At 64.7% G+C, this 42,319-nt stretch carries 27 protein-coding genes (1 of these 27 only partly in view); 16 read left to right on the top strand and 11 right to left on the bottom strand.

The genetic code is table 11. From position 1 onward, the window contains the following. Nucleotides 1-918 (top strand): RHS repeat-associated core domain-containing protein (locus ACPDIT_RS14360; RefSeq protein WP_423444613.1); only part of this gene is annotated, 918 nt, incomplete at its 5' end. A 2,129-nt stretch (nucleotides 919-3,047) separates the two neighbouring features. On the opposite strand, the gene ACPDIT_RS14355 is transcribed toward ACPDIT_RS14360, so the two are convergent. Continuing rightward, nucleotides 3,048-5,099, bottom strand: coding sequence for an ATP-dependent helicase (locus ACPDIT_RS14355; RefSeq protein WP_423444611.1), 2,052 nt, complete (start codon nucleotides 5,097-5,099; stop codon nucleotides 3,048-3,050). 656 nt (nucleotides 5,100-5,755) lie between these two features. Between ACPDIT_RS14355 and ACPDIT_RS14350 the strand changes: the two genes are divergently transcribed. Both ACPDIT_RS14350 and ACPDIT_RS14345 read left to right on the top strand, forming a co-directional pair. Continuing rightward, nucleotides 5,756-7,135, top strand: a complete 1,380-nt coding sequence (locus ACPDIT_RS14350) for a HEAT repeat domain-containing protein (RefSeq protein ID WP_423444609.1) — start codon at nucleotides 5,756-5,758, stop codon at nucleotides 7,133-7,135. Next, nucleotides 7,125-8,723 carry a response regulator gene (locus ACPDIT_RS14345; RefSeq protein WP_423444607.1) on the top strand — a complete coding sequence of 533 codons (1,599 nt, stop codon included), beginning with the start codon at nucleotides 7,125-7,127 and terminating at the stop codon, nucleotides 8,721-8,723. Before ACPDIT_RS14350 ends, ACPDIT_RS14345 begins: the two co-directional genes overlap by 11 nt. A 321-nt stretch (nucleotides 8,724-9,044) precedes the next feature. Here ACPDIT_RS14345 and ACPDIT_RS14340 read toward each other — a convergent pair whose 3' ends face one another. After that, complete coding sequence (locus tag ACPDIT_RS14340; RefSeq protein ID WP_423444605.1) at nucleotides 9,045-11,234, bottom strand: DNA topoisomerase IV subunit A; 2,190 nt, start codon at nucleotides 11,232-11,234, stop codon at nucleotides 9,045-9,047. Nucleotides 11,235-11,399: 165 nt separating this feature from the next. Between ACPDIT_RS14340 and ACPDIT_RS14335 the strand changes: the two genes are divergently transcribed. Beyond that, the gene (locus ACPDIT_RS14335) at nucleotides 11,400-11,774 is read left to right on the top strand and encodes a hypothetical protein (RefSeq protein ID WP_423444603.1); all 375 of its coding nucleotides are present in this window, start codon (nucleotides 11,400-11,402) and stop codon (nucleotides 11,772-11,774) included. A gap of 165 nt (nucleotides 11,775-11,939) precedes the next feature. On the opposite strand, the gene ilvB is transcribed toward ACPDIT_RS14335, so the two are convergent. Beyond that, nucleotides 11,940-13,808 carry a biosynthetic-type acetolactate synthase large subunit gene (gene ilvB, locus ACPDIT_RS14330; RefSeq protein ID WP_423444601.1) on the bottom strand — a complete coding sequence of 623 codons (1,869 nt, stop codon included), beginning with the start codon at nucleotides 13,806-13,808 and terminating at the stop codon, nucleotides 11,940-11,942. 532 nt (nucleotides 13,809-14,340) lie between these two features. On the opposite strand from ilvB, the gene ACPDIT_RS14325 reads away from it, so the two are divergent. Together ACPDIT_RS14325 and ACPDIT_RS14320 are read left to right on the top strand one after the other, a co-directional pair. Then, on the top strand, nucleotides 14,341-16,476 hold the full coding sequence (locus ACPDIT_RS14325) for a hypothetical protein (RefSeq protein WP_423444599.1): 2,136 nt from the start codon (nucleotides 14,341-14,343) through the stop codon (nucleotides 16,474-16,476). 10 nt (nucleotides 16,477-16,486) lie between these two features. Beyond that, on the top strand, nucleotides 16,487-17,398 hold the full coding sequence (locus ACPDIT_RS14320) for an ATP-binding cassette domain-containing protein (protein WP_423444597.1): 912 nt from the start codon (nucleotides 16,487-16,489) through the stop codon (nucleotides 17,396-17,398). Between the two features lie 85 nt (nucleotides 17,399-17,483). Here the strand turns inward: ACPDIT_RS14320 and gatA are convergent, their stop codons facing one another. The 4 genes from gatA to pheT all read right to left on the bottom strand — a co-directional run bounded on the left by gatA (nucleotide 17,484) and on the right by pheT (nucleotide 22,366). Beyond that, the gene (gene gatA / locus ACPDIT_RS14315) at nucleotides 17,484-18,989 is read right to left on the bottom strand and encodes an Asp-tRNA(Asn)/Glu-tRNA(Gln) amidotransferase subunit GatA (RefSeq protein WP_423444595.1); all 1,506 of its coding nucleotides are present in this window, start codon (nucleotides 18,987-18,989) and stop codon (nucleotides 17,484-17,486) included. Nucleotides 18,990-19,108: 119 nt separating this feature from the next. Continuing rightward, the gene (gene dtd / locus ACPDIT_RS14310; RefSeq protein WP_423444627.1) at nucleotides 19,109-19,561 is read right to left on the bottom strand and encodes a D-aminoacyl-tRNA deacylase; all 453 of its coding nucleotides are present in this window, start codon (nucleotides 19,559-19,561) and stop codon (nucleotides 19,109-19,111) included. Nucleotides 19,562-19,600: 39 nt separating this feature from the next. Continuing rightward, complete coding sequence (locus ACPDIT_RS14305) at nucleotides 19,601-19,765, bottom strand: hypothetical protein (protein WP_423444593.1); 165 nt, start codon at nucleotides 19,763-19,765, stop codon at nucleotides 19,601-19,603. A gap of 159 nt (nucleotides 19,766-19,924) precedes the next feature. Continuing rightward, the gene (gene pheT, locus ACPDIT_RS14300) at nucleotides 19,925-22,366 is read right to left on the bottom strand and encodes a phenylalanine--tRNA ligase subunit beta (RefSeq protein WP_423444591.1); all 2,442 of its coding nucleotides are present in this window, start codon (nucleotides 22,364-22,366) and stop codon (nucleotides 19,925-19,927) included. A 585-nt stretch (nucleotides 22,367-22,951) separates the two neighbouring features. On the opposite strand from pheT, the gene ACPDIT_RS14295 reads away from it, so the two are divergent. The 3 genes from ACPDIT_RS14295 (at nucleotide 22,952) to ACPDIT_RS14285 (ending at nucleotide 28,251) form a co-directional block, all read left to right on the top strand. Then, the gene (locus ACPDIT_RS14295; protein ID WP_423444589.1) at nucleotides 22,952-24,325 is read left to right on the top strand and encodes an MFS transporter; all 1,374 of its coding nucleotides are present in this window, start codon (nucleotides 22,952-22,954) and stop codon (nucleotides 24,323-24,325) included. Between the two features lie 131 nt (nucleotides 24,326-24,456). Continuing rightward, a complete protein-coding gene (locus ACPDIT_RS14290; protein ID WP_423444625.1) occupies nucleotides 24,457-27,483 on the top strand; it encodes a two-component regulator propeller domain-containing protein in 3,027 nt (1,008 codons plus the stop codon). Between the two features lie 138 nt (nucleotides 27,484-27,621). After that, entirely contained in the window at nucleotides 27,622-28,251 is a 630-nt protein-coding gene (locus ACPDIT_RS14285) for a response regulator (protein ID WP_423444587.1), read from the top strand. 1,892 nt (nucleotides 28,252-30,143) lie between these two features. Here ACPDIT_RS14285 and lepB read toward each other — a convergent pair. Both lepB and lepA read right to left on the bottom strand, forming a co-directional pair. After that, on the bottom strand, nucleotides 30,144-31,304 hold the full coding sequence (gene lepB / locus ACPDIT_RS14280; protein ID WP_423444585.1) for a signal peptidase I: 1,161 nt from the start codon (nucleotides 31,302-31,304) through the stop codon (nucleotides 30,144-30,146). A gap of 51 nt (nucleotides 31,305-31,355) precedes the next feature. Beyond that, nucleotides 31,356-33,149 (bottom strand): translation elongation factor 4, encoded by a 1,794-nt coding sequence (gene lepA, locus ACPDIT_RS14275; protein ID WP_423444583.1) that lies wholly within the window; start codon nucleotides 33,147-33,149, stop codon nucleotides 31,356-31,358. 373 nt (nucleotides 33,150-33,522) lie between these two features. Between lepA and ACPDIT_RS14270 the strand changes: the two genes are divergently transcribed. From ACPDIT_RS14270 to ACPDIT_RS14255, 4 genes are all read left to right on the top strand, one after another. Continuing rightward, nucleotides 33,523-34,437 (top strand): sugar phosphate isomerase/epimerase family protein, encoded by a 915-nt coding sequence (locus ACPDIT_RS14270; RefSeq protein ID WP_423444623.1) that lies wholly within the window; start codon nucleotides 33,523-33,525, stop codon nucleotides 34,435-34,437. 18 nt (nucleotides 34,438-34,455) lie between these two features. Next, on the top strand, nucleotides 34,456-35,262 hold the full coding sequence (gene deoC, locus ACPDIT_RS14265) for a deoxyribose-phosphate aldolase (RefSeq protein WP_423444581.1): 807 nt from the start codon (nucleotides 34,456-34,458) through the stop codon (nucleotides 35,260-35,262). Nucleotides 35,263-35,327: 65 nt separating this feature from the next. After that, on the top strand, nucleotides 35,328-35,774 hold the full coding sequence (locus ACPDIT_RS14260) for a cupin domain-containing protein (RefSeq protein ID WP_423444579.1): 447 nt from the start codon (nucleotides 35,328-35,330) through the stop codon (nucleotides 35,772-35,774). A gap of 102 nt (nucleotides 35,775-35,876) precedes the next feature. Further along, nucleotides 35,877-37,028 (top strand): Gfo/Idh/MocA family protein, encoded by a 1,152-nt coding sequence (locus ACPDIT_RS14255; RefSeq protein WP_423444578.1) that lies wholly within the window; start codon nucleotides 35,877-35,879, stop codon nucleotides 37,026-37,028. Between the two features lie 512 nt (nucleotides 37,029-37,540). Here ACPDIT_RS14255 and folE2 read toward each other — a convergent pair. Continuing rightward, complete coding sequence (gene folE2, locus ACPDIT_RS14250) at nucleotides 37,541-38,401, bottom strand: GTP cyclohydrolase FolE2 (RefSeq protein ID WP_423444576.1); 861 nt, start codon at nucleotides 38,399-38,401, stop codon at nucleotides 37,541-37,543. A gap of 299 nt (nucleotides 38,402-38,700) precedes the next feature. Here folE2 and ACPDIT_RS14245 point away from each other — a divergent pair, with 299 nt between their 5' ends. Genes ACPDIT_RS14245 through ACPDIT_RS14235 form a run of 3 tightly spaced genes read left to right on the top strand, consistent with a single transcriptional unit; the run spans nucleotide 38,701 to nucleotide 41,946 of the window. Continuing rightward, complete coding sequence (locus tag ACPDIT_RS14245; protein WP_423444574.1) at nucleotides 38,701-39,774, top strand: thiamine pyrophosphate-dependent dehydrogenase E1 component subunit alpha; 1,074 nt, start codon at nucleotides 38,701-38,703, stop codon at nucleotides 39,772-39,774. Continuing rightward, nucleotides 39,771-40,736, top strand: a complete 966-nt coding sequence (locus ACPDIT_RS14240) for an alpha-ketoacid dehydrogenase subunit beta (protein ID WP_423444572.1) — start codon at nucleotides 39,771-39,773, stop codon at nucleotides 40,734-40,736. The genes ACPDIT_RS14245 and ACPDIT_RS14240 overlap by 4 nt, the downstream gene beginning before the upstream one ends. A 7-nt stretch (nucleotides 40,737-40,743) precedes the next feature. After that, complete coding sequence (locus tag ACPDIT_RS14235; protein WP_423444570.1) at nucleotides 40,744-41,946, top strand: 2-oxo acid dehydrogenase subunit E2; 1,203 nt, start codon at nucleotides 40,744-40,746, stop codon at nucleotides 41,944-41,946. A 63-nt stretch (nucleotides 41,947-42,009) separates the two neighbouring features. Here ACPDIT_RS14235 and ACPDIT_RS14230 read toward each other — a convergent pair whose 3' ends face one another. Beyond that, nucleotides 42,010-42,319 carry the 3' portion of a DUF3568 family protein gene (locus tag ACPDIT_RS14230; RefSeq protein ID WP_423444568.1) on the bottom strand. 107 nt of this gene lie beyond the right edge of the window, so only the last 310 of its 417 coding nucleotides appear in the window; its start codon lies off the right edge, out of view; its stop codon occupies nucleotides 42,010-42,012.

The raw sequence follows: 42,319 nt of genomic DNA, 5'->3' as shown, positions 1-42,319 counted from the left end.
GGCCGGCGCATCCGGCAGACGAGCTACGTGTTGAGCAACGGGGTTTGGGTGGTGACGGAGGACCTGAAATCCGTGAGTGATCCGGTCTGGTTCGGCCGGCACATTGCGGAGTTGAATGCCACGAACCATGCCGTGGTGCGCAGCTATGTTTGGGGCCTAGACCTGAGCGAGACATTGGACGGCGCCGGTGGCGTGGGCGGTCTGCTCTGGGTGCGGATGGCGAGCGGTCCGGCGTCCGGGACGCATTTTGCGACCTACGACGGCAATGGGAACGTGTGGCAGTTGGTCTCTGCCTCCACCGGCACGGCGACCGCCCGCTACGAATACGGCCCCTTCGGCGAGCCCCTCCGCACCACCGGCCCGATGGTAAAGGAGAATCCGTTCCGCTTCTCGGCCAAGTATCAGGACGGCGAAACTGATCTGCTTTACTACGGCTACCGTTACTACAACCCCAGCACCGGCCGCCGGCTGAGCCGCGATCCGATCGAAGAACGTGGCGGGAGGAACCTTTATGGATTTTGCAGAAACGATGCGGTCGCCAGACTTGATTCCCCAGGCCAGAATGACCTTGCCTTTTGCGGCCCGATGATGACTGGCGAGGTCGAATGGCACACCCCATCAGAACTAGAAGTGGAAATATCGCTTTTGATGGCAGCCTTGATGACGCCGGTACCTGGGGATGAAGGACTTGCCGCTGCTGTATTGACAAAACGTCTGGCGAAACTGCTGAACAAGGGCGGGAAATGTCTGAGATGTCGATGCAGAGTTGGTTGGCACGGGAAGAGTGTTCAACACAACTACTGCCATCTTCAGCTTGCTTGTTGCGGCAAGGGTGTTTCGATGTCGCACAGAAAACTAAGGATTCCTCTTCCGGACAAGCTTTGCCCACCCGGTGGGCGCGATTGGAACTGGCCTTAAAAATATCCCTGTATGGCTACATTTCCTCTTGCCAAACGAGGCGACCTGCGAATATCTGACCAGTCGCTGGCATGACCAGGTCTTGGACCTTAAGTCCGTCCATCATGATACCCTTCAGAGGAACGTGCGATTCATCGTCTTGGAGGAAGTTCCCGAGCGGAAATCGCCAGTGGTTGCATTTGGGCGGATTGGACTGTTCTCGGTTCCGATTCAATCAACTGTTGTAACGTTGTCGCCAATCGAAGACGTTCGCTTGAACTGCGATACGGGCGACACCGACCTGTTGATTTCGCGAGTAGAGTGCGAATCGCGTTTCTTTCGAATCCATGGGATGAATGGCGACGTTGAGGTGGTCGGTGAGATGATGCAACTGTCTTTGGAGCCGCTCTCGAAAGCTCCAAAGGTGGGACGCGTGGTCGATCTTGGATTGTTCGAGTTATCATGGACGTCTCGCAGGACATGGCGCAGGGAGTGGTCCTGGGGCAACTGGAAACGGACCACCCATTGCCAGGCTGTTGAAAGAGTGGCGTTTTCCCAAGCGGATTGGTTCTAAGGATTCATTGTGATCCCGGCCTCCAACCTCTTGGACCGCGGGTTTGCAGCCTGGACAGGCCTCGACGCGCCGGACGTGTTCGATGTTTTGGGGAATCGTGGAGGAGCGCCTCACGCGGCGGAATTCACCGGGATTCTTTTCTCGCCCCGCTGCAGAGCCCCGGAGTGCGCGCAAGACCGGAGGTCTGCGAAGCAGTGGGCTGAGAAAGGTCCGCTGCGCCAAAAGCCCACAGGGTCCCGCAGAGGAGAAAGCCCACGGAGCAAGCAGAAGATTTGATAAAATGCCCACAGAGCACGCAGAACACGCAGAAAAGGCCGGATCCGGGGAATGGAAAAAAAGGATAACCGCTGCTGGACAGCGCGGACTGTTTTTCGGGGAAGCTTCCGCCGGCTGCCGCCGGCGGCTACAGGGTTGAGAGCCCACAGAGCACGCAGAAGACACCGAAAGAACAAGCTCAGGGATTCCCCAACACACGCGGAGGAGAGAATGGTCCGCCGACTTCCGTCGGCGGCTACGAAGTGGAGAGCCCGCAGAGCCCGCAGAAGACGCAGAAAAGGATCGTGATCGGAACGAGCGGGAAGGGCTTGGGACCTTCAAGGGACGGCGGGCAGGGCGTCCCTGTTTTTACGGTGCGACAGTGCGGGGGCCATCGGGTCCGAGCATTGCAACCGAAGGTGGTCGCCGCGGGAAGACGGCGGAGTTCGGAAGTCAGCCAGCGATTCCCGTCGGTAGCCAGCTTGGTGGCGATTGGGGGGCATCCGCCGACTTCCGTCGGCGGCTACCCCATACTGGGTGCGGCGGCGGATGTACTCATGATCCGAAGGGTCCATCCGGTCATGCGCGGCGGCTTTGGTTGATGAGAGGGAATGCGTCTGGAGGTCCCGGGGCCGCTGGCTGAGGGCGGCGGCGAATCAGTTTGTTTTCAGCTCGGTGGTCCACGGCCTGACGGCCGTGGCGACCTGAGTGCATGACCGTGGGGGCTACTGCGCGGGGCGTGGCCCTTCTTTGGATCGCGGCTCCGCCGACTGTCGAGGGTGAGATGTAGCATTTGTGATCGGGTCTCTGGCACCCAGTAGCTCCGGCTACCCTTTGGTGGTCCAGCCCAGGATCCGCCGCCTCACGGCGGCGGCTACGAATTAGTTCCTTCGATCGGTAGTCCACGGCCTCACGGCTGTGGCTACCCGAGTCCATCACCGTGTTGGCTACTTGGCGGGGCGTAGCATTTTTTTGGATTCCAGGTCTGCTGCCTGAGGGCGGCGGCAGCCATGCGCCGAGTCTGTGGCCCCCGAGGAGAGCCGGGGGAGGGTTTCTTTGCAGCCTGTCCGCAGTGTCTCCGCGGCGGCTACGAAACCGTTTGGCAGGTCAGAGGCTGGCTCCGACGCTTGGTGGTGGCGGCGACAGGTGGTTGGCGGCTCAGGAACGCCGGCGGCGGCGGCCAGGGGTGTCGCTGGCGGGGGCGGAACTGACTCGGACGCAAGACTCGCACGTGCTGATCCCGGCAAAGGCAGGAGTCCACCGAAAAGCCGCTGTTTGAAGAACCGAGCAGAGAGGGGGCCGGGCCGGCAGACGGGATGGGTCAAGCGTAACTACCCGGCATGCGGAGCGTCCACTCTTCGTAGAGTTCTGCCGGGATTTCCCGGAGAAAGCGGGACGGACGCTGGACCGGGTCGGCTTCGCCACCCCGGATTCGGTGGAGCAGCGGGTAGGTGAGATACAGCTCGTTTCGGGCCCGGGTGACCGCTACATAGAACAGGCGGCGTTCCTCCTCTTCGCCCTCCTCGGTGTCGAGGGAACGCGCGGATGGGAACAAGCCGTCGCACAGCATGATGACGAATACCACGTCAAATTCGAGGCCCTTGGCCTGATGCACGGTGGAGAGGCGGAGTCGGTCGGTTTCAGTTCCCGAGGGGGTGTCTTCTTCCGCCTCCACGTTGGTCAGGAGAGCCATCTGGGCCAGGAATTCATGGAGGTCCTGGAACTGTTGAGCGAAAATAGCGAGCTGTTCCAGATCTTCCCTGCGGGAGCGATAGTTCGGGTAGGTGAGCTTGAGGTATTCGTCGTAGCCGGAGGCCAGGACCCGACGGATCATTTCGGCAGGGCTGCGGCGCACTTCGGGATGCTCCAATGCTTCCACAGTGGCGACGAAGGCCGGCCAGACCTCACCGGCTTTGCGGCCCAAGACCGGGGTGCATGATTGCAGTGCGCGGGCGATCGGTGTGTGGCTCAACCCGATCCGGGGTGGGGAGGGGACGGCCTGGGTGGCGGCCCATTCCCTCTGAAAAGCGGCCCACAGTTTCTCGGCTCCTCGCGCACCGATCCCCGGCAGCAACTGGACCACGCGTTGGAAGGCGAGGCTGTCGAGAGGGTTGGCTACGAGGCGCAGGTAAGCCGTGACATCCTTGATGTGGGCTTGTTCGAAAAAGCGGACGCCGCTGGTGATGGTGAAGGGGATTTGACGGTAGGTGAGCTCCATTTGGAGTTCCATGGCATGGAAATGGGCCCGGTACAGGACGGCCATGCGGTGCAATGGGGTGCCGGCCTCGCGGAGTTCCGACACGCGCTGAGCGACAAATGCGGCCTGCTGGGCGGCATCCTGACAGACGACCAGCACGGGACGCGGACCGGAGGGGCGGGCGGCCACCAGGACCTTGGTGAACTGGTGCGGGTTGGCCTCGATGACCGCGTTGGCCAGACCGAGGATTTCCGGGGTGCTGCGGTAATTGATTTCGATCTTGTAAATGCGGGCGTCGGGATACCGTTTGGGGAACTCGAGGATGTTGCGGGCGTCGGCCCCGCGCCATTGATAGATACTTTGGGCGTCGTCGCCCACGACCATGAGATTGCGATGACGGGCGGCCAGGGTGTCGATGATGGCGCTCTGGACGACGTTGGTATCCTGGTATTCGTCCACGAGGATAAAGAGGAACCGGCGTTGCCAATGTTCGCAGACCTCGGGGTGCCGGGTTAAAAGCTCGAGCCAGAAACCGAGGAGGTCGTCGAAGTCCATGACCCGGGCTGCCAGCTTCCGCTCGCGATAGAGTCGGTGGATGCGTTCGATGGGCTCTTGCAGGGGCAGGAAGTAGTCGTAGGACGTGGCGAGAATCTCGCTCAGGGGTTGCTGCAGGTTGGCGGCCAGTGCGAACATCTCGAGCAACACGTCTGCCCTGGGGAAACGCTCCTTGCGTTTGCCCTCGAAACCGGCGTCCTTGAGACAGGAATTCAGCAGTTGGCGGGCATCTTCGCGGTCCAGGATGCTGAAGTCGCGCGGATATCCCAGGAGCTCCGCGTGGTGGCGCAGGATGCGGTGTCCGATGGCGTGGAAGGTGCCGCCCCACAGACCGGGCAGTTCCTGGCCGAGCAGTTCGGCCACGCGCCGCATCATTTCGCGGGCTGCTTTGTTGGTGAAGGTGAGCAGCAGAATTCGCTCCGGCGGCACCCCCTGCTCCAGCAGGAAGGCCACGCGATAGGTCAACGTACGGGTCTTGCCGCTGCCCGCTCCGGCAATGACCAGGGCCGGCCCGGGTGGTGCGGTCACCGCGGCCAGTTGCTGCGGGTTCAGTTCCCGTTCGTAGTCAATGTGCAATCGGACGCCGGGACGAAACGACTGCAACACGTACTCGCGTGTCATCTCGGTCATTCAAAGGCCAACAAAAGGGCCGGCCAAGGGAAAAGACGGGGTGCCAGCGACGGGGCGCAGCCCTCCTTGGTGAAAGAGATCGGAGGCTCTGGAAGAGGGTGGGGTCTTGTGGGCCCAAGGCCGCTGGTTTTTGGTCCGGCCTCGAGTGCGGGCCGGGTGCGGATTCCGGAGCCCCGGTCACGTTCTCCGCGCGAACATGCATGAAGCAACGACCAGAGTGCTTTTGCCGGTCGCCGGCTCTCCGGGCGTCCCGAACGAAGGGGATGGCTCGGGTCGCAAACGCGTCTGAGGGTCTTTTCGACCCGGGCCCCGGCCTGTTGCGGAGGCTAACGCGTTCACTCACGATCTTATTCCCTTCCCGATTGGGCTTTGTCGAACGGGACAATACATCGGAGAGGTCCACGGGCTTTGGGGAGGGCCAGCCGCAGTCCCTGGGCAGGGACAAGCCGGCGGTGAGTGCCGAGCAGTGCGCCGGTTTCGATGCCTTGCACGGCGAAGCGCCGACGCAAGCACCAAGCAGAGTGAATGCGGCCGAGACGCGCCTGCAGTGGCGCTGGGGCGGACCATGCCGTGTTGCGCCGGGCTCCGCCGCACATGGTTCATTGCCAGTTCACCGCCACGGCAGTTACATTGGACGCAGGACAGTCATGGGGTTGGGGCTGCGAGATTGGTGGCTGGGGCGATGCCTGCGGGCAGGTTCTGTCGAGGCCCGCCGGCGCGCCGTGGAAAAGCTGCAGGGCCGTACCGACGGCGCTGCCCTGCAGCTTCTGTTGCGGGCCGTGCGGGATCCGGATCCGACGGTGCGGCGTGCGGCTGTGGCGGCCCTGGGGCAGTTCAAGGAGGAAGTGGCTCTGGGGGCCCTGGTACAGGCTTTGCGGGATTCGGACGAGCAGGTGCAGGAAACGGCCGTACTGGCCCTTCGGCGGGCGGAGAGTCGGTCTGCTGTTCCTGCTCTGGTGGGTCTGTTGGGGCATGGGAATGCCCGATTGGAGCGCCGCGTGGCTCAAACGCTGCAGGCGCTGGGCTGGCGGCCCTCCAGTCCGGAAGAGGAAGCCCGGTACGCCGTGGCCAGTGGAGATTATGAGCGAGCCGCCGCTCTGGGAGGTTCCGCAATTGCCCTGTTGGCTCGGCGTTTTCGCGGGGGCGACTACGCGGAGCGGTTGGCGGTGGTGCGTGCTTTGACCCGGTCGTCGGGGCCCGAGGTGACCGCCTTGCTCATGGAGGCGCTCCGCGACGAAGATGCCACGGTGCGAGCCGCAGCAGCCGATGGTTTGGGGCAGCTGGGGGTGGGTGCGGCGGTACCGGCTTTGATCCGTGCGCTCAAGGATGCGGCCCCGGCGGTACGTGCTGCGGCGGCTGTGGCTCTGGGCCAGTTGCGGGATCCGCAGGCAGTGGACCCCTTGATTGCGGCTTTGGAGGATGCCCAGTGGGAGGTTCGCACGGCCGCGTTGGAGGCCCTGGGGCGTTTGGGTGACCGGCGTGCCTGGTCTTCCGTGGTTGCTCGCCTGGAGGACGTTGATCAGGAGGTGCGGCAACAAGCCGCCGAGACGCTGGGAGTTGTCGGGGATGAGACTGTTGTGGAGAAGCTGGTCTTGACGCTGCTGGATCCGCATGCGGGTGTGCGCCAGGCAGCGGCTCGGGCATTGTACCGCATCGACCCGGGCTGGCAGCGCTCGGAACGGGTCCGGCAGCTGCTGCCCAAAGTCGAAGCGGCTCTGCAGCACAGGGATGTCAGCGTACAATTGGCGGCGGCCACCTTGTTGCGACAGATCACCGGTCTGAGTCCGGCCGAGTTGGCGCAGCAACGATCCCGCGGCCATCCGACCCACCGTCGGGAGGCTGCCGCCGGGATCCTCGAGTCGCTGGTGCAGGATGCGGACCCGGACGTGCGGTTGACGGCCGTTGAGGCGCTCGGGCGACTGGGGCTGTCCCGGAGCCGCGCGGTGCTGGAACGTTGTTTGTCGGATCCGGATCCCGCGGTGGCAGCAGCCACCCTGGACGCACTCTCCGGTTGTCATGGCTCCTGAAGCTTCCAAGACACCGGTTTCCTCTGCGCGGCAAGCCCGCGTGCTGTTCGTGGATGACGATCCCGTTTTCCTGCAAACCGTGGCAGAGCTGATGTCGGATCTCAGTCAGGGGCGGTGGGAGATCCTCACAGCGGGCAACGCCAGCGAGGCGCTTCAGGTCCTGCACAGCCGGCCTGTGGACCTGGTGGTGCTGGACGTCGAGATGCAGGCCATCGACGGCATCCAGGTTTTGTCGCTGCTCAACCGCAGTCATCCACATCTGCAAAAGGCGGTTCTGACGGGCTATGCCACTGAGAATTATCGCGCGGCCTGTTTGGCCCAGGGAGCGGAGCTGTTTTTGGAGAAGCCGACCCGGCCGGAGGGGTGGGCCTCCGTTCATGCGGCCTTGCAGCAACTGCTGGATTTTCCGCCGGAGCGCGGCTTTCGCGGTGTGCTGCGGCGCGTGGGGCTGACCGACATTCTGCAATTGGAATGTCTCGCAAAGAGTTCTTCCGTGTTGGAAGTTACGGCGGGGTCGGTCACGGGCCGGATTTACATTGACCAGGGCCGGATTGTGCATGCCGAGCTCGGCGAGGCCACCGGCGAGGCGGCCTTCTATCGATTGCTGGCGCTTCCGGGAGGTCAGTTCGTTGTGCAACCCTTCCGGGAGCCGCCCGAGCGCTCGATCGGCAGCCCGTGGGAGTTCCTCCTCATGGAAGCGGCGCGCCTTCGGGACGAACTGCAGGCCGAGCTTCACGCGGAAGACAAGGGGACCGCCGGTGCAGCTCCTGTCGAGTCCACGCCCGCTGTGTCGGCGGGCCAAGGGCCGGATTCAACGGCGGGGCAGGTGAGAGATTCCTTCCCTTCCGGGCAGGAGGCGAGCGTGGGACGCGCGATGGTCCAGCCGACCGCGCCTGCGGGGCCGGAGACGGCCCGCTGCGTGCTGGAACCGGGGGCTCCGACGAGCGAGCGACAGGGTGCACGGGAACTTCTCATTTGTGATGCGCACGGCGAGATCCTGTACGAGTGGAACTGTCCGGAGCGTGCCGCGTGGGTTAACGTGATCGAATTCGTTTCGCAAAAGGCCACGCGAATGGTTCCCGGAGACCAGTTCGGCGAATTCGACCGACTCGAGATGGCATGCGGAGGGGCGCGGTGGTTGCTTCTGCTGCGCGCGGACCGGGCCGTGCTCATGGGATGGGGGACTCCACTGGGATCTCCGATCCGACCGCCCGCCGGTTTCGGGGTCATGGACTCACGGAGCCGTCTGATTGAATGGCTGCGAGGCACCAGCGCGCCATCAGGCGTTGTGCTGCGGGCGTTGCGGTTTCCGGACCGCACTGTGGCCAGTGATGTGGAGCTCCGCGACCTGCCCTCGGCGTGGCTCGAACACATCGGTCGGGGGATTCTGGATACGTACGAGGTGCTGGCGGCGCATCGGATTCATCCGGATCGACTGCGCTGGCGGTACGCGCGCGGGGCCATTGATTGTGCCCGGCGCGAGGATGGAACGCTGTTGCTGATGTTCAGCCCGGAGGCAGGGGTTTGCGCCGGTGCAGAAGTCGTGGAGTTTCTGGACCTCTTTCGGCGGGGAGAATCAGCGCGCTAGGCGGTTTGGGTGGATGGATTCGGCAGAACGGCCGACGGGCAGGATTGCAGGGGCCACCTCCGGTTCAAGGCCGGAAACGTCAGGGCGCTGCGCATAAAAAGTCGTTGGCCCCGCGGGCGATCGGGTCGTGCCTGCCCGGCCGCCGGGTAATGTTTCGACGCTCGCATGGCAGGCCGTGGCGCCACCGTGAGTGGGGTTGGCGCGGGTCTTCCGCGGGGCGCCCTCGAGAGGGTGACCGGGCTTGTCTCATGTTGGCCGAAAGCGGTGGCGCAAAACGAAAAGCGCCCCCGGTGCTCCGCAATTACGAGGTCGCTGCGAGGTTCAGACGAAGACGACCTGCGTGGTTGTGGCTTCGGGATCCCAGCCCCGGGGCGGCTCGGCCGCCACAGCGGCGATATCCTTGATGGAGATTTGTCGTCCGCGGGCCCGGGCCTGGCGCACCTCCACCTGGGAGGGATCGCACGTTTGCTGGTGGATCTTCTGGTGAGGGGCCGGTTTGTAACGAATGTAGAGGCAGGGCGGGGTGTCCGGCGCCAGGAACAGAACTTTGCCCTTGTCCGGCACCAGCGAGTAGAGCTTGTTGAGGATCATGCCCCCAAAGGTGAAGCGCTTGAGGTAATTGGCGCGCCGGTCGCTGTAGACGCAGGTGAACACGCGGTCGCGCTCGGGCAGCCCGCAGTAAATCACTTCCGATCCGACGAAGAGTTTCTCGGGCAATTCGATCATTTTGTAAGTACCGTCGCGGAACACCAGAAGGATCCGGTCGTACCGCGTGCAGTCCAGTTTGAACTCGTCGCCGTTGACCTTGTAACCCACGTACCCGCTTTCACGATCGTAACTGACCTTGAAGGCCTTGAACGCCACCGCGCGCGCGTCCACTTCCTCATGGCGGGCGGACTTGGTGGTGCGGCGGGGATACTCGGGGCCGTAACGTTCCAAGAGGCGCTCCAGATGGGCAATGGCGTAGGCGGTGAGGTTTTTCAGGTGTTTGCGGGTTTGGGCGAGTTCGGCCCGCACTTTGTCCATCTCCCTGCGGTGTTGCTCGATGTCGAAGAGGGAGATGCGACGGATGCGCACCTGCAACAATCGCTCCACGTCTTCGCCGGTCAATTCCCGCAACAGCTCCCGGCGGAAGGGCTGGAAGCCCTCGTAAACGGCGGCCCGGACCGCTTCGGCGGTGCGGCATTGTTCGATGCGCTTGTAGATGCGTTCTTCGATGAAGATGCGTTCGAGCGTGCGGAAGTGCAGTTCGTCCTCGAGCTGCCGCTGGCGCAGTTCCAGTTCGCGTCGGAGGATGTCCAACAGTTGAGCGGTGTTTTCCCGCAGGACCTCGCTGACGGTCATTTCGACCGGTCGGTGGTCCTTGATGACCACGATCCGGCTGGTCAGCGTGACCTCGCAATCCGTGAAGGCATACAAAGCGTCGACCAGTTGTTCGGGTTCCACCCCGGGTGGCACCTTGATCTCGATGGCCACGGATTCAGAGGTGTAATCGTGGATGGACCGGACCTTCAGTTTGCCCTTGCGGACGGCGTCTTCGATGGAGGCGATGAGGGAATCCGTGGTGGTGCCGGGCGGGATCTCGGTGATGACGACCGTGTGACGGTCCTTGACTTTGATGCGCGCGCGGACTTTGACGCTGCCGCGACCGTCCTGGTAGTCGCGTGCATCCATCAAGCCGCCGGTGGGGAAATCCGGCAGGACCTTGAAGGGCTGGCCTTTGAGGATGGCGATCTGGGCCTGCAGGAGTTCCGGAAAATTGTGGGGCAAAATGCGGGCCGACAATCCGACGGCGATGCCCTCGGTGCCGAGCATGAGGGCCAGGGGCAGCTTGGAGGGCAGGGCGACCGGTTCCTGGTTGCGTCCGTCGTAGCTGGGGACCAGCTCAGTGATCGCGTCGTTGAACAGCTCGTTGCGGGCGAGATCCGTCAGGCGACATTCGATGTAGCGCGGTGCGGCGGGTGGGTCCCCGGTATAGATGTTGCCGAAGTTGCCCTGGCCCTCGATCAGGTAGCGTTTGTTGGCCAGCACCACCAGGGCCTCGTAAATGGAGGCGTCGCCATGGGGATGGAATTTCATGGTATCGCCCACCACGTTGGCGACCTTGGTGAAGCGGCCGTCATCGCTGAGGTGCATGGCCCAGAGGATGCGGCGCTGGACCGGCTTCAGACCATCAGCCAGGCTGGGGATGGCACGGTCGCGGATAACGTAGCTGGCGTACTCGAGAAAGCTGCGGTCCACGCGCTGATGCAGGGGCAGTTCGACTCGTTTGGGATCGAACGGCCGACGCGTCGGGGTCGGGACCGGCTCGGCCTGAACGTGGGTCTCGCCATTGCCGCCGGGCGGGGGTGAATCGGGGCTGTTCGTTTGCCCGTCTTTTGGTGGCTGTTTGCTCTGGCGACGGGCGGGCGCCGGCGGGGACGAACCGGTCTGATGTTCGCCGCCGGGGCTTTCGTTCGGCAATGGCAACTCGGGTTGGCCTTGCGTTGATTTGCGTTTCCGTCCGCTCATCGGACCATCAGCATAGCCCGGCCGGGTGGGGGAGACCAAGCTCCGGGTGGCGTCGGTTCCCGGGGGACAGGGCTGTGGCCGTGGCCCGACCCGGGTGCCCGGGACAGCCGCGGGCCGGCCAGGAATGTCATTGCAATCGGGCCCGCACCCACCACCCTAGGATGCGTGACACAACCGCTGGCTCTCTTGTGTTATGAGCGTCTTTTGCCCGGGACACAGCTGGTGAATCGCCTTCAGGACCTGGGCTATCGGGTGCAGACGGTGCAGGCCGTGGATGAGCTGCCCTTGTGCACGGCCTCGTGGTTGCCCCTGATCGTGTTTGCGGATCTGCAGGTAACGCGTGGCGACGTGTGCGATGCACTTCGGAGGATTCGGGGGAATCCGGCCACGTCGCATGTCCCGGTTCTGGCGTTTCACAGTGCCGAGGGGGCGGCGTTGGCGGAGGCTGCGCACGAGGCCGGCGCGACTCTGGTGGTGCAGGACACGGCGTTGCTCAACCATTTGCCCCAACTTTTGAGTCAGGCGCTGGAGGTGGATTGAGGACCTGGGACCGCCATTTGGGCACGCCTCGGTTCCGTCGTGCTGACGGCGGAAGGCCGCGGCGTCGCGAGCAGCACCGGCTGCAAAAACCGAAAGCCCACAGGCCGGAGCCCTGGGGCCCGGCCCGTGGGCGAAGCTGCATGCAGGGAACGTCCTGTTTTCGGCTCAGTCTTCCCAGATCATGTCGGCCACGGTCCGGCCGGCGGGGATGAAGGGGAGGACGTGCTCGGTGTAGGGCACGATCACGTCCAGCACGTAGGGTTCGTCTGCGTCGAGCATGCGCTGCAGCGCCGGACGCAGGTCGCGCTTGTAGAGCACCCGCTCGCACTTGACGTTGAAGCTGGCGCACATGCCGACGTAATCGGGATAGATCTGTTTCCGGTTCGTCGGATCGCCCAGGTAGGTGTGCCCCCGGTTGCCGCCGTAGAATTTGTCCTCCCACTGCACCACCATGCCGAGGTGTTGGTTGTTGAGGATGATGGCCTTGGCGGCGATGCGTTCGATGTGGGCCAGGGCCAGCTCCTGCACGTTCATGAGGAAGGAACCGTCCCCGTCAATGTCGATGACCTGGCGGTCGGGGCGGGCCACCTTGATGCCCAGGGCGGCGGGCCAGCCGAAGCCCATGGCGCCCAACCCACCGCTGGTGATGAACTGGCGCGGTTCCCGGTATTTGTAGAACTGGGCCGACCACATTTGGTGCTGGCCCACGCCGGTGGTGATGATGGCCTCCCCCCGGGTCATTTCGTAAAGCATTTCGATGACCATCTGGGGCAGGATCACTTCGCCTTCCATGCCGCGCAGGTGATCCCGCATGTGCTGCGATTGGAGGACCTCCTCGGTGACGCGGTAACGGAAGGGCGCGCGCTGTTTCCATTCGGCGATTTGGGCGTGCCAGGCGGTGAATTTCTTTTGGATGGGCCGCTCGCGCAGCATGGCGTTGAGCCGGCGCAGCGCGTACCGGATGTCGCTGTGAATCGGCAGGTGGGCCCGCTTGTTTTTGTTGTGCTCGGCCGGATCGATGTCGATGTGGACGATGGTTCCGTGCTTGCAGAACTCTTCCACCTTGCCGGTAACCCGGTCGTCGAAGCGCACGCCGAAGGCCAGCAACAAGTCGGCGCCGTCCTTCACCTTGACCATGGGGTCATTGGGACTCTTGCGCGGCAGATATTCGCCGTTGACGGCCCAATTGGCGTAGGCGGCTCCGTGCATGCCGAGCCAGCGCAGGGACAGCGGGTGATCCTCCGGGAAGGCGCCGATGCCCATGAGCGTCGTAGTGACGGGGATGCCGGTGCGCTCGGCAAACTCCCGGAGCTCTTCCGCCGCGTTGGCGCTGATGATCCCGCCTCCAACGTAGAGGACGGGACGCTCCGATTGTTCGATGAGCCCGATGATCTCGTTCAGCTCGAGGTCGGAGGCATGCGGTTCCGGATCGTAGCCGCGGAAGCTGACCTCCGCGGGGAAGACGGGCTGGGTCCGCGCCTGTTGCACGTTTTTGGGGAGATCGATGACGACGGGGCCCGGCCGACCTGTTTGGGCCAGATAAAAGGCTTCCTTCACCACCCGGGCCAGGTCGTTGACGTCCGTGACCAGGTAACTGTGTTTCACGATCGGCAGGGTGATGCCGAAGATGTCGGTTTCTTGGAAGGCACTCTTGCCGATCATGTGAGTGCTGACCTGGCCGGTGATGGCCACCAGCGGCACGGAATCCATGTAGGCGTCCGCGATGGCGGTGACAAGGTTGGTGGCCCCCGGGCCACTGGTGGTCATGACCACGCCCGCCCGGCCCGTGGCGCGTGCGTACCCTTCGGCGGCAAAACCACCCCCTTGCTCGTGGCGGGGCAGATAGACGCGGATCTTCTTCGACCGGGTCAGCGCCTGGTGCACCTCCATGCTCGCGCCGCCGGGATAAGCGAAGATGGTGTCGACGCCCTCTCGTTCCAGGGCGGCCACCAGGATCTCGCTGCCGGTCATCATCGGGCCGATCTCGCCCCGGCGGGCGGCCGTTTTTTGTGTTTCGATGGTTTGACTGCTCATACGGTGTTTGTGTTGTCGGCCGGCGTCGTGGGACAAACAAAAAACCCACGACCGTTGCCAGCCGTGGGTTCTTGTCCAAACTTCGCTCAGTTTCGACAAGAGCCGACGGCGGCGTCGCCGCGAACGACGACCACCAGCAGGACTACTTGTCGAACTTGCCGCAACATCGCCCGCACCCTATGCCCGAAAATGGCCAGCGTCAAGCCAAATTTCTTGAATCGCGCAGAACCGAGTGTTCCTCTGCGAGGCGCCAGCGGGTTGGGTCGGACCGAACCCGCGGAGCCCGGCCCTGCATGGACGACTGGCTCGAACAAGAACGGCAGGGTGGGTAGCGACGCCTGGCATGGGTGCGGGCGCCGCCGTTTCCTTTCCCCTCGTTGGCGCGGCCCGTTGCCGACGAGTCCGTTGGCCGGCGGAGGAATCAGGGTTGCGCCCTTTTGCAGGGCGCGCTAGATGCAGTGCCGTGCGAGTAAACCTGCCGGCAGGTATGGGACAGCCGTCTCTCCGGATGCGGCCCCGGGGCTCTGCCGGCATGATTTGGCTGTGCAGCCTGCGCCTGATGTGGGGGTTGAGTTTCACGGGCCCGCTATCGCAGGCGGCGTCCCAACCGGAGATTCAACTAAATTTACAGGTGGGTTACCAGGGGGTCGTGCGGGTGGGGGCCTGGCTACCTGTCCAAGTGGAAGCGCACAATCAGGGCAGGCACTTTGAGGGCGAGCTGGAGCTGGGAGGGGATCTGAGCGGCCGCGGGTGGGCCCAACGCATTCCATTCGAGTTGCCGCAGGGGACGCGGAAGCGTCTGGAGACCCTTGGGTTTTGCTCAACCATTTACTCGGCGGAGTGCCAAGCACGGCTCGTTTCGGCTGCGGGCGGTGGAAGCCCTCGGGACCCGGTCGTGGCAAGCCCGTGGCGCGTGCTGGGAAGGGATGTTCCCTGGGCTCTGGTGGTGGGCCGGTCGTTTCCGAGTTCGCTGGGGACGTGGGGCCCGCCGCAGGATTTCACCAGTCCGCACTGGACCTCGATTCGTCCGGGGGAACTGCCGGAGTCGCCGCTGCTGTGGGAAGCGGTGGACGGGCTGTACCTTTCGAGCGAGCGGGCAAGGGAGTTAACGGCGGGACAGGTGGATGCGTTGCGGGCGTGGCTGGGTCGCGGCGGGCATCTGATGGTGGGCCTGGCCGAGGCACAGGATCTGGATTACGTCCCGTGGTTGCGGGAGCTCCTGCCGGTGGAGGTTGTCGGCATGCTCAGTGTGACCGGCACGCTCAGTAGAATTCGATGGGAACGGCGCATGCCGGGTGAACCCGCGACGGAAGCGATGTGGGTTGATGCCACGGTCGGAAATCGCACGATGCCGGGGGCCCTTCGGCTCTGTGAGGCGCGGGCTCCGGAGTCTTTGGTGTGGGCCTGGTTTGAGCAGTGGCCCTTGGTGGTGTCGGATCAACGGGGTTTGGGGAGAGTGACCGTGGTCCTGTGCGATATGGAGCGCCAGCCCTGGCTCAACTGGGTGAGGAACTCGGGCCGCTGGCATCGGCTTTGGGGGTGGCACCAGTTCGATGGGCCGAAGTCATCGCAGTCGGGGAGCGCCCGGGATTGGAGAAGCCCGGAGGAAGCCCTGCTGGTCCGGGCGTTACAGACGGATCAGATTCGGTCCCTGCCGTGGATCGCGGTGTTGGCCTTACTTGTGGTTTATGTGATGTTGATCGGGCCTGTGGATTATCGGTGGACGCGGCGGTCGCGGCGACCGATGGCGACGTGGATCCGGCTGCCGGCCTATGCGCTTCTTTTTGCCGTCACCGTGTACGCCATTGGGTATCTCTACCGGGCCGGCGTCAGCGAGTGGAGAGAGCTGAATGTGGTGGACGTAGATTTGACCGGGCCGTCAACCATGGTCCGGGGCTGGACTTTCGTGAGCTTGTATTCTCCCAGCAACCGCCGGTACCCGGTGGGAGCGCCGGATGTCGTGGGGTGTGTGCGCGAACCATGGGAGGAAACCTGGACACATTGGGAAGGCAATCGTCGGTCGGTCCTGCGGCCCTCCGGCCCGGGCTGGGAGGGCGAGATTCTTGTCCCGGTTTGGACGAGTCGCGATTGGGTGCACGAATGGTACGCCAGTTTGGGCAGCCCCGTGGAGGTGCAAGCGCGGCAACACCGGGGAGGCTGGACCCTGGAGATGGAAAACCACCTGCCGCAAGCGCTGGACCAGGTTTGGCTGGTGGCCGGAGCGGAGGCGTGTCGCCTTGTTCCGGTACAGGCGATGCAGCGCTTGCACTTCACGGCGCTTGCCAGTGCGATGACCCCGCGTAAGACGGCGCTGGAAGAGGCTCGCAGGATCCTCGACTCTTCAACCCACTTCCATGGCCTGGGTGGAGGGTCTCAATTGGAGCGGGTCGCCCTGGGTGAAGCGGCGGTGCTGGCCTCCCTGGGCGTCGAATCGAGCGGGACGAATCGTGCGGGATCCGTGTTGCGAAGTCTCCCGCTTCCCGAGGAACCTCCACACCACCATGTCTGGCTCCTGGCCTGGGTGGAGCAACACCGGCCGCTCCCCTGGATGGCCAGGTTTCGACCCGAACGAATGACTTACGGGACTTTGTATCGCATCCGGGTGCCGGTGACGCCTGCATCCCCTGCCTCGTATGACCCCGTCCCAACCTCCTCCCATCGCGATTGAGATTCGGGGCTTGACCCGTTCGTTTGGCGCCGTGAACGCCCTGGCGGGTCTGGACCTGGAGGTCTATGAAGGAGACCTGCTTGGCCTGGTGGGTTCCAACGGGGCCGGCAAGACAACCACGCTGCGGATCCTGGCCACGTTTTTGCTGCCCACCTCGGGCACGGTGAAGGTGCTCGGGCACAACGTGGTAACCGAGGCAGAAACCGTGCGAGGACTGATTGGTTACATGCCGGACTTCTTTGGCGTGTACAAGGACATGGAGGTGGAGGAATACCTCGACTTCTTCGCGGCGTGTTACCGGATTCCCTCGGCACGACGTCCCCGCGTGGTGTTGGATGTTCTGGAGCTGGTGGGGCTGGCGGACAAACGCACCGCGTTGGTGGGGACGTTGAGTCGGGGGATGCAACAGAGGCTGGGGCTGGCCCGCGTTCTGATTCATCAACCGCGTGTGCTGCTGCTCGACGAACCTGCCAGTGGTCTGGATCCCCGGGCGCGCCTCGAACTGATGGCGATCTTGCAGGAACTGCAGCGCATGGGGAAGACCATCATCATCTCATCCCACATCCTGCGGGAACTGGAGACCCTGTGCAACCGGATCGCCATTTTGGAGAAGGGACGGCTGACGTACACAGGGCCCACGGCCGGGGCCAGCCAACGGGATCCACACCGGGGCCTGCTTGTGTGGGCCCGGGTGGCCGGGGATGCGACGGCCGCCGCAGCCGTTCTCCGTGGCCGGCCGGAGGTCCTTGACGTCCAGCCGGTGGATCACGGCTTGCGCATTCACCTGGCACCGGGTGAGGCCGACGCCGGCCTCGTTGCCGAGGTGCTGGTACATGGTGGATTTCGGCTGTTGGAGCTGCGAGAGGAGCGACCCGGCCTGGAGGAAGTGTTTCTCCGGATGACGACCGGCGAAACGCAATAGGGACAAGCGCGGGCGAGCCATGCACTGGGAGGGCCGGCGGGCCAGACGGCTGGGGGTTGCCCTCGGGCCCATTTGGGAGCGCCACTCAGGAGGAGGCGGCGGCCAGGGCAGCCTCCGAGGTTCCCCTGGCCACGGGGGGCAGAACTTTGTGCCAGGGCGTGCTCTGCTCGTAAGCATACGCGATGCGGAGCAGGGTGGCTTCGCCCAGTGGCGGCCCCAACAGTTGCAGCCCGATCGGCAACTGCGGCTCGCGGGTCAGGCCGCACGGCAGGCTCAGACCGCAGATCCCCGCCAGATTGCATGACAATGTGAAGATGTCGCTCAGGTACATCTGCAGGGGATCGGAGACTTTCTCCCCCAACCGAAACGCCGGTGTGGGCGTGGCAGGTGTGACCAGGGCATCCACCTTCTGGAAGGCCTCCAGAAAGTCGCGGCGAATCAGCGTTCGGACCTTTTGTGCGCGGAGATAGTAGGCGTCGTAGTATCCGCTGCTCAGCACGAACGTCCCCAGGATGATCCGGCGCTTGACCTCCGATCCGAATCCGGCCCCGCGCGTGCGCTCGTAGAGCTCCAGTGGATCTTGCCCGTCGACGCGAAGCCCGTAGCGAATGCCGTCGAAGCGTGCCAGGTTCGTGGATGCTTCGGCGGTGGCGATGACATAGTAAGTGGCGAGCGCGTACGGGGTATGTGGCAGGGATACTTCGAGCACTTCGGCGCCCAGGTTGGTCAGCTGCCGCACGGCAGCCATCACGGCCTCCCGGATCTGCGGGTCGAGGCCTTCGGCGAAGTACTCCCGGGGCAGGCCCAGGCGCAATCCGCGCACGCCTTTGTCCAGTTCCGACAAATAGTCGGGCACCGCGTCCGGCAGGCTGGTGGCGTCCCTGGGATCGTGGCCGGCGATGATCTGCAGCAACCGGGCTGTGTCGCGGACGGTCCCTGCCAGGGGCCCGATCTGGTCGAGGGAAGAGGCGAAGGCGACCAAACCATACCGGGAGACCCGCCCGTAAGTGGGTTTGAGGCCGACGCAGCCGCAGAAGGCGGCGGGCTGGCGGATGGAGCCGCCGGTATCGGATCCGAGCGCCGCCGGGCATTCGCGTGCCGCGACGGCCGCTGCAGATCCGCCCGACGAGCCGCCCGGGGTCCGCTGCAGGTCCCATGGATTCCGGGTCGGTCCGAACGCCGAGTTTTCCGTGGAGCTCCCCATGGCAAACTCGTCCATGTTGAGGCGCCCCAACAGGATGGCACCGGCTTGACGCAGTTTCTCGATCACAGTGGCATCGTACGGGGAACGGAAATCTCCCAGGATGCGCGAGGCGCATCGCAAGGGATGACCTCGCACCGCCAGGTTATCCTTGATGGCGACCGGGATCCCGAGCAGCGGTTTCTTCTGATGCGTCGTGCCTCCAGCGAGGGCACGGTCGGCGGCGTCGGCCTGGTTCAGCGCGTCCCCGGGATCGTATTCGAGGAACGCACGAAGCTGAGGATCCAAACGGCGGATTCGATCCAGGTAGAAGCCGACTGTGTCGCGGGCCGAGACCTCGCGCCGGGCGAGACGGCTGAGCCAATCCTCAATGGTCCATTCCGGTGACATGCGTCGCGAGCGTCAGCATGGGGCCGGGCGGTGAAAGGAGCAACCCAAGAGCTTTGCCGGGACGACCAGCTGGGGCGCGGCCGCCGGGACTTCCGGGCAATGGGGCGCCGGGAAGTCCTTCATTCGCGCAACCGGCTGTCGATCAGGATGGTCACGGGTCCGTCATTGACGAGGTGCACCTGCATCATGGCGCCGAACTGTCCGGTGGCCACGGGCCTGCCCAGCATCCCCGCCAGCACCGCCACGAACTGTTCATAGAGAGGCCGTGCCGCTTCCGGAGCGGCAGCCCGGCTGTAGGAGGGGCGGTTGCCTTTCCGGGTGCTGGCCAGCAATGTGAACTGGCTGACCACCATAACCTCGCCCCCGGTCTCCGCGACCGAGAGATTCATTACCCCCTCGTCATCGGGAAAGACCCGGAGCCGTGCGATTTTGCCGGCCAGCCATTCCAGGTCGTCCTTCGTGTCCTCTTGTTGCACGCCCAGCAGTACGAGCAGGCCCCGTCCGATGCGGCTGTAGCAACTGCCGTCGATGATGACGGAGGCCTCGCTGACCCGTTGGACCACGGCCCGCATTGGTCTGTTCCCCATGGGCGGGAGGGCTCTGCCACCCGGCTAGTGGGTCGAGCCTTGCGAACAACCAAACCGGGCCAGGAGCACGGCGTACAAGCCCAGCGCGAACAACAAGAGCCAGACATTGCCTGCGTGAGCCAGGATCATCCCCCACGCCAGCAACACTCCGAAAACCCCATATGCCAGCCACGCCATCCAAAACTTCATGGGCGCTGAATCTATCGGGCTTGCGGGGAAAGGCAAGAATGGGCCCGGGGCGTGCCCCGGCAAAACCACCGGCAGCCCGCGATTGAAGCGCAAATGCGAGAGCGCCCGTGCAGCTTGCGGCATTTTGTCGAAGCCACGAGGGGTTGGGGGGCGTCCGCGTCAACCCTCGCGGATGACGGCGTGCAAGCCCTGTTTGAGCGCCTCGACCACGCGGGCGTGGAGGGCATTGGCTTCTGCGTCGGTCAGCGTGCGATCGGCGGCCCGGTAGGTGAAGGCGTAGGCCAGACTCTTGTGCCCGGCCGGGATGTTGCCTCCGCGGAACACGTCGAAGATCTGCACCTGCTCCAGGTGATCCACCCGTGCCTGATGAACGACGCGCAGCACATCGGCATGGGTGACGTTTTCCGGCACCACCATGGCCACGTCGCGTCGGATGGCGGGGTACACGGGCAAGGGTCGGAAAGTCCGCGTGGTGGGGCGTCGCGCCAGGAGCAGGTCGAGGTTGAGCTCGGCCATCACCACCGGGTCGCGCAGATCATGGGCACGGGCGATCAGAGGCGAGACCAGCCCGAGCTCCCCCAGGCACTGGGGGCCCAGGTGAACGGTCGCGGACTCGACGAACAGGGCGGTGGCATCGGGGCGGCGCTGGAAGGTCACGCCGCGCAGGCCCAGTTGTTCCAGTAGTTCATCCAAGACGCCCCTGGCGTCGGACAAATCGAACCGTGCGTCCCGGCCTTCGCCGGTCCAGAAGACGGGGTGGCGACGGCCGGTGAGGGCCCAGGCCAGGCGCCGTTCTTCGCGCAGCTCTTCGCGTTCTCTGCGGAACACGCGGCCGATTTCGAACAGGGCCACGTCCAGGTTTTTGCGGGTGACGTTGTGCCGGAGGGCCTGCAGCAGGCCCGGCAGGAGGCTGGGGCGCAAGGTGTTCATGTCGCTGCTCAGCGGGTTGGCCAGCCGGACGCATTGGTCCGAGGCGGCCGTGAGCCGGGCGGCGTCTTCGGAGATGAGCGTCTGGCCCTGGGCTTCGTCCAGGCCCATGCCACAGAGCAGCCGGCGAATCCAGGAAAGCTGGTCGAACACGCTGTCGGCGGGGTGGTGGCCCAGGGCCCCGCGCGGCGGGGTGGCGGGAATGCGCTCCACGCCGTACAACCGCTCGATTTCCTCGATCAGATCGGTTTCCCGTTTCAGGTCGTGTCGCCAGGAGGGGATTTCGAAGGTCGCTGAAGCGGTGTCGGCGTGGACGGTTTTCAACTGCAGCGCTTCCAGGCAACGGCGCTGTTCGTCGGGAGGAATTGCCACTCCGAGCACGGCCCGGGTGCGGTCGAATCGCAGGGTGACCTGACGCGGTGGGGTGGGGGAGGGATGGAACTCCACGGACCCGGTGGCGAGTCGGCCGCCGGCAGTTTGCAGGATCAATTGTGCGCACCTCCGGCTGGCCCAATCGGTGAGGCCCGGATCGGCGCCGCGTTCGAAGCGGTAGCTGGACTCGCTGCGCAGCCCCAGGGCCTTGCTGGTGCGCCGGATGTTGGCGGGTTGGAACCAGGCGCTTTCAATGAGTACATCGCGGGTCGTGGCGGTGACCTCCGAGTTTTGGCCGCCCATGATGCCGGCCAGCGCAACTCCCTGCGTTGCGTCGGCGATCAGGAGCATGTCTGCGTTCAACGTGTGCTCCTGGCCGTCCAGGGTGACGAATCGTTCCCCGTCCCGGGCGCGTCGGACTCGCAAACCGATGCGGCCCGAGGCATCGCGGGCAAGGCGGTCGGCGTCGAAGGCGTGCAGGGGTTGGCCGCACTCCAGCATGACGTAGTTGGTGACGTCCACGACGTTGTTGATGCTGCGCAAGCCGACCCGCTCCAGGGTTTGCTTCAGCCACTCGGGGCTGGGCCCGATTTGGACGCCCCGGATCACACGCGCCACGTACCGGGGGCACAGGTCGGCGGCCTCGACCACCAGATCCACCGAGTCGGCCGCCGAAGGGTCCTCCGGAGAGCCGGGCAGGTCAGCGATTTCGGGGAATCGCAGTGTCCGGCCCGTGGCGGCCGCCAGTTCCCGGGCAATGCCGAGAACGCTGTTGAGGTCCGGGCGGTTCGGGGTGATTTCCAGATCGAACACCACATCGCCCGTGCTGCGGCCCAGATACTCGGCCAGGGGCTGGCCCACGGGCGCTTCCGGTGGCAGGATCCATAGTCCCTCGCCATCGTCGGAAAGCCCCAGCTCTTTGGCCGAGCACATCATTCCCTGGCTGACGATCCCGAACACTTTGCGTTCCCGGATGACGAACGGCTCGGTTTCGCCCGGCTTTCGGGGCAGGGCATGCCCCGGCAGAATCAGCGCCACCTTGTCCCCCGGCTTGTGGTTTTGGGCGCCGCAGATGATGGTTCGTTCCGCCTGACCATCGAAGACACGACACACGGACAGTTTGTCCGACCCCGGCACCTTCTCCCGGGTGAGAATCTGGGCCACGACAATGCCCTCGAACTCGCCGGCGATCCGCTGCATGCCCTCGACCTCGATGCCGAGCATGGTCAGTCGCTCGGCCAGCGCTTCCGGGCTTTCTTGTACATCCACGTATTGTCGCAACCAGTTCAGTGCAATCTTCATGGGTCTGCAGTCGGTTCCCCGGCGAAGGGCAGGGAAGGATTGCCCCAGGGCCCGCCGATCCCGGGAGGGCCAGACTAGGCATTGGTGGGGCGTCGAGCAAGTCGCCTTGCCCACTGGGTTGTCTGCGTAATCGGCTGCGCGGCCCATTTCCGGTGAGGGAGACCCCCGAAAAGCCGCGGCGGCATTTCGGGCGTCCTCGGCACGGGAAAACCGAGAGAAAGGAGCTTTCGCTGGATTTTTTGAATCGGCGGCTCGATGACGATGCGCTCTGCGCCGTCCATTTTCCCTACTGGGGCGATGAAGGCGCCGAAGGGGCCTCCGACCCACCAACCCGGGGCAACGTCCCGAGAACTCCGTCGCCCAAACCTGCCGCGCCCTGCAAGGGCACAAGCGGGTCTCGCGAGGGAACCAAGTGGAGCCATGCGACGGTGACCGGGGTGAATGGTCGATCCTTCGTGCGTTGCGCCGGATTTCGAACCGGGTGTAGCATGGTGGCTGGCCGGACACTTTTTGAGGGGCGCGATGCACATTTTGGGAGGCATCCGGCTTTGACAGGGCAGGGGCCGCCCGGGTAGAAGGCCCGGCATGAGCGCATCTGTGGAGGCAGCCCAGGTCCCGAGGCAGCCCGCCGGCGGATACTTCCGCTGGACCATCTGCGTGCTGTTGCTGTTCGCTGCGATCATCAACTACGTGGACCGGCAGGTGATCGGGATTCTGAAGCCCACGCTCACGCAGGTGTTCGGCTGGTCGGATGAACGGATCTATTCGTCCATCGTTTTTTCGTTCCAGTTGGCCTATGCGTTGGGCTTTGTCTTCGCCGGGCGGTTCATGGATGCGGTTGGGGTCCGGCGAGGTTTTGCCATTTCGGTGAGTCTTTGGAGTCTGGCGGCGGCGGCGCATGGCTTGGCGGGGCTGGTCCCGGATCAGTGGCGGCTGCCCATGCTGAATCTGGATGCCGCCACGGGTTTTGCATGGGTGACTCTAACCGGGGGAGCTGTGGGGCTGGCGGTGGCACGGTTCGCGCTGGGAATTGGGGAGTCGGGCGCGTTTCCGGCTTCCATCAAGACCGTGGCGGAGTGGTTCCCCAAACGAGAGCGCGCGCTGGCCACGGGCATTTTTAACGCCGGGACCAACGTCGGCGCATTGGTCACGCCGCTGGTGGTCCCCTGGATTGCGCTTCATTTGGGTTGGGCCTGGGCGTTCATCCTCACCGGTATGGTCGGCTTCCTCTGGGTGGCCGCCTGGCTGTATTTCTACCGCCCGCCCGATCAGCACCCACGGCTGAAACCGGCCGAGCTGGCCTATATCCGGAGCGACCCGCCCGATCCCGAAGTGCGCATCCCGTGGCGAGCCCTGCTGCCTCATCGACAAACCTGGGCGTTTGCGATCGGCAAATTCATGACCGACCCGATTTGGTGGCTGTATCTCTTTTGGATTCCGGATTTCTTCCACCGGAACCATGGCCTGGACCTCAAAAGCATCGGGCTGCCCCTGGTGGTCATTTACCTGGTGGCCGACGTGGGGAGCATCGGAGGCGGTTGGATTTCCGGCTGGCTCATGAAACGCGGTTGGACGGCCAATCGGGCGCGAAAGACGGCGATGCTGCTGTGCGCCCTGTGCGTGGTGCCGGTGATGTTTGCGGCGTACGTGAAGAGCTTGTGGCTGGCCGTGGCGCTGATTTCGTTGGCCGCGGCGGCCCATCAGGGTTGGTCGGCCAACCTCTTCACCCTCACCTCCGACATGTTTCCGCGCAAAGCGGTGGGATCGGTGGTCGGCATTGGCGGGACATCGGGCGCGATCGGAGGTATGTTTATCGCCATGCTGGTGGGCGCCATTCTCCAGGCCACGCAGAGCTATATGAGCATCTTCATCATGGCCGGGACCATGTATTTGCTGGCGCTGGGAATCATTCACCTGCTGGTACCCCGATTGGAACCGGCCCGCTTGCAAGAGGGTTGAACCCGGCGGCAGGCAACTCCCCGTGCACCGGGGTGGTGGCGGCCGACCCGGTCCTCCCGGCAACAGGGCAGGGGAGGGCAGGCTGCGGCTTTACATCGAACAGCAGTCACGCCGAAAATCCGGCCGTGGAAATGCGCGCCAACCAGCGCCGATATTTCATCATTGCGCTGCTCCTGCTGGCGACGACGCTGCCCGCACTGATCCAGCGGGCCGCGGTTACGTCGCCTTCGGACTCGCCCTTTTTGGTGGAAAACTGGAGCACGGGTGAAGGGCTTCCGCAGAGCTCCGTGCTGGGGGTTCTTCAGGACCGGGACGGTTACCTCTGGCTGGGTACGCTGAATGGACTGGTGCGTTTTGACGGGTTGACCTTCACGGTGTTCGATGCTGTCAACACGCCGGAGCTGCCGAGCAGCCGCATTGTCCACATCTACGAAGATCGCCGGCGGCAACTGTGGATCGGCACGGAAACGGCGGGCATCGTGCTGGCCCGGCCGGAGGGCCTGCGCAACCTGGACGTTGGCCGGGGTTCGCGGGAGGGGCGTCTTCGGGCCGTGGCGGAGGACCAGCGGGGAGCGGTGTGGCTTTACACTGCGGACGGTCAATTGTGCCGCTACCTCGACGGGCAGGTCCATGTATGGCAGGTGGGCGCGGACCGGCCCAGCCGATGTCGGGCGCTTGCTCTGGAAGAGGATCGGCTGTGGGTCGGGACCGATCACCAGTTAACGGCCATCGGGCCGTTGAAAGATATCGAACCGCCACGGTTGCCGGTGGAACTGGTCCTGCCGGTGACCCGCCTGGACCTGCTGGTTCCAAGCCGAACCGGCGGGCATTGGCGCTTGACCAATGGCCGCATTCTGCTTTGCCGCGGGAATCAGCTGGTGCGCGACCTCGGACCCTACCCGTGGCGGCCCAATGCCTGGCCTTCTGCGGGGTGCGAAGACGCGGAAGGCAATTTGATCATCGGCACGCTGGACGAAACCAGTGGCGACGGCGTGTATTGGTTCGATGCCGAGGGCCGGGCCACACGCCTGGGGAAGGCCGAAGGATTGGCGACCGAAGGCATCCTGGCGTTGTGCATGGACCGGGAGGGAAATCTCTGGATTGGTTGCGACGGCGGCGGGCTGCATCGAGTGCAACGAAAACGGTTCCGTCGACACATTCTGACCGGCGGCCTGGTGGCCCAGACCGTCTGCAGTGATGCAGATGGAAACGTGTGGATGGGATTCACTCGTGGCCTGGGACTTCATACCACCAACGGCCTTCAGGAATTTGGGCCCGAACACGGCCTGGTCACGCCTTACGAACAAAACGTCTCCGCGCTGTGGGTGGATCGTCAGCAACGCGTGTGGGTGGGCACCGGCGGTGGCCTGTTCCGCTGGACGGGGCAGCGCTTCGAACGCGTCGCCGGTCCACCGGCTCTGCTGACCGCCGTTGCGGCGATTCATGAAGATCGGGCGGGGCGACTCTGGTTCGGGACCCAGGCCGGACTGGTGGGCTGGGACCAGGGGCGGTGGCGCTGGCTCCGCACCGCCGATGGACTGGGAGCCGATTCCGTTCGTGCCCTGGCGGACGATCCACAGGGAGCCCTGTGGATCGGGACGATCGGCGGCGGCCTGACGCGCTGGGTATCCAACCAAACCACCGTGTACCGCAAGACTCCCGGCGGGATGCCCGGAGATGACGTCTCTTGTTTGTGGGTGGACGACCGGGGCGCCGTCTGGGTGGGCACCCCCGGACAGGGCCTGGCCTGCTTTTTTCAGGGGCAGTGGCATCGGTTCACCACGCAAAACGGACTGCCGGGCAACAGCATCAGCTACCTGCTCGAAGACGATGCCGGCCATTTGTGGGTCGGCTCGAACGCCGGGCTGCTTCGCATTCCCCGGGAAACCCTTGAAAAACTGCGCACCGGGCAGCTTCGGAACGTGACGGGCCGGGTCTACACCCGGGCCGATGGGCTGCCCACGGGCGAATGTACGCAGGGCGCTCAGCCGGCGGCGGCGCGAACCCCCGATGGCCGGCTCTGGTTCGCCACGGTGCAGGGGGTCGTGAGTGTGCATCCGGCCGAGCTCCGCCCGAATCCCTTCCCGCCGCCGGTGCTGGTGGAATCCGTGTGGTTGAGCGGGGAACCCGTCTGGATCCGCAGCCTCCGCAATCCTTCCCTGTCCCGGCTGGTGATTCCGCCGGGCCGTAATCGACTGGAGATCCATTACACGAGTCTCAACCTCAGCGCCCCGGAGCGGGCTCGATTCGAGTACCGCCTGGCCGGTTACGAGGACACCTGGACCCCTGCCGACGGATCGCGCCTGGCGCGATACCCGAACCTGCCCCCGGGCCAATACGAGTTCCAGGCACGCGCCGCCAACGAAGACGGCCTCTGGAGCAGCGTTCCTGTGACGCTCAAGGTTGTCGTACAGCCACCCTTCTGGCGGACGCCCTGGTTCCTTGCCGCTGCCAGCCTGAGTTTGCTGGCCGGGGTTGCCGGCACGGTCCACCTCATCTCCACGGCGCGCTTGCGCCGCCAATTGCGACAACAGCAAGCCCTCGAACGCGAGCGGGCGCGCATCGCTCGAGACCTGCACGATCAGGTGGGTGCGAATCTGGTCCAGGTCGCCCTCTTGGCGGAGCTGCTGGAGACTGACAAGGATCAACCGGAGGAGGTTGAGGCTCATGCACGCCAGATCACGGAGACGGCCCGGGAAACCACGCGGGCCCTGGATGAGATCGTTTGGGCGACCAACCCGGCCCACGACTCGCTGGAGGGCCTGGTCAATTACCTTTGTAAATACGCCCAGGAATACCTGGCTCTGGCCGGGCTGAGTTATCGCCTCGACGTACCGCCCCTGCCGGACGTGCCCCTGGCCCCCGAGGTGCGGCACAATGTCTACCTGGCGGCCAAGGAGGCCATCCACAACGTCGTCAAGCATGCCCGGGCCCGGAGCGTCCACCTGCGTCTCCGGCTCGACAATGGACACATCCTGCTGGAGATTCAGGACGACGGTTGTGGTCTGCCCCCCGATGCCGCCGCCCGGGGGCGCCACGGGCTGGAAAACATGCGTCGCAGACTGGAAGAGATCGGAGGTCGTTTTCACATCGCCGCGGCTCCCGGCGGCGGGACCCGGGTGTGCCTGGAGTTCACCGCATTCCCTGAGCGCCGATGAATCCCACAAGCCTGCGAATCAGGGGTGACGAACCCCGTCCTTCGATCGCGCCGCGCGTCCGGACCCTGGCCGCATGCCTCTTGCAAGTTCGTCGGCGCCGGACTTACAGCCCTCCTCGGGATCCCTCGTCTGTCTGTCATGCCCATTAAAGTCGCCATCGTGGAAGACAACGAGAAACTCCGGGCCACCCTGGGCCGGGTGATTGGTCGGACCGAGGGCTTCCAATGCGTGGGCATGTACGCCACGGGCGAGGAAGCGCTGGCCGCCATTCCGGGCCTTCGACCCGATGTGGTGTTGATGGACATCAACCTCCCGGGCCTCACCGGCGTGGAGTGCGTGCGTCAGCTGAAACCCCAGTGCCCGGAAACTCAGTTCATCATGCTGACGGTGTACGAGGACACCGACAATATTTTTAACGCCCTGGCAGCCGGGGCCACGGGGTACCTGCTCAAGCGATCCTCCCGGGAGGAGCTGCTGCAGGCCATCCGGGACGTGGTCAGCGGTGGTTCCCCCATGACCACTCACATTGCCCGGAAGGTGGTTCAGTCGTTTCAACGCCCGACGCCACGTCCGCCCGATACCACGGCGGAGCTGTCGCCGCGCGAACGGGAGGTGCTGGATCTGCTGGCCCAGGGCTTCTTGTACAAGGAGATTGCGGACCGGCTTGGCGTGAGCTACGAAACGGTCCATACCCACATCCGACGCATCTACGAAAAACTGCAGGTGAGGACCCGAACTGAAGCCGTGGCGAAATTCCTCAAACGCTGAGCCGGCGTGAACCCCTGGCCGGTCATCCCCGGCGTGTCACGGATCGGGCGATCCGGGGGCTCGGGTAAATCCGCTTCTGCCGGCTGGCGACTCTCGGCTGTTTTCGTGGCTCCGGCCGTGTTGCGGTTTCCATGTGCCGCTTGGTTTTGCGCGCCTTTTGGCGCGTTCGGGCCCAATGGAACCCGATGGCAAACGCGGCCTGGCCATTCGTGGTCACCTCCCGGCGGCTCCGTTGCAGCGAGGCCATTGGAACGTCTCGACCTTCTGTCGGTCGGGCATGCATTTGGCCAACGCGTCTTCCGTCGGCACCCGACTCGGCAGCCGCCACCCGCATGCAGCACGCGCCAAAGATCGCATTCGCTTCCGCAGCCAGCCCTTCTGGCCGCTGCCGGCCGCTGTGGAGGTCGCCACGGACGACGCTCACCGTGTCGGTGAACTGCGCCCCGGGACTTCACGTGTCCAAGACCCGCCAGGCCATTGAAAAAGTGGGGTCCTCCGCAAACCAGCCTCGATTCTCAGCGAAAGTGCGGGTGCTTTTCCTGTTCGTGAAATAATTCCGATGACCTTGTACGGGCGCGTGCCGATCTCCCCGCCGGGTATCGAGCACGATCCTGGTTCGCCCGTCGGCGCAATCGGGACCTCTGGCTGACGCCTGGTCCTTGGAGGGCCTGGATGGCCCACACGTTTGCATCCACGCTACTCATGATTGCACGGAAGGCATGAGGCATGGTGCGTTTTCAGCGCCAAGCCCTTGGACGCGGTCGGCACCCCCGAGTGCTGGGGCTCCAGAAGCCGTGGCTCCTCAGTCGGACGCCGAAAGGCACACCCCAGGAGCGGGCCGGCTTCGAAGCGACTTTGCGGTACCCGGGCTCTCTGGTTGGAGAGGATCGTCTGCGGCGAGCGCTCGGTTTGGACATTCTGTGCGAGCTGACACACGCCTGGCGACCAGTGGGCTTTGGGGCGGGGAAGCTGCGACGTTGGGCTTGGTGTAATGTCCCTGTATCCGGGCGCGGTCGATCGGGTTAAAAACCGGGGCCAGATTTGGCTCGCATAAATAAATTCTGCACAATATATGTTCTATTGCGTATACGAACGGTGGATGGCCCGACCAGCGGGAATCCGGGCGCCATTCGAGGAAGCGTCAGTGCAAGCTGGAGGCTCCGAAGATTCGAGAGCTCACAACTGCCCGCCAGCGCGTTTTCAGGCCAGTGGTCGCGCCCGGCTCGGACGGGACAGCCGAGGCAAATCGATCCGTCACGCGCGTCTTGAGCTCGTGGAAACGGCAGCCGGGTTCGCGAAGGGGCAGCCAGGTTGTGCTGAGAGGACACTGAAGAGGCGCGGTGCGTGGCCGTGGGGCCGTTTGGCAGGTCGGGATCGGTCCCCAGCAGTGCACGCTCAATAGGTCATTGGGGTTCCGGCCCCGGGTCGAGGGCGATGTTTGCGGGCCGAGCTCCACCTGAGCGGCTCGGATGCCTCGGCGCTCAAGGTCACTGACCTGTGGGCTGAGGGGTTGGCTGGCGGTCGTACAAATCATCGGGCCACCCTGCGAGAATCGGTTTCCCCGGACAAGACAGGCGCTGGAGGCGAGCCGTTGCGGCTCGGGACCACACCGTCTGCGGTCCGCTATGAGGCCGGGATTTGACGAACTTGGGTCAAGCGGTTATGGGAACGAGCGCGTGGATGCGCGGTTTCCTGTCTCACGCATGGCAGGCCGGGATTCCTGGTTCCGGCAACCTATCTTGGCCCGCCTTGGACCCGGGGTACGCGCAGGCCGGTCCGTCCGGGAGCTCCCTGATTGCGCGGTTCAGGCACGCGACGCCGAGGTGCTTGCAGCTCCGGTCGAGTGATTACCTCGTCGCGACGCGCCGGCAGCGCGCCCGAGCGGGCCGACACTACCGAGGAGCCCACCCGAAACGTTCCGTGATGGGCCAATAGACGAACCAGTAGCGTCCGATGACATTCCGCGCGGGAAACGGTCCCCAGGTGCGGGAGTCCAGGCTGTTGAGGGTGTTGTCCCCCATCACCATGAAGTGTCGCGGCGGAACATGGATTCCCTCGGGGTGTTCCCGGAACAGCGGCGCCAAATGGGGATGGTTCACGTGTCCGGAGTATTGGCTGTCACGCGGCGGTTGCTGGGGATCGAAACTGTAGACCAGCTCGAAGCCCGGGGTGCGATGGTCCAACCGGCGTCCGTTGATCCGAACGTGTCGGTCCGGGCCAAGCTGGACGAGCTCACCCCCAAGGGCCACCAGGCGTTTGATGTAGAATTGATCCTGTGGCAGCCCGGCGATGCCCGCGGTCTCGAAGACGACAATCTCCCCTCGCCTCGGGGTGCGAAAATTGTAGGTCATTCTGTCCACGAAGAGATGGTCACCGCTTTGCACGCGGACGTGGAGGACCAGGTCTCCCTTGCGGAAGTACTGTCCGGGCCGCAACCCGCCTCGTACCGCAATGTCCGCCTGCCCACAGTCCGGAGGGAACCACAGGGTATGCGGCACGCCGCCGATCCAGAGCGTTTGTTTGAGGTTAAAGAACAGGAGCCTCAGAGGAGGATCCACTTGCTGGATGGGCCCGTCGGTCTTGGCAATCAGTTTGACGTAGGAAACGCCCGCGAACCATTCGCGGACGCGCTGCCAGCCGGTGGGGGGCTGGAATTCCGGATGCTCTTTCAAGTTCACGGAGGTCACGCCGAACAGGGTCGGCTGCATGGAGCCGGTGGGGATTTTGAAAGGCTGGAGGAAAAAGGTGCGGATGGCCATGGCCACGGCCAGGGCCACCAACAGCACCTCGAAATTCTCGCGGAGCCGGGGGTGGGGATAGGGCAACAACCATTGTTGCGCGGCTTGTTCGACTTCCTCCATGCGCTGGCGCAGGGTGGCGCGGTCGGAACCCGCCTTCAGGTCGGCGCGCAGGCGTTGGGTGGCCTCGCGCAGGCCGGTCAGGGCCCGGGGGGTGAGCAGGTCGGCCTGGGCGTGGGTCAGGCGTTCGACGTGCCGACAGAGGTTGAGTGCGTCGCGAACGGTCCGGGACAAAAACCAGCGCAAAAAGAGCATGGGTTGGCAGTGGGATGCGACCTGGGCTGTCCGTGGGCTCCAAGCTCTGTTTCAGGAGGTTTTCAAGACGGCGATGAAGGCTTCTTGAGGGATGTGGACCGAGCCGATGGCTTTCATGCGTTTCTTGCCCTCCTTTTGGCGTTCCAGCAGCTTGCGCTTGCGGGTGATGTCGCCGCCGTAGCACTTGGCGGTGACGTCCTTGCGCAGGGCGCTGACGGTTTCACGGGCGATGATGCGGCCGCCGATGGCGGCCTGGATGGCGACCTGGAACTGCTGGCGCGGGATGACCTCCTTGAGTTTGGCGGCCAGCAGGCGGCCGCGGGCCTCGGCCTTGTCCCGGTGGACGATGCAGGAAAAGGCGTCGACCGGCTCGCCGTTGACGAGCATGTCGAGTTTCACCATGTCCGAGGGGACATAACCCGCGTGTTCGTAGTCCATGGACCCGTACCCGCGCGTCAGGCTCTTGAGTCGGTCGTGGAAGTCAATCAGGATCTCGTTGAGCGGCAGCAGGGCGGTGAGCATGACGCGGCGGGGGTCCAGGGTCTCGGTGTTCTCCACCTGTCCGCGCCGTTCGGTGATCAGCGTCAACAGATCGCCGATGTACTCGTTGGGACAGAGCAGGTACGCGCGGACGACGGGTTCCTCGATCTGCTCGATGTAGTTGGGCTCGGGCATGTGGGCGGGATTGTCCACTTCCTTGACCGTCCCGTTGGTCAGGCGCACTCGGTAGACCACGCTGGGGTACGTGGCGATGATGTCCATGTTGTACTCCCGCCGCAATCGCTCCTGCACGATCTCCATGTGCAGCAGCCCCAAAAACCCGCAGCGGAAGCCGAACCCCAGGGCCACGCTGGTCTCCGGCTGATAGACGAAGGCCGGATCGTTCAGTTGCAGCTTGGCCATGCTGGCCTTCAAATGCTCGTAGTCGGCCGTGTTGATGGGGTAAATCCCGCTGAACACCATGGGCCGAACCTCCTGAAATCCCGGCAGTGCGGGCGAGGGCACACGCGCATCCGTGATGGTGTCGCCGAGCTTCACCTCCGACGGACTTTTGATGTTGGCGGCCAGGTAACCGGTTTCCCCCACTCCCAGTCGGTCGCGTACGTACGGCTTGGGGTTGAAGCTGCCGACCTCCTTGACCTCGTAGGTGCGGCCCGAGTGCAGGAGCCGGATGTGCATGCCGGGGCGCAACTCTCCGTTGAACACGCGCACGTAGACGACGACGCCCTTGTAGGTGTCGAAGTACGAGTCGAACGCCAGGGCCTGCAAACTGGGGGCGCCGGTCGGCTGCGGCGGCGGAATCCGCTCGACGATCGCCTCCAGGATTTCGTCGGTTCCGATTCCCTCTTTGGCGCTGGCCAAAATGGCGCTGTCGGCCGGGATGGCCAGGATGTCTTCGAGCTGCTGCCGCACGAGCGGGATGTTGGCGTGGGGCAGGTCGATCTTGTTGATGACCGGGATGATCACCAGGTTCTGTTTCATGGCCAGGTGGACATTGGCCACGGTCTGGGCTTCCACCCCCTGGGCGGCATCCACCACCAACAACGCGCCCTCGCAGGCCCGCAAGCTGCGCGAGACCTCGTACGAAAAGTCCACATGGCCCGGCGTGTCGATCAGGTTCAACTCATACCGCTGCCCGTTGCGCGCCGTGTAATACATGGTGACGGGATGGGCCTTGATGGTGATGCCGCGTTCCCGCTCCAGGTCCATGGAGTCCAGCAACTGTTCCTGCATCTCCCGGTCCGTGATCGTGCCGGTGCGATGCAGCAACCGATCCGACAGCGTCGTCTTCCCATGATCGACATGGGCGATGATGCTGAAGTTTCGAATGTGGCTCGGCTCCATGTGCGTTGCAGCACTCCTGTCGTTCGTTGAAGCGCCAAGATAACGCGAAAGAGGCTGAAGAAAAGATCAAACATGGGCTTGGATCCTCTGCGGCCCGAACCGGCGAGGCTCGCGCAGGCCTCGTGACCGTCCCCGACGCGCACCCGTGTCCGGGGGCGCCTCCCCTGCCCTTTCTCGCAACCTTTCGCAAGCCGCCCCGGAGGTTCGGGGCCCCAATCCGGCAGCGTCGGCCGATGGTCCCGCTCCCGGGTCCCTCTCCCACGCCGTCTGCAGCCGAATGCCGTTGCAAATCCCCACCTGAGCAGGTAGAAGTGGGCCGGTGGCCCGGAAGGGCCGGGGTGAACAGCAACCGCGTACCGAGCCCAAAGCCATGATGAAACTCGGATTCGTCTCCGCCATTCTTCCCGAACTCACCTTGAATGAACTTCTGGCGTTTGCCGCGGCCGAGGGTTTCCACTGTGTCGAGGTCATGTGCTGGCCCCCCGGAAAGGCCGAACGCCGCTTCGCCGGGGTCACCCACGTGGACGTGTTGAATTTCACCCAGGCCCAGGCAGACGACCTCAATGCCCTTTGTTCCCAGCATGGCGTCAGTTTCAGTGGCCTGGGGTACTACCCCAATCCGCTGGACCCCAACCCCGCCGTCGCTCGGGCGGCGGTGGAACACCTCAAACGCGTGATCCGTGCGGCCAGCCTGCTGGGTGTCCGTCAGGTCAACACGTTCGTGGGCCGCGACTGGACGCGGACCGTGGACGAGAACTGGCCCCGCTTCCTCAAGACGTGGAAGCCCCTGGTGGCCTTTGCGGAGGATCACAACGTCCGCATCGGCATTGAGAATTGTCCCATGCTCTTCACCCGCGACGAATGGCCCGGGGGAAAAAACCTCGCCACCACGCCGGTGATCTGGCGACGCATGTTCAGCGACATCCCGTCGGACCATTTCGGTCTCAACTACGACCCGTCGCACCTGGTGCTCCAGCGGATGGATCCCATCCGGCCGTTGAACGAGTTCAAGGACAAACTGTTTCACGTGCATGCCAAGGACATGCAGGTGGAGGCGGACAAGCTCAACGAGGTCGGGATTTTCGCCTTCCCGAAACAGTGGCACACCCCGCGGATCCCGGGCTTCGGCGAGATCAACTGGGCTCAGTTCATGGCGAAACTGTATGAGATCGGCTACCATGGCCCGGTGTGCATCGAGGTCGAGGACGACACCTTCGGTCGAGCCCTGGAGGGCCGGAAGCGGGCCGTGCAAGTGGCCGGTCAGATTCTTCGGCCCTTTTTCGCCTGAGCGACGGTTCCCGTGCCCATGCAAACCGGCAGCACCTCCGACCCGGAGCCGGCTCCCCTGCCCTGCACCTATGAGGAGCTGGCGGAGATGATCGACCACTCCCTGTTGCACCCTGCTCTTACGGATGCTGACGTGGAGGCGGGCTGTCGTCTGGCCCTCCGGTATGGGGTGGCGGCGGTGTGTGTGCGTCCCTGCGATGTCCGCCGCGCCGCGGAGTTGTTGCGGGGCACGCCCGTTCGGGTGGCCGCGGTGGTGGGGTTTCCGCACGGAAGCTCCCTGACGGAGGTCAAGCACCTCGAAACGGTTCTTGCCTGCCGGGACGGTGCGCAGGAAATCGACATGGTCCTCAACATTGGCAAGGCCCGGAGCGGGGACTGGGAGTATGTGCGCCGGGACATTGCGGCCGTTTGCGAGGCGGCCCACGCCCACGGCGCACGGGTCAAGGTGATTCTGGAGATGGCCTTGCTCGATGCCGGCGGTGCGGGACGGGACGGCCCGGCCCTGAAACGAAAGCTTTGCGAACTGGCCGAGGCGGCCGGGGCGGATTGGATCAAGACATCCACCGGGTTTGCGTTCCTGCCGCAGCCTGACGGGACCTACCGGCCAGGCGGGGCCACGGACGAAGACTTGAAACTGATGCGGGAGACCTGCTCGGCCAGGGTGCAGATCAAAGCGGCCGGGGGCGTGCGCACACTGGATCGACTGCTGCGGGTGCGGGAGCTCGGGGCCAGTCGGTGCGGCGCCACGGCCACGGCTCAGATCCTCGACGAGTATTGCCGCCGTGCCGGCCGGGCGCATCCTTTGGCCTCTCCTCCCACCGCCTGAAATCGGCGCGGGTCCGGTCGGTCGTGCTTGACCCTGCCGCGGGGGCAGGCTAACGGTGAGCCGCCATGATCATCTCGGATTTGCGCCAAATCGAGGGGCGCCGTTATCCGGCCCGACGCCGCACCCAAAACCTGGTCGGGGGCGCCGCTCCCATTCAGTGCCGCAACTTTTGCATGGGCTATGTCACGTTGGACCCGCAGGGCGGTCAGGTCCCCTGGCACAATCAGGAACAGGAAGAGATCTATTTCATCCTGGAAGGCACCGGCGAAATGTGCCTGGGCGAGGAGCGCCAGATTCTGACCGGTGGGCAGGCGGTTTATATCCCGCCGGGCGTCTATCATCAGCTCACCAACATCGGCGACACGCCGTTGCGCATGATTTATTGCTACGGACCGGCCGGGGACGTGGCGCACTGGCGGCAGGAGTTGGAAGGGACACTGCCCCGAGCCGGCATCGAAGCACCGCCTCTGCCGCCGGGGGCCTGGCCGCAATGCACGGCCAAGCCGAGTTGAGCGTCCGCTCATCGGGAGCGGCGCAGAGGACTGGCCTGCTCTGCTTGCCGACGCCCCGGTGAATGCGGGCCGGCCCGAATCCCGTCCGCAGATCACTCCACCATGAAAACCCACACGATTGGCATCATCATGAACGGCGTCACGGGCCGGATGGGCACTAACCAACACTATATCCGGTCCATTTTGGCCATCCTGAAGCAAGGGGGCGTGCGTCGGGGCGATGACGAAGTCATTATCCCCCGGCCCCTCTTGGTGGGACGGAATGCGGCCAAGCTGGAGCGTCTGGCGGCCATGGGAGAGGGAGTTCGGTGGACGACGGACCTGGACAGCGCCCTCTCGGACCCGGCGAATGCGATCTACTTTGATGCGCAAACGACCGGCCTGCGGGCTCCGGCGGTCCAAAAGGCCCTTGCCGCGGGCAAGCATGTGTACTGCGAAAAACCGACCGCCACGACCGCCGCGGTGGCGTACGATCTTTACCTGCGGGCCAAGCAGGCCGGCGTCAAACACGGCGTCGTGCAGGACAAGCTGTGGCTGCCGGGGTTGCGCAAGCTCAAGACGCTGGTGGAGTCCGGCTTTTTTGGCGAAATCCTGGCCGTGCGCGGAGAATTCGGCTACTGGGTGTTCGATGGCGAGCACATCCCGGCCCAGCGCCCCTCGTGGAATTACCGGAAAGAAGAGGATGGCGGCATCATTGTGGACATGCTCTGCCACTGGCGCTACGTCCTGGACAACCTGTTCGGACCGGTCAAGGCCGTCTCGTGTCTGGGGGCCACGCACATCAAGCAGCGTTGGGACGAACGAGGTCGGCCCTACACATGCACGGCGGACGACGCCGCCTATGCCACGTTCGAACTGGCCAACGGGATCATTGCCCATTTCAACTCCTCCTGGTGCGTGCGCGTTCGGCGGGACGATTTGTTGACGATCCAGGTGGACGGGACCCGGGGCTCTGCCGTGGCCGGGCTGCGGGACTGCTGGATCCAGCCGGCGCATGCGACACCGCGACCCGTGTGGAATCCGGATTTGCCCAACCCCATCAACTTTTACGAGCACTGGCTGCGGGTGCCTGATTACGAGGCCTACGACAACGCCTTCAAGGTGCAGTGGGAGCTGTTCTTGCGCCACGTGGTGTGGGACGAGCCGTTCCCGTGGAACCTGTTGGAGGGCGCCAAAGGCGTGCAACTGGCGGAAAAGGGCATTGAGTCCTGGCAGCGGCGGGCATGGGTGGAAATCCCGCCGTTGGCTCCTTGAGCATTGCACGGCAGAGACGCATCCTCCCGGGCTTTTGCCGCAGCGGGTTCATCTGACGGAAAGCCGGGGATCTCCCCCGGCGCAGTGGAAGAGTGAGATTCCAAACCTTCGGAGAGCCACGGCCCCGCAACATCGCTCTCTGATCAGGGTCGACCGGCAGAGAGAGGCTCGAATAGCCGGTTGGAACAGTGATGTGATTCCGCGCCGTTGGGATCTGTTGTATCCATTTTGAGCGGGCCGGCGGATACGAGAGCGCTTTGGGGGTGACTTGCCGCCGCCGTAGCGGCGCGTTGTCCGTGGCGCAAGAGTGTTGCGCCCCCGGCGGGTCGCCGCTGCGAGGTGGCGGACCGTTTCTGCGGTACGTTCCCGCGGACTTTCCTCAGCCGCTGGCCATGGCGGGTTTTGATTGGGCGGGCCTTCCGCTGACTTCCGTCGGCGGGTACGGTTCGGGCGGAGTCTGGATCCAGGTCCGGCCCTCCCCCCGCACTCCAGGGCGCCTTCGGTGCGGAATGTCAGGGGCGCTTGCAGGTTCGCTCCAGGCAGGCGTAGGCGTTGTGGTTGTGAATGCTCTCGTGGTTTTCGGCTTCGACGCGGAACCAGGTGATGTCCGGATGCGCGTTGAGGCGCAGGGCGACATTCCGCACCAGATCTTCCACAAAGACCGGGTTGTCGTAGGCCCGTTCGGTGACGTATTTCTCGTCCTGCCGCTTCAACAGGGCGTAAAGGTCGCAGCTGGCAGAGCTCTCGATGATTTCGATGAGATCCTCGATCCAAACGGATTTGCGGAACCGGACGGCGACGGTGACGGTGCCGCGCTGGTTGTGTGCGCCGCGGCTGCTGATGGCCTTGGAACAGGGGCAGAGGGTGGTCACATTGGCCTTCACGGTCAGGACAAAGTCGATCTCCGGACCGCAGGCAGCTGCGTCGAAGCGCGCGGTGTAGTCCATGAGGCTGGGCAATTTGGAGACGGGGGCGTGTTTGGTCATGAAATAAGGGAATTCCATCTCCAGGTGCGAGGTGGCGGCGTGGAATTTCTTCTGCATGGCGTACAGGATGTCCGGGATGTTTTCCACATGGACGACATTGCCGTGGGCGTTGAGCACCTCCAGGAACCGGCTCATGTGGGTGCCCTTGAACTCCTTGGGCAGGTCCACAAACATGCCGATGGTCGCCACGGTGTGTTGTCGGGCATGGGCCTTGTCCCGCACCTCGATGGGAAAACGCAGCCCTCGCACGCCCACTTTGTCGATGCGCAGCTCGCGGTGGTCCCGTTCGCTCTGCTTGTCGCACAGGTCCTGTGGCCCGTGGGCGCGCAGTCTCTCTGCCGGGCGCGTGGTGCACTCTGTCCGATGTGAAGCCAGTTTACCAGACATGGCGCAAAAGTAATGCGAGCCGTTGCCATTGCCAAATGTTCCGATTGGAGCCGCCGGATCTTCAGGATGGCCGCTCTGCTCGGCCAGCCGGATCCTCCTCGGGGACACGTGGGGATGGCCTGCGGCAGGGCACGGTTCGACGCTGGCCATGGTGGTCGGGAAGCATTCGCCCCGGGGCCAATTCCAGAGGCTGACCGTGCTTGCCGCGGCACGGTCCGGGTCCCGCCGCGGCAGGCACATTCGTCCTACCGGCCAAAGAAGAATTGCCCCGACCCACCCGCAGTGGCTACGATGAGCGCATGCTACAAGAAACGTGCAGCGCGGAGTCCGCGCTGGGTAGCGGATCGTTTCGGGACCTTTGTCGCCGGGCGTATCGCTTCATGTTGCTGGCCCGCGTAGCGGAGGACAAACTGGCCAGCCTGTACCGGGCCGGCAAGATCCACGGTGGCGTGTTTTTGGGACGCGGCCAAGAGGCGTTGAGCGTGGCCGGCGCACTGGCGCTGCGCAAGGGCGACATCTATGCGCCCCTGATCCGTGATGCAGCCGGGCGGTTGGCCTTCGGCGAGCCCCTGATCGACCTGTTTCGGACCTATTTGGGCTCGCGGCTGGGCCCCATGCGGGGTCGCGACGGCAACGTCCACCGGGGCTATCCGCGGCAGGGATATCTTGCGATGATCAGTCATCTGGGAGCGATGATTTCGGTGGTGAACGGCGCGTTGTTCGCGCGTCGCTACCAGGGCCAGTCGGGCGTGGTGGGGCTGGCCAGTCTGGGCGAGGGCGGCACCTCGACGGGGGCGTTCCATGAAGGTCTCAATCAGGCTGCAGTCGAGCGCCTGCCCTTGGTGCTGGTGATTGCGAACAACCAATACGCCTACTCCACCCCCACCACCCGTCAGTTTGCCTGCAAGGATCTGGCCGACAAAGCGGTGGGGTACGGCATCGAAGCCCATCGAGTGGATGGCACAGACCTTATGGCCTGTCTGAAATGCCTCGGGCGCGCGGTGGAGAGGGCCCGCAGTGGCGGCGGGCCGCAGATGGTGGTGGCACAGCTGCTGCGACTGGCGGGTCACGGCGAACACGATGACGCCACTTACATGGATCCGCGTTTGCGCGAGATGCCTTTTGGCCGCGACTGTCTTCCGACGGCAGAAGAGCAACTGTTGCAGGCGGGCATGGTCACGGCGGAGGAACTGGCCGCCTGGAAATCCGAAGTGCAGGAAACGGTCGAACGCACCGTGGCGCGCGTGCAACAGGAGCCGGCCCCGGATCCGTATCGCGAAGATTGGCGGGCTCTGGCCACGCCGCATTTGGTGGACGCGGCCGGGGGTTTGGAAGCGCCGTCCGCCGTCGTTCCCTTGCCCACGCTCGCATGAGCATCACCTACCTGGAAGCCATTCGCGAAGCCCAGGCCCGGGCGCTGGCCGAGGACCCGCGCGTGTTCATCTACGGTCAGGACGTTGGTGCCTTTGGCGGGGCGTTCAAGGCCACCAAGCACCTGGCCAGAGAGTTTCCGGGTCGCGTCATCGATGCTCCGATCAGCGAGGACGCCATCGTGGGCTTTGCGGTGGGGGCCGCCATCGAGGGCCTGCGACCGATCGTGGAGATCCAGTTTGCGGATTTTTCCAGCGTGGCGTTCAACCAGATCGTCAACCAGGCCGCCACGCTGTACTGGCGGACCGGGGTCCCCTGCCCCATCGTCATTCGGTTGCCCAGTGGCGGCACATCCGGTAGTGGTCCCTTCCACAGCCAGAGTTTGGAGGCCATCTACGCTCACTTCCCGGGTCTGGTCGTGGTCACGCCTGCCACGGTGGAGGACGCGTACAGCATGTTGCTGGAGGCGGTCGCCGTGGACGACCCGGTGATTTTTTGCGAGCACAAGTTTCTTTACTACCACCTCAAGGCGGAGCGGCTGCCCACGGAGGCCCTGCCACTGGGCAAGGCCCGCATTGCCCGGGAGGGCCGGGATCTCACGGTGGTGGCCTACAGTGCGATGGTGCACGAGGCCCTGGCCGCTGCGGAGGAGTTGCAGGCGGAGGGTTGGGAGCTGGAAGTGGTGGATTTGCGTTGTGTCAAGCCGTTGGACACCGACACGGTCATGGCCTCGGTCGCCCGCACCGGGCGGTTGCTTTGCGTGGGCGAGGCGTGGCCCTGGGGCGGCGTCACGGCCGAGGTCATCGCACGCGTTGCCAGCGAGGGGCTCTCGCTGCTCGATGCGCCTCCGCAACGCCTCAACGCCCGGGACACCCCCATTCCGTATCATCCAAATTTGTGGACGGCGCACCGTCCCACCGCGCGCACGATTGCGGCCGCGGCACGCCAGCTCCTCCGTTTGTAAGACTGCCATGCCGGAAATCCCGATCATCATGCCGCAGTTGGGCGAGTCCATCGCCGAAGCCATGATCGTCCATTTCCTGGTACGCGAGGGCGACATGGTGGAAGCGGATCAGGACATCATCGAGGTGGAAACCAACAAGGCCGCCATGAACGTGACGGCGCCGTGTCGCGGTGTCCTCCAACGGTTCCTGGCCAGGGTGGGAGAGAGCTACCCGGTCGGTGCGGTGCTGGGGTACATTGCCGCGACACCGGAGGATGCCGCCCGTGCCGGCCTTGACGGCGGCCAGTCTGCCTCTGCGGTGGCGGCGCCGCCCGTGACACCCACCGCCACGGCCGCGGCCCCAACGGCCACCGATCGGGTTCAGCCCACCGTCCGCGGCCTGCCCGTGCCCGCGAATGCCACCGGGGCCAGCTACATGTCCCCACGAATGAAGGCGCGCATGGCGGAGTTGGGGCTGCATGCCGCGGACCTGGCCGGCGTGGCCGGGAGTGGTGCCGGAGGACGCGTGACCATTCAGGACTTCGAGCGCTTTCTTGCAAGTCTCGAACAACACCGCATCACGCCGGCCTCCCCCATGCGGGTGAGCGTGGCCGACGCCATGCGCCGGAGCTGGACCCGGCCGCTGGCGACGGTCGGCCTGCCGTTCCGGTTGGACGCCATTTTGGCCCATCGCCGCACCAGCGGGCTGAAAGTGAGCCCGACGCTGTATGCCATTCGTGCGCTGGCCCTGGCGCTGGCGGAAAACAGTGCCCCTGCCGGTCGCCTCATCGGCAACAAAATCGTGCATCCGCGGTCCATCGACATTGGCTGGGCGGTCGAGGTGGAAGACGGCGTGCTGGTGCCGGTGCTGCGTCAGGTGGACCAGCGCCGGTTGCGCGACCTCATCGCGCCGTATGAGGAATTACTGGGGCTGGCCCGGCAACGACGTCTGCCCGTGGAGGCTTCCGGCGGCAGCATTGCCACGGTCACGAACTTTGGCACCTTCGGTCTTACCTGGGCCACGCCGATCCCGCTGCCGGAACAGACGCTGGTCCTGGGCGTGGGCGCGGGCCGGCGTGTGCCGCATTGGAGTCATTCCAAACAGCAGTTTGTCCCGGTTTGGGAGGCCAATCTGACGCTCAGCTTTGATCATCGCGTGCTCGACGGCGGCGCGGCGGGACGCCTGCTGACCCGGGTGGCGGAGCTGCTCACGCATCCCGAGGCCCTCTGAACGCGGGATTCCGGCCTCCGCCCCGGCTGATTTCGGGGCCCCAGTCGGCCTCCCACGCGGGACTCAGAGACGGCGCTGGATTTGCTCGAGGATCTGGCGCGACACGGCCTCGTCGCCCCAGGTTCCCACGCGGATGCGGACCTCGGTGGCCGTGCCGGTCACTTTGCGCAGCCGCACGGTGATGTTCCTGTCGCCGGTCGCACGTGCCGTAATCTGGCCGGTCAACCCGTCCTTCTCCTGCGCCGTGACCGGCATCTCCAGGTCGGCCAGGGCACGCTGAGTCGCCGACCAGACACGCTCGTAGGGCGCGTCCAGGGTGGAGCGCAACTCGCCGCGCACGTACGCCACCGTGCCTGCGCCTGCCGCCGCGGCG

The sequence above is a fragment of the Limisphaera sp. VF-2 genome, assembly GCF_049537125.1.
GTDB lineage: Bacteria > Verrucomicrobiota > Verrucomicrobiia > Limisphaerales > Limisphaeraceae > Limisphaera.
This window is presented reverse-complemented; position numbering and strand designations above follow the sequence as displayed.

Coding starts and splice junctions, on each gene's coding strand:
- ACPDIT_RS14355 (WP_423444611.1), bottom strand. CDS start 5,099: ATGACACGCGAGTACGTGTTGCAGTCGTTTCGTCCCGGCGTCCGATTG.
- ACPDIT_RS14350 (WP_423444609.1), top strand. CDS start 5,756: ATGGGGTTGGGGCTGCGAGATTGGTGGCTGGGGCGATGCCTGCGGGCA.
- ACPDIT_RS14345 (WP_423444607.1), top strand. CDS start 7,125: ATGGCTCCTGAAGCTTCCAAGACACCGGTTTCCTCTGCGCGGCAAGCC.
- ACPDIT_RS14340 (WP_423444605.1), bottom strand. CDS start 11,234: ATGAGCGGACGGAAACGCAAATCAACGCAAGGCCAACCCGAGTTGCCA.
- ilvB (WP_423444601.1), bottom strand. CDS start 13,808: ATGAGCAGTCAAACCATCGAAACACAAAAAACGGCCGCCCGCCGGGGC.
- ACPDIT_RS14325 (WP_423444599.1), top strand. CDS start 14,341: ATGATTTGGCTGTGCAGCCTGCGCCTGATGTGGGGGTTGAGTTTCACG.
- gatA (WP_423444595.1), bottom strand. CDS start 18,989: ATGTCACCGGAATGGACCATTGAGGATTGGCTCAGCCGTCTCGCCCGG.
- dtd (WP_423444627.1), bottom strand. CDS start 19,561: ATGCGGGCCGTGGTCCAACGGGTCAGCGAGGCCTCCGTCATCATCGAC.
- ACPDIT_RS14305 (WP_423444593.1), bottom strand. CDS start 19,765: ATGAAGTTTTGGATGGCGTGGCTGGCATATGGGGTTTTCGGAGTGTTG.
- pheT (WP_423444591.1), bottom strand. CDS start 22,366: ATGAAGATTGCACTGAACTGGTTGCGACAATACGTGGATGTACAAGAA.
- ACPDIT_RS14295 (WP_423444589.1), top strand. CDS start 22,952: ATGAGCGCATCTGTGGAGGCAGCCCAGGTCCCGAGGCAGCCCGCCGGC.
- ACPDIT_RS14290 (WP_423444625.1), top strand. CDS start 24,457: ATGCGCGCCAACCAGCGCCGATATTTCATCATTGCGCTGCTCCTGCTG.
- ACPDIT_RS14285 (WP_423444587.1), top strand. CDS start 27,622: ATGCCCATTAAAGTCGCCATCGTGGAAGACAACGAGAAACTCCGGGCC.
- lepB (WP_423444585.1), bottom strand. CDS start 31,304: ATGCTCTTTTTGCGCTGGTTTTTGTCCCGGACCGTTCGCGACGCACTC.
- lepA (WP_423444583.1), bottom strand. CDS start 33,149: ATGGAGCCGAGCCACATTCGAAACTTCAGCATCATCGCCCATGTCGAT.
- ACPDIT_RS14270 (WP_423444623.1), top strand. CDS start 33,523: ATGAAACTCGGATTCGTCTCCGCCATTCTTCCCGAACTCACCTTGAAT.
- deoC (WP_423444581.1), top strand. CDS start 34,456: ATGCAAACCGGCAGCACCTCCGACCCGGAGCCGGCTCCCCTGCCCTGC.
- ACPDIT_RS14260 (WP_423444579.1), top strand. CDS start 35,328: ATGATCATCTCGGATTTGCGCCAAATCGAGGGGCGCCGTTATCCGGCC.
- ACPDIT_RS14255 (WP_423444578.1), top strand. CDS start 35,877: ATGAAAACCCACACGATTGGCATCATCATGAACGGCGTCACGGGCCGG.
- folE2 (WP_423444576.1), bottom strand. CDS start 38,401: ATGTCTGGTAAACTGGCTTCACATCGGACAGAGTGCACCACGCGCCCG.
- ACPDIT_RS14245 (WP_423444574.1), top strand. CDS start 38,701: ATGCTACAAGAAACGTGCAGCGCGGAGTCCGCGCTGGGTAGCGGATCG.
- ACPDIT_RS14240 (WP_423444572.1), top strand. CDS start 39,771: ATGAGCATCACCTACCTGGAAGCCATTCGCGAAGCCCAGGCCCGGGCG.
- ACPDIT_RS14235 (WP_423444570.1), top strand. CDS start 40,744: ATGCCGGAAATCCCGATCATCATGCCGCAGTTGGGCGAGTCCATCGCC.